This window comes from Actinophytocola sp. (assembly GCF_035762905.1).
GTDB lineage: Bacteria > Actinomycetota > Actinomycetes > Mycobacteriales > Pseudonocardiaceae > DASYTH01.
In genome coordinates, this window is the sequence record NZ_DASUCC010000031.1 from 1 (window position 1) to 56,381 (window position 56,381).

Below are 56,381 nucleotides of genomic sequence, written 5' to 3' on the forward strand. Positions count from 1 at the left end.
CCCCACCCGCAGTGGCACGGCGAACCCGCGTTCTCAGCCGGCGGTGCGGGAGGTCTCCCAGAGATCGATGCCGGAGTCGACGGCGTGCCGGTCGATCTCGGCGAGTTCCTCGTCGGTGAACGGGGGGCCGTCGACGGCGGCGAGGTTGGCTTCGAGTTGGGTGACGGAACTGGCGCCGATCAGTGCCGAGGTGACCCGGTCGTCGCGCAGCACCCAGGAGATCGCCATCTGGGCGAGGGACTGACCGCGCCGGCCGGCGATCTCGGCGAGGGCACGGACCCGGGCCAGGTTTGCTTCGGAGAGCATGCTGGCCGGCAGCGAGGAGTCCCGGCTGGCCCGGGAGCCTTCCGGGATTCCGTCGAGGTACCGGTCGGTGAGCAGGCCCTGGCCGAGTGGGGAGAAGGCGATGCAGCCGGTGCCCAACTCGCCGAGGGTGTCCAGCAGGTCCGGCTCGATCCAGCGGTTGAGCATCGAGTAGGACGGCTGGTGGATCAGCAGCGGGATGCCGGCCGAGCGGAGCAACTCGGCGGCCTGCCGGGTGACGGCCGGCGAGTAGGACGAGATGCCGGCGTAGAGCGCCTTGCCCGACCGGACCGCGGTGACCAGCGCGCCGATCGTCTCCTCCAACGGCGTGTCCGGGTCGAACCGGTGCGAGTAGAAGATGTCCACGTAGTCCAGACCCATCCGGGTCAGGGACTGGTCCAGCGAGGCCAGCAGGTACTTGCGCGAGCCCCATTCCCCGTACGGGCCGGGCCACATGTCGTACCCGGCCTTCGTCGAGATCACTAGCTCGTCCCGGTACGGGTGCAGATCGTCGGCCATGGCCCGACCGAAGCTGCGCTCCGCCGAGCCGTACGGCGGGCCGTAGTTGTTGGCCAGGTCGAAGTGCGTGACCCCGAGGTCGAACGCCCGGCGCAGGATCGACCGGCCGAGTTCGTAGGGCCGGTCCTCGCCGAAGTTGTGCCACAGCCCCAGCGAGACCGCCGGCAGTTTCAGCCCGCTGCGCCCGCAGCGGCGGTAGGTCATCCGGTCATAGCGGGTGGGGTCAGCGGCATAAGGCATGGCGGCATTCTGACCTACCGCCCCCAATCGGCCTATTGTCACCCGAACCGAGCAGCGATACCTTGCCCGCATGGAGGGTCTGGGGCACAGGGAGTAACCACCACCAGAGGTATGCCCGTCTATACACGCGATGTATAGGCGGAGCGTGTAGTGCAAGGCGCACGGCCGCCCGCCCTCCTGAGGGACACCACAACGGAGGGACACCAAGTGCATATCGGCCGAAGAGTCGGAGTCGCGGGCACGGTCCTCGCGCTCACACTCACCGTCACCAACTCCGCAACAGCCGCACCACCGGCCGCACCGGGCAGCCCGGCCGGCGCCGCCCGATCCACCACGGTCACCCTGATCACCGGCGACCGGGTGATCATCCCGGCGACGGCAGGCGCGCCCGTGACCATCCGCGCCGCCAAGGGCCGGGAGGGCATGACCTTCGCCTCCTACAACGCCGCGGGCCACCGCTACGTCATCCCGGCCGACGCGCTCCGCCCGCTGCGCACCGGGCAACTCGACCGCCGGCTGTTCGACGTGACCCTGCTCGCCGAGTCCGGCTACGACGACGCCAGCCGCGCCACCCTCCCGCTGATCGTCACCTACCAGCCCGGCGCCGCACGGGCCGGCGCCGCCGGCGCCCGCGACCTGCCCAGCATCAACGGCACCGCACTGGCCGCCGACAAGGCCAACGCCACCGCACTGTGGAACACGGTGACCACCGGGGCGCCCGCCGCCCGCACCGCCGCGGCCGGCGTGCGCAAGGTGTGGCTGGACGGCCTCCGAAAGTCCACTTTGGACCGTAGTGTGCCGCAGATCAACGCACCCGCGGCCTGGGCGGCCGGCTTCACCGGCACCGGGGTGAAGATCGCCGTGCTGGACAGCGGCGTCGACCAGACCCACCCCGACCTGGCCGGCCGGCAAGCCGCCGAGCGGAACTTCTCCGACGCGGCCGACAACGTCGACCGGGCCGGACACGGCACGCACGTGGCGTCCATCGCGGCCGGCACCGGCGCCAAGGCCGACGGCCGGTACAAGGGCGTCGCGTTCGGCGCCACCATCCTGGACGGCAAGGTGCTCAACGACGGCGGCTTCGGCCTCGACTCGTGGATCATCGCCGGCATGGAGTGGGCCGCCGCCGAGGGCGCCAAGGTGGCCAACCTCAGCCTGGGCGGCACCGACAGCCCGGAGATCGACCCGGTCGAGGAGGCCGTGAACACCCTCTCTGAGCAGCACGGCATTCTGTTCGTCATCGCCGCCGGCAACTCCGGCCGGCCGCAGACCGTCGCCTCCCCCGGCAGCGCCGACGCCGCGCTGACCGTGGGCGCGGTGGACCGGGACAACGAGATCGCGTTCTTCTCCAGCCGCGGGCCGCGCACCGGTGACGGCGCGATCAAACCCGACATCACCGCGCCCGGTGTGGAGATCGTGGCCGCCAAGGCAGCCGAAGGGTTCCTCGGCAACCCGGCCGGGGACGGCTACGTCTCCATGTCCGGAACGTCCATGGCCACCCCGCACGTGGCCGGGTCCGCCGCGCTGCTCGCCCAGCAGCACCCGGACTGGACCGGCGCCCAGATCAAGGCCGCGCTCACCGCGTCGGCCGCACCGACCGCCGGGGCGAGCGCGTTCGACCAGGGCTCCGGCCGGGTGGACATGGCCAAGGCGATCACCCAGACCGTCGTCACCCAGCCCACCAGCGTCAGCCTCGGCACCGTCCAGTGGCCGCACGATGACGACCAGCCGGTGACCAAACCGCTCAGCTACCGCAACACCGGCGCCGCGGCGGTCACGCTGGACCTGGCCGTCGAGGCCACCGGGCCGGACGGACAGCCCGCGCCCGCGGGCATGTTCGCCATCAGCGCCAACCAGATCACCGTGCCGGCCGGCGGCGAGGCCCAGGTCTCGGTCACCGGCAACACCCGGGTCGGCAGCAAGGACGGCGGCTACACCGGCGCGATCCGGGCCACCTCGGGCAACACCGTGGTGCGCACGCCGATCGCGGTCGACCGGGAGGTGGAAAGCTACAACGTCACGTTCAACGTCAAGGGATTCGACGGAGCACTCACCCCCGGCTACGACATCCTGCTGGTCGGGCTGGACAGCCCCACCGTCGCCTTCCCGTACGACGCGGACGGCAGCGCCACGATCCGGTTGCCCAAGGGCCGCTACGTGGCCGACACCATCGTCATCGCCGAGAACGAGGGCACGCTGGAGCGGCTCGCCCACCTGCCGTACCCGGCGCTGTCGGTGACCGGCGAGACCACGGTCGATCTGGACGCCCGCACGGGCCGGCCGGTCAGCATCACGCCGCCCGACCCGGCGGCCACGCTCGCGGTGGCCGGCATCGGCTATGACGTGATCAGCGAACAGGGTGGCTTCGGCGTCACGTTCATCCTGGGTGATCTCGATGTGTACTCGATCGCCCACATCGGCCCGGCCCTGCCGAGGGAACAGCTGACCGCGAGCATCAACACCCAGTGGAGCAACGCGGGCGGGGAGTTCTTCGGCCTGGCCGAGTTCCGGTTCGGCACCGTGCCGACCGGGTTCACCAAGGTGTACCGGCCACGGGACGTGGCAACGGTCAAGGCCGAGTTCGGCGCGGGCTCGCCCGGCCGGTCCGGTCTGCGGTTCGCCTTCCCGGCTCCGGCCAACGCCCCCTCGATGGGCGGCGTCGCGGTGCTGATGGACGTGACCCTGCCGGGCTCGCGAACCGAGTACTACAACGCCGACGGTGTGCGCTGGCAGACCGGCTTGTGGCAGGTGGATCTGGAGAACTTCGTGATCGAGTACGAGGCATTGTCGGAGTTCAAGCAGTTCCGGGCCGGGCGCACGGTCACCGAGCGGTTCCTCAACGCGCCGTTCGGCCCGGCGTTCCCGCGCTCGGAGTTCCCGTGGGCGGCCCGCGGCGGGGACTTCATCGGCGTGACCGTGCCGCTGTTCAGCGACGCCAGCGGCAACAGCGGCTCGTCGGTCGTGGAGTCGGGCAGCACCAAGCTGTTCCGCAACGGTGAGCTGGTCGGCGAGGTCCCCGAGGCCGGCCGGGGCGGGTTCGACGTGCCCCCGGAGGTGGCCAACTACCGGGTGACCACCGAGGCGGTCCGGTCCGCCGCGCTGTTCGACGTGAGCCGGCGGGTCTCGGCCAGCTGGACGTTCCGGTCCGGGCACGTCGACGGTGACACGCCGGCGCCGCTCCCGCTGTCCGCGGTGCGGTTCACGCCGCGGCTGGACGCCACGAACAGCGCGCCGGCAGGCACGGCGTTCCTGGTTCCGGTCGCCGTGCAACAGCAGAACGGTTCCCTGGTCCGGGCGCAGCGGCTGACCGTCGACGTGTCCTACGACGAGGGCCGGACCTGGCGGCGGGCCGAGGTGGTCCTCGGTCTCGCGGTGCTGCTGCACCACCCGGCCGGCGCCAAGTCGGTGTCGCTGCGGGCCATGGCGACCGACCGGCACGGCAACACGGTCGACCAGACCATCATCAACGCCTACAAGCTGGTCAAGAAGTAGACCGCACGGCCGGACCGGCGGCAGCGCTGCCGCCGGTCCGGCCAACGGGCGTCAGGGCAGGCCGGCCACCAGCTCGGCCGGCGGCACCCGGGTTCCGGTGTAGAACGGGATCTCCTCGCGCACGTGCCGCCGGGCGTCGCTCTCCCGCAACCTGCGCATCAGGTCCACGATCCGGTGCAGCTCGTCGGCCTCGAAGGCGAGGATCCACTCGTAGTCGCCGAGCGCGAACGAGGCCACCGTGTTGGCCCGCACGTCCGGGAAGTCCCGGGCCTGCTGGCCGTGCTGGGCGAGCATCCGGCGGCGCTCCTCCGGCGGCAGCAGGTACCACTCGTAGGACCGCACGAACGGATAGACGCACACGTACCGGCGGGCCTCCTCCTCGGCGAGGAAGGCCGGAATGTGGCTCTTGTTGAACTCGGCCGGACGGTGCAGCGCCAACTGGCTCCACACCGGAACCGACGCCCGGCCGAGCGCGGTGCGGCGCAGCCCGGTGTAGGCGGACTGCAGCTGCTCGACCTCCTCGGCGTGCCACCAGACCATGTAGTCGGCGTCGGCCCGCAGCCCGGCGAGGTCGTACACCCCGCGGACCACGACACCCTTGTCCGGCAGACCATCCAGGTAGTCCCGCGCCTCGGCCGCGGCCGGACCGCGGTCATCGGGCAGCCGGCCGGGCTCGAACCGGAACACCGACCACATCGTGTATCGGATCGTGGCGTTCAGCTCGGCGAAGTTCGTTCGGGCCATAGGACCATGGTAGGCATTGCGCATGCGCGCGATGACCAGGGCGGAATGGCTCGAGTTCGTCCACGCCGGAACCCGGACCGGCAAGCTCGCGGTGACCAGGGCCAGCGGCGCCCCGCACGTGACCCCGATCTGGTTCCTGATCGACCAGGCCACCGACGGCGACCACCTGGTGTTCACCACCGGCGATTCCGGCGTCAAGGCCAACGCACTGCGCCGCGACCCCCGGTTCGCGGTGTGCGTCGACGACCAGCAGCCCCCGTACTCCTTCGTGATGATCGAGGCCGAGGCCACGCTGTCGGAGGACCTCGACGCGGTGCGGCACTGGGCCACCCGGCTCGGCGCCCGGTACATGGGCGAGGCGGCGGCCGAGGCGTTCGGACAACGCAACGCCGTCCCCGGCGAGTACCTCGTCCGCGGCCGGATCACCCGAGTCATCGCCCACGCCCAAGTCTCGGATTAGGTCCCCGCGTCCTGGAACGTCATGCGACGCCTTGGCCCAACCCCGCGGCGATCGTGGTCGCGGCGGCGTCGGCGGCGGCGATGCAGGCGGGGATGCCCACCCCGCGCAGCACTGCCCCGGCCACGGCCAGACCGGGCAGCTTCGCCACCGCGCGCTCGATCGACTCGACCAGATCGAGATGGCCGACGCCGAACTGGGGCAGGCCACCGCCCCAGCGGGTCACCACCGCATCGACCGGTGCCGCCGTGATCCCGGTCAGCTCGGCCAGGTCGGCCCACACCAGCCGGACCAGCTCGGCATCGTCGACGCGCAGCGCGCCGGGGTCGCCGTGCCGCCCGACCGAGCCCCGGACCAGCACCGGGCCGGCCGTGCCGAGGTGGCCCCACTTGCGCGCGGAGAAGGTGAACGCCTTGGCGGTGTACGGATTTCCGTCCGCGTGCCGCTCGCCGGAACCGATCAGCACCCCGGAGCTGTCCGGCAGCTCGGTGCCCGGCGGCAGCGCCAACCCGACCACGGCCATGGACGCGACCTCGACCCGGGCCAGGGCCCGCGCGGCCGGATCGGCCACGCCGTCCAGCAACCGGCGGGCCGCGGGGGCCGGCACCGCCAGCAGCACCGCGTCCGCATCCAGCACCGGGTCGGGCGGGGCATGCGCGGCCGGCACCGCGCCCAGGTCTAGCCGCCAGCCCCGGTCCAGCCTGGTCAGCGCGCGCACCGGAACCCCAAGCCGAATGTCCACATCGGACCGCTCGGTCAGCGCGTCGACCAGGCCGCCGAGCCCGCCGCGCAGCGTCGCGAACACCGGGGTGGCGTCGACGAACTCCGCGTCCGGCAGGGCCGCGGCGGCGGCCGCGGTCAGCGAGGTGGCACCCCGGTCCAGCGCGCCCGCGATGGCCGGCAGCGTCGCCCGCAGGCCAAGCCCGTCCACGGTGCCGGCGTAGACGCCGCCGAGCAACGGATCCACCAACCGGTCCACCAGTTCGGCGCCGAACCGCTCGCGCAGCAGCGCACCGAGACCGGCGTCCGCGCCGGCCAGCCGCACCGGCGGCAGCCCGGGCTCCGCGGCGACGGCGCGCAGCCCGTCGGCGGAGAGCACGTCGCGCACCGCGTCCGGTCCGGCCGGCACCCCCATCACGGTGCGTGGCGGGATGTACCGGGTCACCCCGCCGGCCAGCACCATGGACCGGGCCCCGGCCGGGTGCACCAGATCGTGGGCCAACCCGACCTCGGTGGCCAGCGCGACCGCCTCGGGCCGCCGGTTGAGGAACGCCTCCGCCCCGACGTCGTAGCGCAGGCCGGCCAACTCCACCGTGCGCAGCTTTCCGCCGAGCCGGTCGGTCTGCTCGATCAGCACGATCCGCGCGTCCGCGCCGAGCAACCGCCGCAACCGGTACGCCGCCGCCAGCCCCGAGATCCCCCCACCGACGACGGCGATGGTGGGGGATGGAGCGACGTTCATGGTTGGACGCTGTGCACGAGCTCGACCACCCGGGTGATCACGTCGGGGTCGGTGTTGGGCAGCACACCGTGGCCCAGGTTGAAGATGTGGCCGCCGGCCGCGCGGCCCTCCGTGATGATCCGGCGCACCTCCCGCTCGAGCACCGGGAGGTCGGCGAGCAGCAGGGCCGGATCGAGGTTGCCCTGCACCACCGGGGCCGGGCCGTCCGGTCGCTCGGCCGCGAGCCGGCGCACCGCCTCGTCCAGCGGCACCCGCCAGTCCACGCCGACCACGTCCGGTCCGGCCGCGCGCATCGCGCCGAGCAACTCGCCGGTGCCGACCCCGAAGTGGATGCTCGGCACGCCGATCCCGGCCAGCACCGCGGCCGAGTGCGGCAGCACCAGCTCCCGGTAGTCGCGTTCGGACAGTGCACCGGCCCAGGAGTCGAACAGCTGCACCGCGTCCACGCCCGCGGCCACCTGCGCGTCCAGGAACGTGCGGGTGATGCCGGCCAGCGACCCGAGCAGCGCGTGCCAGGTGTCCGGGTCGGAGTGCATCAGCGACTTGGTGCGCTCGTGATGCCGGCTCGGCCCGCCCTCGATCAGGTACGAGGCCAGCGTGAACGGGGCGCCGGCGAAACCGATCAGCGGGGTGTCGCCCAACTCGGCGAGCAGCAGGCCGATCGCGTCGGCCACCGGGCGGACCGCGTCGGCAGCCAGCGCGGGCAGCGCCCGAACGTCGTCGACGTCCCGCACCGGGTTCGCCACCACCGGGCCGGTTCCGGGCACGATGTCCAGGTCGATCCCGGCGGCGTGCAGCGGCACGACGATGTCGCTGAACAGGATCGCCGCGTCCACGCCGTGCCGGCGCACCGGCTGCATGGTGATCTCGCAGACCATGGCCGGGTCGAAGCAGGCGCTCATCATCGAGGAGTCGGCGCGGAGCCTGCGGTACTCCGGCAGGGACCGGCCCGCCTGCCGCATGAACCAGACCGGTACGCGATCCGAGGATTTGCCCGCGGCCGCCCGCAACAGGGGCGCCTCGCCGAGCGTGCGCCGGGCCGCGCTGCCGGCGGGTTTGGTCACGTTGGTCATGTCGACACACATCGTGCCACGCGAAACTCCGGCGCGCCGTTACCGCTCACCGACTCGGGTGGACTTACAGTTACGACTTGTGACCGGTACGTCCGCCGCTCCCGAGCTGTTCACGCGCGCGGTCGCAGCGCTGCGGTCGCTGCGGCCCCGCCCCGAGTTGCGCATCGACGAGGTCCGCGCACCGCAACGGCTCGCGCCGTGGGCGTGCGCGTTCACCGCCGAGGTGGACGGGCCGGGCGAGGTCGTCGCCACCGGGCGGCTGGTGCTGCTGCACGACCCGGAGGGCGCGGACGCGTGGGGCGGCGTGCTCCGCGTGGTCGCCTACGTTCGCGCCGAACTGGATGCCGAACTGGCCGTGGATCCGCTGCTGCCCGAGGTCACCTGGTCCTGGCTCACCGACGCGCTTTCCGCCTGCGGCGCGGAGTACACCGCGCTCGGCGGCACCGTCACCGACACCTCCTCGGCCCGGTTCGGCGACATCTCCGGCCCCGCCCGCACCGACGACCTCGAGTTGCGCGCCTCCTGGACGCCGCTGTCCGCCGACCTCGCCCCGCACGGCGAAGCCTTCTGCGACCTGATGGCCAGCGTGGTCGGCCTCCCTCCGGTCGGCGTTGCCGCCTTCGGCCAACGCCTGCGCGGCTGAGCCGTCCGGGCCGGGACGTCGCCGAGCACCGACGCGCCCGGGGTGATCAGTTAACTTTTGCCAGTTAGGACTGTTGGTCAGTGGCTACCTGCTCGGCCGCCCGCAACACGCGGAGTATGTTGCGGCCGGCCAGTTTGGCGCAGTCGTCCTCGGTCCAGCCGCGGGTCAGCAGCGCGTCGAACAGGGCCGGGTAGCGGCTGACGTCCTCAAGGCCCTCGGGCAGCGACGACGTGCCGTCGAAGTCGCCGCCGATGCCGATGTGATCGATGCCGGCGATCTCCCGGGCGTGCTCGACATGGGCGACCACATCGGAAACCGTGGCGGGCAGGGCGGACGAGACGAACTGGGACACGAACGTCACCATGCATACCCCGCCGTTTTCCGGCAGCCGGGACAGCACATCGTCGGGCACGTTGCGTGGGTGATCACGCACGGCGCGGCAGGACGAATGGCTGAAGATCACGGGAGCGGTCGAGGTGTCGAGCGCGTCGCGCATCGTGTCGGGAGAGACGTGCGAAAGATCGACCAGCATGCCGAGCCGGTTCATCTCGGCGACCACCTGACGACCGAAATCGGTCAGTCCGCCGTGTTCCGGCTCGTCGGTGGCCGAGTCCGCCCACGGCACATTCCGGGAATGGGTCAGCGTCAGGTAGCGAACCCCCAACCGGTACAGGGCCCGCAACGCGCCGAGGGACCCGCCGATGCAGTGCCCGCCCTCCGCGCCGAGCAACGACGCCACCCGGCCGGCGGCGATCGCCGACTCCACCGCGTCCGCGCTCACGGCGATCCGCAACTGGTCCGGATACCTGGCGACCAGCGCGTAGACGATCTCGATCTGTTCCAGGACGGCGGTCACCGCGGCGTGGCCGGTGAACTCGCACGGCACGTAGACCGACCAGAACTGCGCGCCGACACCGCCCGCGCGCAGCCGAAGAAGATCGGTGTGCAGCTTCGATTGTGGCTTCGTGAGGTCGATTCCGGCGCAGATCGCCCGCGCGTCCGGGCCGAACCGCTGGCGCAGTGCCCACGGCAGGTCGTTGTGCCCATCGACAACGGGGGCGGTCCCCAACAGCGCCCGAGCCCGCTCGTACTCCGCGGTTTCCACGAGGGCGACTCCGTTTCATCGGGTGTGCTGGCACTACCGTTACGTAACCGGCACGGGTTGGTCCAATCGTGTGACATCACCCCGGCCGGGTGACAACTCGATCGGATATATCACGTCTTGATCATGTCGCTAACCCTCTTGGGCGGCTAGGCTCCTCTCGTCGACACCACTTTCGGTCCAATGGCGGCGCGGCTGTTTGGCCGAAAGTCCCGGTGCCGGTCGGGGGGCACGACCGACTCCAGGGAGGTAGTGACGTGGCTGCCGTCGGCTTAGGTCAGGCCGTTCGAACCACGCCAGCCGGCGTACTGCCGGCGAACATGGTCCCGCACCCGCGGGAAGAGCTGTTCTCGGTGCTAGTGGTCGATGACCATCCGTTGTTGAGGGAGGCGATAGCTGCCCGGCTCACACAGATGGGAGCCGGCACGGTCCATGAAGCCGCCACGGTGGCCGAGGCAAGGGCGCGCGCATTGGCCACCGGCCCGTGCGATCTCGCGATCCTTGATCTCGGGTTGCCGGACGGCAGCGGCATCGAGTTGGTCACCGAGCTCCGCAGCCATGGCTGGCCGCGGATCGTGGTGCTGGCCTCGTCCGACGATCCGTACGCGGTTCGGTCGGCCTTCCAGGCGGGCGCCCAGGCCTATCTGCTGAAGTCGGCCTCACCGATGGTGGTGACCGACGGGGTTCGGCGGGTGCTCGAAGGCGGCGTGTACGCCGACCCGAGCGTCGCTCCGATCCTCGCGACCGGCACCCGGGTTCCGGGTACCGACAACACGCCGCGCGAGCTGTCGGCGCGCGAGGTCGAGGTGCTCCAGCTCGTGGCCGATGGACAGTCCAACAAGGAGATCGGCGAGGGTCTGAACCTGTCCGCTCTGACGGTGAAGAGCCATCTCTCGCGAATCGGCCGCAAGTTGGGCACCGGAGACCGGGCTCAGATGGTCGCGCTGGCGATGCGGGCCGGCGTGATCCGCTGAGCGCGAAAGCGACTCGATCGTAGGAACACAAGTCAAGATCTGCTGGTCCGCACCACCTGCCGGAGATCGTCCCGTAGGGTGATCCGTCGTGGGCACAACAGGGAACGGGGACACCGAGCAGGTGCGATCCGATCCCGTGCTGCTGACGGAGCCGTCCGGTGGCACACCGCAGGTGGTGACGGACCCGCGAACGCTCGCCGACGTGTCGGCCGCGATCGCCGCGGGCCAGGGGCCGATCGCGGTCGACACCGAGCGAGCCTCCGGATACCGGTATTCCCAGCGGGCCTACCTCGTGCAGGTCCGCCGGGAGGGTGTCGGCACGGTACTGGTGGATCCGGTCGCGCTCGACGACCGCATCGAGCCGCTGATCGCGGCGTTGCGGGGCGCCGAGTGGGTGCTGCATGCGGCCTCTCAGGATCTGCCCTGCCTCGACGAGTTGGGGCTGCGGCCGGACCGGCTGTTCGACACCGAGCTGGCCGGGCGGCTGGCCGGCTTCGAGCGGGTCGCCCTCGGCACGCTGGTCGAGCTGCTGCTGGGCTTCCGGCTGGAGAAGGGACACGGCGCGGCCGACTGGTCGCACCGCCCACTGCCCCTGGACTGGCTCAACTACGCCGCCCTCGACGTCGAGCTGCTGGTGCCGCTGCGGGACGCGCTCGAAGCCGAGCTGACCGCGCAGGGCAAGCTCGACTGGGCGCTCGAGGAGTTCGAGGCGCTGCGCACCGCGCCGCCCCCGCAGCCGCGGGCCGAGCCGTGGCGGCGCACGTCGGGCATCCACCGGGTGCGTACCCCGCGCGGACTCGCGGCCGTGCGATCGCTGTGGGAGGCGCGCGACGGGCTGGCCCGGCAGCGCGACATCGCCCCCGGGCGGATCCTGCCGGACAGCGCGATCGTGCACGCCGCCGTCGACGCCCCGGCCGACGAGGCCGGTCTGCTGCAGCTGCCGGTGTTTCGCGGCCGGGCGCAGCGCCGGCTGGCCGACACCTGGATGCGGGCGCTGCGCGACGCGGCCGAGCTGAGCCGGCGCGAGCTGCCCGACCCGTCCCCGCCCAACGACGGCCCGCCGCCGCCGAACCGGTGGGCCGACAAGGATCCGGCCGCCGCGGCCCGGCTGGCCGCCGCCCGCGCGGCGCTGGCCGCCATCGCCGAGGCCAACCGGCTGCCGCTGGAGAACCTGCTGCAACCCGACCTGGTCCGGCGCACCTGCTGGGAGCCGCCGGCCGAGCTGTCCGAGGAGGCGGTCACCGCGGCGCTGCGGGCCGGCGGCGCCCGCGGCTGGCAGATCGCCCTCACCGCAAGCTCGCTCACCGAAGCGCTGCGCGCCACGCCGGCCGAGCGGTAGCCGCGAGCCGGTTTGGGCGGCGGGCGGCGGTGGCACCCTTGAGTCCATGATCCGCGTCGGCACCTCGGGCTGGCTGTACCCGCCGTGGCGCGGCCGGTTCTACCCGACGGGCCTGCCGCACCGCCGCGAGCTGGAGTACCTCGCCGGGCTGGTCAACTCCGTGGAGCTCAACGGATCGTTCTACTCGCTGCAGCGTCCGGCGAGCTACCAGGCGTGGCACGCGCAGACGCCCGACGACTTCGTGTTCGCGGTCAAGGGCGGCCGGTTCATCACGCACATGAAGCGGTTGCGCGAGGTCGAGACGCCGCTGGCCAACTTCTTCGCCTCCGGCCCGCTCGCCCTCGGTGCCAAGCTCGGCCCGGTGCTCTGGCAGCTGCCGGCCAGCCTGCCCTACGACCCCGACCTGCTGGCCGCGTTCTTCGCGCTGCTGCCGCGCGACACGGCGACCGCGGCCCGGCTGGCCGCCCGGCACGACGAGCGGCTCGCCGGCCGGTCCTGGACCACCACCGACGCCGACCGCCCGCTGCGGCACGCGCTGGAGGTACGCCACCCCGGCTTCGTCGACCCGTCCTTCCTCGACCTGCTCCGCGCGCACCGGATCGGCCTGGTGATCGCCGACACCGCCGGCAAGTTCCCCTACCTCGAGGACGTCACCGCCGACTTCGCCTACGTGCGGCTGCACGGCGACGAGGAGCTCTACGCCAGCGACTACTCGGCGGCGGCGCTGGACCGGTGGGCCGGCCGGGTGCGCGAGCTCGCCGCGGCGGCCGGCGACGTCTACGTCTACTTCGACAACGACATCCACGCCTACGCCCCGCACAACGCCATCGCGCTGGCCGGGCGGCTCGGGCTCAAGCCGGCGGCACCTGCGGAAGCCGCACGGTGACGGCCAGCCCGCCACCCTGGACCGCCTCGGCGGACACCTGGCCGTGATGGGCCAGCACCACCGCGCGCACGATGGACAGGCCGAGCCCGGTGCCGGAATGCGCGGTGCGGTCCACGCCACCGCGGCGGAACGGCTCGAACAGCTCGCCAACCCTGGCCGGGTCCACCCGCGCGCCGGACGAGCGCACGTGCAGGCAGGACACCCCGGCGCCGCGGTCCAGCCGCACCTCGATCCAGCCGCCGTCCACGTTGTGCCGCACCGCGTTCTCCAGCAGGTTGCCGGCCACCCGCTCGAGCAGCGCCGGATCCCCCACCGTGGGCGCGGTCTCGCCGATGAACGACGCGGTGATCCGGCGGGCCTCGGCGTCGGCGGCGACCGCCCGCCAGGCCGAGCCGACCACGGCCGCCAGGTCCACCGGCTCGTCCGTGCCGAACCCCGGACCCAGGCCCTGACCGTCCGCGCGGGCCAGCAACAGCAGCGCCTCGACCAGTTGCCCGGCCCGCAGGGTCGCGGCCCGGACCACCTCGGCCATCCGGCGCAGCTCGGCCTCGTCGGCGGTCGGGTCGGCCAGCGTGACGTCCAGCTCGGTGCGGATCACCGACAGCGGGGTGCGCAGCTCATGGCTGGCGTTGGCGACGAAGTGCCGCTGTGCGGAGAAGGCCGCCTGCAGCCGGTCCAGCATGGCGTCGAACGTGTCGGCCAGCTCGGCCACCTCGTCGCGCGGGCCCCGGTGGCCGATGCGCTCGCCGAGCGACTCCACGGACAGCCGGTGCGCGGTGGCCGTGACGTCCCGCAGCGGCTGCAGCACCCGGCCGGTGATCGTCCAGGCCAGCAGCGCGGTGGCCACCCCGACACAGACGAACGCGATCGACCCGGCCGTGAGGATCCGGTCCCGCACGTCGTCGCGCAGCGCCTCGGCCAGCCGGTCCGCCTCGACCGGCACCCCGTCGACGGTGATCGTGGCGCCCTCGGGCAGCGACGGCACCGAGCCGGCCACCTCGCCGGCCAGGATCCAGCCCAGCCACAGCAGCACGGCGCTGGCCACCACCACCAGACCGGTGGTCAGCAGCGTGATCCGGGCGCGTAGTCCTGGCCCTCGCCGTCGCCCCGGCTCAGCCACCGTCGGACCGGTTCGCCACCGGCACCCGGTAGCCCGAGCCCACCACGGTGTCGATGATCCCCGGCTCCCCCAGCTTCTTGCGCAACGTCATCACGGTCACCCGGACCGTCGTGGTGAACGGGTCGGCGTTCTCGTCCCACACCCGCTCGAGCAGCTCCTCGCTGGAGACCACCGAGCCGGACGCGGCCAGCAGCACCTCAAGCACGCCGAACTCCTTGCGGGTCAGCTCGACCGGCCGGCCGGCCCGGGTCACCGTGCGCCGCGCCGGGTCCAGCTCGACGTCCCCGGCGACCAGGATCGGCGGCGTCACCGGGGTGGCCCGCCGGGCCAGCGCCCGCACCCGGGCCACCAGCTCGGCGAACGCGAACGGCTTGGCCAGGTAGTCGTCGGCACCGAGGGACAGCCCCTCGACCCGCTCCTCCACCGCACCGCTCGCGGTCAGCATGATCACCCGGGTGAGCTGGCCGGACCGGACGATCTCCCGGCACAGCTCGTCGCCGGACATGCCCGGCAGGTCGCGGTCCAGCACCACCACGTCGTACCGGGTGATGGACGCCTTCTCGTGGCCGTCGTCGCCGGTGAGCGCGATGTCCACGGCCATGCCCTCGCGGCGCAGCCCCCTGGCCACCGCCTCGGCAAGGGGCTGCTCGTCCTCGACGATCAGGATCCGCACGCCGTCACCGGTCTCCGCGGTCGCGCACCGCCGCCTTCGGCTCGCCGGGCGCCGGCTCGAGCAGGTCCGCGGCCCACTCGGTGACCCGGCGGGACACGTCCTGGGCGGTCAGACCCAGCCGCACGAACACCTCCGACCGGCTGCCCTGCGCGTGGAACTGGTTGGGCACGCCGAGGTCGCGCAGCGGAACGTCCACACCGGCGTCGCGCAGCGCCGCGGCCAGCGCCCAGCCGAACCCGCCGTGCCGGCCGCTGTCCTCGACCGTGACCACCAGCCGGTGCCGCGCGGCCAGCCCGGCCAGCTCGCCGGGCACCGGGAAGATCCACCGGGGATCCACCACGGTGACCCCGATGCCCTGGTCGGCCAGCCGGTCGGCGGCGGCAAGACCGAGCTCGGCGAACGGTCCGACGGTCACCAGCAACACGTCCCGGCCGGCGCCCGGACCCGGGGTGCGCAGCACGTCCACCGGGCCGATCCGGTCGACCGCCGTCACCTCGGCGCCGACCGCGGCCTTGGGGAAGCGCAGCACGGTCGGCCCGTCCGTGGTGGCCACCGCCTCGCGCAGCTCGCCGGCCAGGGTGTGCGCGTCGCGCGGGGCGGCCACCCGGATCCCGGGCACCACGCCGAGGATGGACAGATCCCACATGCCGTGGTGGCTGGCGCCGTCCGGGCCGGTGATCCCGGCCCGGTCGAGCACGAAGGTGACCGGCAGTCGGTGCAGCGCCACGTCCATCAGCACCTGGTCGAAGGCCCGGTTGAGGAACGTCGAGTAGATGGCCACCACCGGGTGCAGCCCGGCCATCGCCATACCGGCCGCCGAGGTGACCGCGTGCTGCTCGGCGATGCCCACGTCGAAGCAGCGGTCCGGGAAGGCCTCGGCGAACGGGCCGAGGCCGGTGGAGCGCTGCATGGCCGCGGTGATCGCGACCACGTCCGGCCGGCCCGCCCCGATCGCGGCCAGCTCGCTGGCGAACACGTTGGTCCAGGTCGCGCCCTTGGCCGTGGTCGGCTTGCCGGTCAGCGGGTTGATCGGCTCGCACTGGTGCATCTGGTCGACTTCGTCGTTCTCGGCCAGCGGGAACCCGGCGCCCTTGCGGGTCACGGCGTGCACCACCACCGGACCGCCGAACTCCTTGGCCCGGCGCAGCGCCGCCTCCAGCGCGGGGATGTCGTGGCCGTCCACCGGGCCCAGGTACTTCAGGCCGAGGTCCTCGAACATCATCTGCGGGGACAGCGCGTCCTTGAGCGCCTTCTTGACCGCGTGCAGCGCGGTGTAGGCGGGGCGGCCGACCAGCGGGGTGCTCTGCAGCATCCGCCTGCCGCTCTCCAACGCCTTCTCGTAGCCCGGCCGGGTACGCAGCGCGGCCAGGTGGTCGGCGAGGCCGCCGATGGTGGGCGAGTAGGACCGACCGTTGTCGTTGACCACGATCACCATCGGCCGGTTCCGGCCGGCGGCGATGTTGTTCAGCGCCTCCCAGCACATGCCGCCGGTAAGCGCGCCGTCGCCGACCACCGCGACCACGTGCCGGCGCTCGCCGCGCAGCTCGTACGCCTTGGCCATCCCGTCCGCATAGGACAGGGCGGTGGACGCGTGGCTGTTCTCGACCAGGTCGTGCTCACTCTCCGCACGGCTGGGGTAGCCGGAGATGCCGTCCTGCTGGCGCAGCCCGTCGAACGCGTCGCGCCGGCCGGTGACGATCTTGTGCACGTAGCTCTGGTGGCCGACGTCGAAGATCATCGCGTCCTGCGGCGAGCGGAACACCCGGTGCAGGGCAAGCGTCAGCTCGACCATGCCGAGGTTCGGCCCGAGGTGCCCGCCGGTCGCGGTCACCTTGTCCACCAGGAACTCGCGGATCTCGCCGGCCAGCCGGCCGAGGTCCTCGTGGGACATCCCGTTCAGATCGTCCGGTCCATGCACGGACTCGAGCAGGGTCACAACTCCACCCCGTTTCACTGCACAACGTTGGACCAGTCTACGAGCGCTGCGCTGTACACCCGGACGACCGGTAAGGTCTACGGGCCGGAACAGGGGCTGATGGGTGGGGGAAGTCACAGTGAGTGAGCCGGGGCCCGCCATGGACCAGGCGGAGCAGAACCGCCTCACCCGCCGGGTCGGCCGGGCGTTGCTGTCCGTGGCGGCCGCGGGCTGGCGGCAGATCCGGGCCGAGTACCGCGCGGCCGGCCGGCACATCGAGATCGACGTGTTCGTGACCGGCCCGGACGGCACCGTGCACGGCCTGCGGCCGCCCCCCGAGGTGATCGACGGCCTCGGCCGGCTGCGCCAGGGCATGTACCGCCCCGGCCGGGGCACCTGGCTGTCCGCCGTCTACCTGCTCGACCCGCCGAGCGCCTTCAGCTGCGAGTTCGAACCCGACCTCGAGCCGCGCTGGCGCCGCCCGCCACCCCCGATCGGCTTCCAGGACGAGCTCCGCTTCTTCCCCCGCACCGACGACCACATCCCCGACTGGTTCCGCCAGCGCGCCGGCCTCCCCCCGCCCGCTGAACCAGGTCCCCCGGATCCAACCGCCGGAGGACCATCCGGGGTCAGCGGCCGGGCGTGAGCAGCGCCACGCATTCGATGTGGTGGGTCATGGGGAAGGCGTCGAAGGCGCGGAGGGCGGTGAGCCGGTAACCGGCGACGCCGAAAGTGGCCACATCGCGCGCCAGCGCCGCGGGGTCGCAGGCGACGTAGATCACCTGGGCGGGGGACCGGGCCGCGATGGCCTCGACCACCGCGCGGCCGGCGCCCTTGCGGGGCGGGTCGAGCACGACGACCGCCGGGGTCGGGAGATCGGCGTGCAGGGCGGGTTCGACGCGGTCGGCTATGACCCGGACCTGGGGGAGGTCGGCCAGGTTGGTCTCGGCATGGGCGGCGGCGGCGGGGACGGACTCGACGGCAAGGACGGTGCCGGACGGGCCGACCTGGGCGGCGAGCACGGCGGCGAACAGGCCGACGCCGGCGTAGAGGTCCCAGGCGCACGCGCCGGGGGTGGCGGCGGACCAGCCGGCGACCACCTCGGCGAGCACGTCGGCGGCGTCCGGGTGAACCTGCCAGAAACCGTGCGCGGGCAGCCGCCATTCGCGGCGGGCCGCCCGTTCGAGCGCGACGGCGTCGCCGGCCACCCGGTGCGTCCGGCGGCCGCGCTGCTCGCTGACGTGCGTGCGGGCCGCGGCGTCCAGGGTGACCTCCAACTCGGTGCCGGGGGTCCACCGGTGACCGGTCAGCAGGTCCACGGTTCCCGGCGCGGAGATCGGGCAGTCCGCCACCGGCACCACCCGGTGGCTGCGGTGTGCGCGGAACCCGGCCCGGCCGGCCGGCCCGACCGCCAGCCGGGCCCGGGTGCGCCAGCGCAGCAGCCCGCCGGGCAGCTCCTCCACCTCGACCGGTAGGTCCACCCCGGCCAGCCGGTGCAGCTGCTCGGCGACCACGAAACCCTTGAGCGCGCGCTGTTCGGCGCCGGTGGCGTGCTGCCAGTCGCACCCGCCGCAGCCGCCGGGCACCGCGACCGGGCACGGCGGCTCGACCCGCGCGGGCGCGGCGGTGCGCACCTCGACCGCGTCCGCGCGGCAGAACGACCCGCCGCGGTCCTCGGTCACCTCGACCACGACCCGCTCGCCGGGCAGCGCGTGCCGCACGAACACCACCCGCCCGTCCGCCCGAGCCACGCAGTGCCCGCCGTGCGCGACCGGTCCGACGGTCACCTCGAACCGGCGCCCGGTCCAGTCGGCCGGTTCGGTCACCGCTTGTCGTTCCCGCCCGGACCGTCCTTCGTGAACAGTCCACGACGGACCGCGCCGGGCACGATCTCCGCGCGGTCGCGCACCTTGTCCGAGGAGACCAGCTGCCACGGCACGCTGGTCACCATCACCCCCGGCTGGAACAGCAGCCTTCCCTTGAGCCGCAACGCACTCTGGTTGTGCAGGAACTGCTCCCACCAGCGGCCCACCACGTACTCCGGGATGAACACGGTCACCACGTCGCGCGGGTTGTCGGTGCGCATCCGCTTCACGTAGTCCAGCACCGGCTTGGTGATCTCCCGGTACGGCGACTCGATCACCTTGAGCGGCACCGAGAAGCGCTCCTTCTCCCACTCGGCGACCAGGCGCCTGGTGTCGGTGTCGTCCACGTTGACGGTCACCGCCTCGAGCACGTCGGGCCGGGTCGCCTTGGCGTAGGCCAGCGCCCGGCGGGTCGGCTGATGCACTTTGGACACCAGCACGATGGCGTGGTTGCGGGACGGCAGCACGACCTGCCCGCTCTGCTCGGCGGCGGACAGCTCCGCGGCGACCCGGTCGTAGTGCCGCCGGATCGCGGTCATCAGCGCGTACAGCACGGCCATCGCGGCGATCGCGATCCAGGCGCCGTGGGTGAACTTGGTGATCAGCACGACGATCAGCACGCTCGCGGTCATGATCAGGCCGAACGTGTTGATCGCCTGCGAACGCCGCATCCGCCGCCGCTCGACCGGGTCGGACTCGGTGCGCAGCAACCGGTTCCAGTGCCGCACCATGCCGGTCTGGCTCATCGTGAAGGACACGAACACGCCGACGATGTAGAGCTGGATCAACCGGGTCACCTCGGCGTCGAACGCGATCACCAGGATGATCGCGAACGCGGCCAGGCCGACGATCCCGTTGGAGAAGGCCAGCCGGTCGCCCCGGGTGTGCAGCTGCCGGGGCAGGTACCGGTCCTGGGCCAGGATCGAGCCGAGCACCGGAAACCCGTTGAACGCGGTGTTGGCGGCCAGCACCAGGATCAGCGCGGTCACCACGGTGACGAAGAAGAACCCGATCCGGAAGTCGGCGAACACCGCGTCGGCCACCTGCGCGACCAGGGTCTTCTGGTGATAGTCGGGCGGGGCGCCGCCGAGTTGGCTGGCCGGATCCTCGGCGATCTTCACCCCGGTCAGCTTGGCCAGCAGGATCAGGCCCATCAGCATGATCACCGAGATCACGCCCATCAGCAGCAGCGTGGTGGCCGCGTTGCGGGACTTGGGCTTGCGGAACGCCGGCACCCCGTTGCTGATCGCCTCGACGCCGGTGAGCGCGGCGCAGCCGGAGGAGAACGCCCGCAGCACCAGGAACACCATGGCCAGGGTGGCCAGCTGGTCGCCCTCGGCGTGCAGCTCGAACCCGGCGCTCTCGGCCGGCATCTCCTCGCCGAGCACGACGCCGCGCAGCAGGCCGAACAGCACCATGCCGACGATGCCGAACATGAAGGCGTAGGTCGGGACCGAGAAGAGGGTGCCGGACTCGCGGATGCCGCGCAGGTTCATCGCGGTGAGCAGCACGATCGCGGCCACCGCGAAGACGGTCTTGTTGGCCGCGACGAACGGCACCGCGGAGCCGACGTTGGACGCGGCGGAGGCGATCGACACGGCGACCGTGAGCACGTAGTCCACCTGCAGCGCGCTGGCCACCACCAGGCCGGCGGGCCGGCCCAGGTTGACCGTGGCGACCTCGTAGTCGCCACCACCGGACGGGTAGGCCCGCACGTTCTGCCGGTAGCTGGCCACCACGGTGAGCATGACCACGACCACGACGACCCCGACCCACGGCGCGATCGCGTAGGCGGACAGCCCGCCGAGCGAGAGCACCAGGAAGATCTCCTCCGGCGCGTAGGCGACCGAGGACATCGCGTCGGAGGCGAAGACCGGCAGGGCGATCCGTTTCGGCAGTAGCGTGTGCGACAGGCGGTCACTGCGGAACGGCCGTCCGACGAGCAGCCGTTTGGCCACGGAAGCGAGCTTGGGCACGGGTGCACAGCGTAGGCGGTCCAATCACCTCATCGGAGCAGCGGACCGGTAGGTTCGACCCGCCCGGCGTTAGCGTTGTCCGGGGGTGTGCGCACAGGGAGGCGGGTTCGTGCACGTCGTGATCATGGGCTGCGGCCGGGTCGGCAGCTCGGTCGCCGCGGCACTCGAGCGGCTCGGGCACTCGGTGTCCGTGATCGACAAGGACGCCCAGGCGTTTCGCCGGCTGACCGGCGACTTCCACGGTCAGCAGGTGGTCGGCAACGGATTCGACCGCCAGGTGCTGATCGAGGCCGGCATCGAGCGGGCCGGGGCGTTCGCCGCGGTGTCCAGCGGGGACAACTCCAACATCATCTCGGCCCGGGTGGCCCGGGAGACCTTCGGCGTCGAGCACGTGGTGGCCCGGATCTACGACCCGAAGCGGGCCGAGGTGTACGAGCGGCTGGGCATCCCGACCGTGGCCACGGTGCCGTGGACGACCGACCGGCTGATGCGCACGCTGCTGCCGGACGGCGTCGCCGCCGCCTGGCGGGACCCGACCGGCAAGGTGGCCGTGCTGCAGTTGCCGCTGCACGAGGACTGGGTCGGGCGCACCGTGCGCAACCTGCAGGAGGCTACCGGCGCCCACGTGGCGTTCATCATGCGGTTCGGCGGCGGCGTGCTGCCCGACCCGCGGACCGTGCTCCAGGCCGACGACCAGGTCTACGTGGCCGCCCTGTCCGGCACGGTCAGCGACGTCAGCGCGGCGGCCAGCCAGCCACCCGAGGAGGGCAACTGATGCGGGTCGCGATCGCCGGGGCCGGGGCCGTCGGCCGGTCAATCGCCGCCGAGCTGATCGCCGGCAACCACGAGGTCATGCTGATCGAGCGGGACGCGCGGCAGTTCGAGCCGCACACCGTCGAGCAGGCCGAATGGGTGCTCGCCGACGCCTGCGAGCTGGCTTCGCTGGAGGAGGCCGGGCTGCAGACCTGCGACGTGGTGATCGCGGCCAGCGGCGACGACAAGGTCAACCTCGTGGTGTCCCTGCTGGCCAAGACCGTGTTCGCGGTGCGCCGGGTGGTGGCCAGGGTGAACGACCCGGCCAACGAGTGGCTGTTCAACGAGGCCTGGGGCGTGGACGTCGCGGTGTCCACGCCGCGGATGCTCGCCGCCATGGTCGAGGAGGCGGTCAGCGTCGGCGACCTGGTCCAGCTGCTCACCCTGCGCCAGGGTCAGGCCAACCTGGTCGAGATGACGCTGCCGGAGGACACGCCGCTGGCCGGACGGGCGGTCTCCGCGCTGAACCTGCCCAGGGACGCCGCACTGGTGACGATCCTGCGCGGCGGCCGGGTGATCGTGCCGCAGCCGGACGACCCGCTCGAGCCCGGCGACGAACTCCTGTTCGTCGCCTCGGCCGACGTGGAAGACCAGATCCGAGCAGCGCTTGGTTACTGACCCGGTTCCCTAGCCGGCGCCGGACTCGCTGGCGGGCTGCCCGTACTTGGCCCGCAGCTTCGCCTCGACGGCTTGGTCGTCGGCCTCGGCCTGCTCCGCGAGCTGACGGACCAGGTGCCCGGCCCGGCGCACCGCCCAGAGCGTGACGGCCAGCGCCGCGGCGGTGAGCGGCCAGCCCATCGCGATCCGGGCGAACGCCAACCAGCCGGTCAGGTCCTCGTCGTAGAGCCAGCGCTGCACCACGAACCGGGCACCGAACACCACGGCCCAGGACAGCGTGGCCAGGTCGTAGGCGAACATCGCCCGGCGGTCGGACCGCCACTTCTGGCCGTGGCCGTTGAGCGCCCCCCAGATCACCCCGACCAGCGGCCAGCGGATCAGGATGGAGAGCCCGAAGAGGCTGCCGTAGACCAGGCTGGCCCAGATGCCGAACAGGAAGAAGCCCTTGGCCGAGCCGGTCCGGTAGGCGATGAAGGCCGCGATGGCCACGCCGAAGAACCCGGAGATCGCCGGTTGCAGGGACTGCTTGCGCACGATCCGGACCACGGTGATCACCGCGGCGCTGCCCAGCGCGGCCCAGATGGCCGGGTTGAGGGAGGACACGGAGTTGACCAGAACGAAAACGAGCACCGGCACGGTGGAGTAGATCAGGCCGCTGATGCCGCCCATCTCCTGCAGCAGGGTTCGCCGCTCCGGCGCGTCCGCCTTGGCGTCCTGAGGCGGTTCTGTCATGTGGTGGTCTGCAGTTCGTAGTAGGGGTTGTAGAGCACCTTCCGGCCGTCCCGCACCGCGATCCGCCCGTGTGCCTTGATCGTCCGGCCCGGCTCGATGCCCGGGATCCGGCGCCGACCGAGCCAGACTAGTGTCACGCCCTCGGTTCCGTCGAACAGCTCGGCCTCCAGCGTGGCGACGGCGTCACGTGGGCTCAGCTCCACCGTGCGCAGCCGGCCGAGCACGGTCACCTCCTGGCCGGACTTGCAGTCGCAGGCCCGCTGCGCCCCCTGCGCCTCGGCCTTCTCCGACAGGTCGTCGGCGTCGAGCTCATCGACATCGGTGGTCAGCTTCTTGACCAGCCGGCGCCAATATCCGTCCCCCTTGGTCGTGCCCATGTCCCGCTCCTGTTGGTGAGGCCGGCCCCGACTCCGGCCGTGCACAATCAGCGTAACCGCGCAAGGCCCGACCGAGTGAAGGATCGGAATGCGAGTGTGACCGAGTCCGCGTTGCCAGTTATGCCAACCGAAACCTGCCGTTCTGCTGTGCTCCTACCGGGTACAGGATCCGATGACGTGTTTGTCCGGTCGGTTTTCCAGGTGCCGCTGGCCGCAGTGGGGATACACACCGTCACCCCATCCCCCAGCCCAGGCACACGTCTCGGTGAGGCTTTTCTCACCGCTCTTGACGACGCGGCTACCGACGGTCCGATCCTGGCCGGAGGAATCTCCTTCGGCGCACACCTCGCCGCCGAATGGGCATTGCGCAATCCCGGGCGGTGCGCCGGCCTGCTGCTGGCCCTGCCGGGGTGGAACGGCGACCCCGGTGACTCCCCCGCCGCGGTGTCCGCCCGGCTCGGCGCCGACCTGGTGCACGACGGCGGCCTGGATGGCGCCCTGCGCGACCTCACCGGCTCCGCCGACCCCTGGCTGGCCGCCGAGCTCGACAGAGCCTGGCGCGGCTACGGCGCCGGCCTGGCCGACTCGCTCCGGGTGGCCGCCGCCCGCCCCGCGCCCACCCTGGCCGACCTGGCCACGCTCGACGTCCCGGCCGGCGTCGCCGGCTGCCCGGACGACCTCGTGCATCCCCTCGCCGTCGCCCGGGCGTGGGCCGGCGCCCTCGGCCGCGGCGCCCTGCGCACCACCCGGATCGACATCGTCGGCGCCGACCCGGAGGCCCTCGGCCGCGCCGCCGTACTCGCCTGGCTCGCCGCAGGCGGCGTTCCGCCTCGCTAGTCCGCCTCTCCGGATTTAACTGCTGTTGTCGCGTTCCGGCGGAGGGTGCCGGTCGGCGGGGTGATTGTGGCTGGGTGACGTCACGGTCCCCGAGGTTGCGTTGGGTGGGCCAAGCAATTCGGCGGAGCTGGGGCTGCCCGCGGGCTAGCTCGGGCCGTTCTCGTCCTGGGCCTGCGCGATGTGCTCGGCGATCGCCTCGGGCAGCTCGATCGGCAGCGGGGTGCGCACCGGCATCGGCGCCGCGCCGCGCACCACCACGGTGCCGCGCAGCAGGTCGCGCAGCGCGGCGGTGCTGTACTTGGCCAACTCCGGCGGCCCGGCGACCACGCCGCGCACCATCCACCTCGGGCCGTCCACGCCGATGAACCGCAGCGTCACCTGGTCCAGCGCGGCCACCAGTTCCTGGCCCCACTCGCCGGCCTCGCTGTGCACGTTGGCCCCGTCACCGCGCAGCTGGGCCGCCAGCTCGCCGCAGACCTCCTCCCACAGCCCGCCGGAGCGCGGCGCGGCGTAGGCGTTCACGGTGAGCTGGCCGTGCGGGGTGCCCACGTGCACCGCCCGCACCGGCCCGGCCGGGTCCATCTCCACCTGAAGCTGCGTGCCGTCCGGCACCGGCAGCCGCAACGACCCCAGATCGAGCCGGGACAGGCCGTCGTCGGGTGCCTCGTCCTCGTCGTACGGCCCGGTCTCCGGGCCTTCGTACTCGTCGGAGAAGTCGAGATCCTCCGGCTCCTCGGCACCCCGATCGCGCCGGCCGAAAAGCCCCACTCAGCGTTCCTCCGTCCGTGCCCGGGCCGAACTCGTCAGCATCGAGTGTCCCCCCGTCGAGCCGTACCCGCCGATGCTGCGCTCGGATTCGGCCAGCTCGTCCACCTCCCGGAACACCGCGTGCTCGACCCGCTGGACCACCAGCTGGGCCACCCGGTCGCCGCGGCGCAGCTCGATCGGCTCGCGCGGATCATGGTTGATCAGGCAGATCCGGATCTCCCCTCGATAGCCCGAGTCGATCGTGCCCGGGGTGTTCACCACGGAGAGACCGACCCGCGCGGCGAGCCCGGACCGCGGATGCACGAACCCGGCGTACCCCTCCGGGATGGCCACCGCGATACCGGTGCCGACGATCGCGCGCTCCCCCGGTTCGAGCACGACGTCGGTGGTGGTGACCAGGTCGGCGCCGGCGTCGCCGGGCCGGGCGTAGCTGGGCAGCGGCACCCCGGGATCGAGGCGGGTCAACGGGACCTCAACGCTGGACATGACGGGCGAGACTACCCTGGAACCGTGCATGACCCGGGAAGTGGCACCGACTCGGCGGCGGCCGGTGCCCGCCGCGGCGAGTCCTATTCGGAACGGCTGTACGTCACTTGGTACTGGTGGCCGCTGCCGGTGCTGGCGGCCACGATCCTCGCGGCCGAGGTGCACATGGGCTACAGCGGCATCCGGTCCTGGCTGCCCTACGTGATCCTGATCCCGCTCACCGTCGCGCTGATCGTCAAGCTGGGCCGCACCCGGATCGCGGTGGCCGACGGCGAACTGCGGGTGGCGGACGCCCGGCTGCCGCTCGAGTTCGTGGGCGCGGTGGAATGGTTTCCGGCCGAGCAGAAGCGCCGGGTGCTCGGCCCGCGCCTCGACCCGGCGGCGTTCGTCGTACACCGGGGATGGGTCGGACCGGTGCTGCGCGTGCAGCTGACCGATCCGGCCGATCCGACCCCCTACTGGCTGTTCAGCACCCGCCATCCCCAGCGCCTTGCGGAGATCCTGCGCGCGGCCGATTGACCTCAGGCGCAGTCGCGGCAGATGAACTGCCCGTCCTGCTCCTCGGCCAGCCGGCTGCGGTGGTGCACCAGGAAGCACACCGAACAGGTGAACTCGTCGGCCTGCTTGGGCACCACCCGAACGGTGAGGTCTTCCCCGGAGAGTCCCGACAGGTCCGCCCCCGGTAGCTCGAAGTTCTCCGCGGTGTCCGATTCGTCGACGTCGACGACCCCGGACTGGGTCTCGTTGCGGCGCGCCTTGAGCTCCTCGAGGGAGTCCTCCGCCAAGTCGTCGGCTTCGCTCCGGCGTGGAGCGTCGTAGTCGGTTGCCATGTTCCTCTTCACCCCTGCGGTCTAGCGTCACGACGTGCTTACACATGGGTCCGTGCCGCTGGTCAACGTTCCAGGACCCTGGTTTGTGCCCGCCATCCTGGGTAACCATGTTTCCGCACGTCGCACGTGGGTTTTCGGGTGTGTGGGAGCGGCATGGCTTTGGCCGGCTGGTGACGGGAGCGCGCAGAGGGTAGCCCATCGGCGGCGCGGACGTACGGCGCCTCACCCTACGGAGTGCGTTTTGATCTGGATCACGTTCACCGGACGCGAGAGCGGCGCGACGCGCCGGGCGAGATCGACTCTTGCCGGCCGGCCGGTTACGTGGTGCGATGCGACGGGTATCACACTGCGCGTCCGGTCTGTCGCCGCTGGCGAACGGGGGAAAAGCGGATGTAACGCCCAGGCTCTCCGGTAACGAGGTTCTCAATGAACAGGCGATGCGAGTAGTTGAGGGAGGAGCCTTGGGGGCCGGGAACGTGACCTGGGGCGGGCAGTCCCCGAACTACCGTCGGCACCGGCCCGTGCCGGCGCTGGTGCTGATCCTCGTTTTGGGCATCGCCGCAACCATCGTCTGGATCCGGGTGCTCGGTTCGGGCGCCCCGGCGGCCAACTCCACCTCGTGCGCCCCGCCGTCCGGTCCGCCGGTCACCGTGGAGGGCCAGCCGCCGACCACCCTCGGGCAGGCGCTCGACCTCGACGCGCTGGACCGGACCCCGCCGGCCCCGCCCGCGCTCTCCCAGATTCGGGTGGTCAACGCGAGCACCCGCAAGGGGCAGGCGGCGGAGGTCACCGAGGCGCTGCGGCAGATCGGGTTCGGCCAGATCGCGCCGCCGGACAACGATCCGCTCTACTCCGGGTTCGACCTGAACTGCCGGGCGCAGATCCGGTTCGGCCAGCAGGGCACCTCGGCGGCCCGCACGCTGAGCCTGGTCGAGCCGTGCGCCCAACTGGTCCGGGACGACCGCCAGGACGCCACCGTGGACCTGGCGCTCGGCAAGCTGTTCGACGACATCCGCCCCCGCTCGGACACCCGCCGGGTGCTCGAGGAGCTGAACAACTGGGCGGTGACCCACCCGGAGATCCAGGGCGGGCTGCAGTCCGACCCGAGCGCGCAGCCGGACATCGAACCGTCGCGGCTGGCCTCCGCCCGCGAAGTCACCTGCTAGCTGTTCCGCCTCTCCGGGTTTTACTGCTGTTGTTGCGTTCCAGCCAGTGGTGCGGTTGGCGGGTTGGTTGTGGCTGGGTTGCGTCACGGTGCCCCTGAGGTTGCGTTGGGTGGGCCGGGGCTTCAGGCGATGATCCGACGGGTTCCCGGGGCGGCTCAGATGGCGGCGAGGCCGGCTTGGTGTAGGGCGGTTCGCAGGGGGTCGGCGATGCCGGGGGTGGCGGCCATCAGCAGGTCGGCGCCGAGGCCGTCGGCGGGCGCTCCGGGCAGCCGGACGAGCGCACCGGCCTCCTCGGCGATCAGCGCGCCGGCCGCCCAGTCCCACCGGGACAGTCCGTGCTCGAAGTAGCCGTCCAGCCAGCCGGCGGCGACCGCGCACAGGTCGAGGGCGGCCGATCCGCCGCGCCGGATGTCGCGGATCCGGCCCATCAGCTCGGCCACCCCGGCGGCCTGCCGGCGCCGCCGCTCGGGCAGGTAGGCGAAGCCGGTGGCCACCAGGGCGACATCCAGCCGGGTGGTACCGGACACCCGCAGCGGCACGCCGTCCAGCGCGGCGCCGGCGCCCCGGGCGGCGGTCCAGCGGCGGCCGCTGGCCGGCTCCACCACCACTCCGGCCACCGAGACCCCGTCCACCTGGGCGGCCAGCGACACGGCGTACCAGGGGTAGCCGTAGAGGTAGTTGACCGTGCCGTCGATCGGGTCCACCACCCAGCACACCCCGCCGCGGCCGGCGCTCCCGCCGCCCTCCTCCTCGCCGAGCACCGGCTCGCCCGGCCGCAGCTCGGCCAGCCGGGACCGGACCAGCCGCTCGGTCGCCCGGTCCCCCGCGGTCACCGGGTCGGTCTCGCTGGACTTGGTGTCCACGTCCCGGATCGCGGTCTCCCGGAAGGTCCGGGCCAGCTCCGCCGCCTCGCCCGCGACCTGGGCGGCGACCGCGAGGAGCTCCCGCTGTGCGACATCCACGGGACTTATCGCAGCACACCGGGCTAACCTCCCGTGACAAGTGGGCTGAATCGAGTACGGAGGGACCACGGGATGGGCGGTACCCGCGGGTTCGGGATTGACATCGGTGGGTCGGGCATCAAGGGATGCGTGGTCGACCTGACGGCGGGACGGCTGGAGGCGGAGCGCATACGGATCGACACGCCCGACCCGGCGAGTCCCGATCTGATCGCCGGCGTCGTGAAGAAGATCGTCGACGGGTTCGGCTGGACCGGCCGGGTCGGCGTGACGCTTCCGGCCGTGATCAAGCAGGGCGTTGCGATGACCGCTGCCAACATCGACAAGTCGTGGATCGGCACCGACGCGCGCACGCTGTTCGCCGAACGGCTCGGCCGCACCCCGGACGAGGTGGCGGTGCTCAACGACGCCGACGCCGCCGGCATGGCGGAGATCCGGTACGGCTGGCCGGGCGACCAGAGCGGCGTCGTGGTCCTGCTGACCTTCGGCACCGGGATCGGCAGCGCGCTGTTTCTGGACGGCAAGCTGGTGCCCAACACCGAGTTCGGCCACCTCGAGGTGGACGGCCTGGACGCCGAGACCAGGGCGGCCGCGTCGGTCAAGGACGAGCAGGACCTGTCCTGGGAGGAGTGGGCCCGGCGGGTGTCCCGCTACATCCGCACCCTCGAGGACCTGATCTGGCCGGATCTGATCATCGCCGGCGGCGGGGTGAGCAAGAAGGCCGACCGGTGGCTGCCGCTGCTGGATGTCCGCACCCGGGTCGTCCCCGCCGAGCTGCGCAACGACGCCGGGATCGTGGGCGCCGCGGTGGCCGCCGAACTGGGCGCCAAGCCCTGATCAAGCGCCACCGGACCGCACCATGCCGGTCGCGTCGTTACAATGGAACGGTGCCCGCGACTCCCCGTCGCCGGGCGTTCCCCGAACTCCCGGCAGCACAGGCGATCCAGTAGGGCCTGACGCCGCCGTTACGGACAGCTGCGAAAGGGCGTAAGTGGCAGCCGCACGAACCGCAACCCGAGCCTCCACCGCGGCGGCGCGCTCGGCCAGGAGCGCACCGGTCGACGAGGTTCCGGCTGAGCTGGACAACGAGCAACCAGCCACCGCTAAGACGGCGACCCGGTCGAAGAAGGCCGCGGCGGGCACCAAGCCCGCCCGTGCGCCGCGCAAGACCACCAAGGCGTCGCCAAAGGCCGCCGGCACCGAGGCGGCCGGTCCCGACAAGCCCGGTCCGGACGCCGAAGGCGAGCCGGACGTCGCGACCGAAGGCGAGGAACCGGATCTCGAGTCGCCCGATCTCGAGGACCTCGAGGACGTCGAGAGCGAGATCGCGGCCGCCGCGGTCGACGAGATCGAGGAGGAAGAGGAGCCCGCGAAGGGCCCCAAGGACAGCGACTTCGTCTGGGACGAGGAGGAGTCCGAGGCGCTGCGGCAGGCCCGCAAGGACGCCGAGCTGACCGCGTCCGCCGACTCGGTTCGCGCCTACCTCAAGCAGATCGGCAAGGTGGCGCTGCTCAACGCCGAGGAGGAGGTGGAGCTCGCCAAGCGGATCGAGGCCGGGCTCTACGCCGCCGAGCGGGTGCGGGCCGCCGAGGAGGACGCCGAGAAGCTCACCCCGTCGCTGCGCAAGGACCTGCGCTGGATCGTGCGGGACGGCGAGCGGGCCAAGAACCACCTGCTGGAGGCCAACCTGCGGCTGGTGGTGTCGCTGGCCAAGCGCTACACCGGACGCGGCATGGCTTTCCTCGACCTGATCCAGGAAGGCAACCTGGGTCTGATCCGCGCGGTGGAGAAGTTCGACTACACCAAGGGATACAAGTTCTCCACGTATGCCACCTGGTGGATCCGCCAGGCGATCACCCGGGCGATGGCCGACCAGGCGCGCACCATCCGGATCCCGGTGCACATGGTCGAGGTGATCAACAAGCTGGGCCGGATCCAGCGCGAGCTGCTCCAGGATCTCGGCCGGGAGCCGACTCCGGAGGAACTGGCCAAGGAGATGGACATCTCCCCGGAGAAGGTGCTGGAGATCCAGCAGTACGCCCGGGAGCCGATCTCGCTGGACCAGACGATCGGCGACGAGGGCGACAGCCAGCTCGGTGACTTCATCGAGGACTCCGAGGCGGTCGTTGCGGTGGACGCGGTGTCGTTCACGCTGCTGCAGGACCAGCTGCAGTCGGTGCTGGCCACGCTGTCCGAGCGGGAAGCCGGCGTGGTCCGGCTGCGGTTCGGCCTCACCGACGGCCAGCCGCGCACGCTCGACGAGATCGGTCAGGTCTACGGGGTGACCCGGGAGCGCATCCGGCAGATCGAGTCCAAGACGATGTCCAAGCTGCGCCACCCGTCCCGGTCCCAGGTGCTGCGGGACTACCTGGAATAACGGTTCGTACTCGCGAAACCGGGCGCCGGCCGATCAGGCCGACGCCCGGTTTTGTCGTGTGCCAGGCGGTTTCGATTATGCGTCCGAAGTGGACAGAATCTCGTTGACCCGCGCGGTGTAGGCGGTGAGCACCCGGCGGGCGGTGGTCACGTCCTCGGCCGGCACCCCGGCGAGCGCCTCCTCGCTGCCGCGCTCGGCGGCGGCCAGCAGCCGGTCGAACAGGGTCCGGCCGGCGTCGGTCAGCGTGACGCCTGCGGCCGGCTCGTGCAGCACGCCGCGATCCTCCAGTCCGGACAGAACGGCGAGGGCCGACTTCCGGTCGAGATCCAGACCGGCGGAGACCTGGGCGATGATCGCCTCGCGCGGCGCGGTCCGGCCGAGGTCGTGCAGCAGCTTCATGGAGATCCACTCCGGGAAGGTGACGTTCTCGGTGGCAAGGATCCGGTGCAGCAGCCGGCCGCCTGCGCGGTTGGCCACGCCGAGGTCCTGCCCGAACAGGACGGTGGTCTGGGTCGGTTCGGACATGATCTTCTCCCGTTCGTCGCGCCGCGGTTCGCCCAGCAGGGCGCGCAGCATGGTGGTCAACTCGACGGTGCTGCCGCTGGCCGGACCGCCGAGCGGCGCGGTCAGCTCCTCGACCAGTGCGGCGACCGTGCCGGCGGCCCTGGCCACCACCTCGGCCCCCCGGGCGGTGAGGGCGAGCTGGACGGCCCGCGGGTCGGCCGGGTGGCTGGCCCGCTCGATGAACCCGGACCGCTCCAGCGCGCGGGCGAGCTTGGAGACGTAAACCTGCTCGAGGCCGGTGAAGTCGGCCAACTCGCGCTGGCTGGGCCGCTCGCCGCGAGCGGACAACCCGGACAGCGAGGCGAGCAGCGTGTACTGGGCGTGGGTCAGGCCCAGCGGCGCCACCGCCCGCTCGACCGCGGCCCGCCACTTCATCGTCACCCGCCACAGCAGCGAGCCAACGGTCGGTTTCACGCCGATACTCTACATGGACATTATTTCCATGGAAACTATTTACCGCGGGTCGGGCCGCACCGGCTCCCGGGCGCGCAGCGCCACCCCGACCACCACCGCGAGGATGCCGACCGCCTCGGCCACCGTGGGCACCTGACCGAGCAGCACCAGGCCGGTCACCGTCGCGGTGACCGGCATCAGCGCGAGCAGCACCGCGAACGTGGCCCGGCCGACCCCGCGGCGCAGCACCACCTGGTCCAGGGCGTACGGGATCGCGGTGGCCAGCACGCCGACGCCGATCCCCAGCACCAGCAGCCGGGGCGAGCCCCACACCGGGCCGCTGCGCAGCCCGATCGGGGCCAACGCCACCGTGGCCACCGCGAACCCGACCGCGAGGGCGTCCAACCCGATACCGGCCGTGGCCACCCGCTTGCTCAGCACGATGTAAACCACCCACAGCGCCGCTGCGCTGAGAGCGAACACGACGCCGAGGGGGCTGCCCGCCCAGCGCACGTCGGCGATCAGCAGCACGCCCGCCACGACGAGCACCAGCGCGCCGGCATCCCGCCAGGTGCGCGAGCCCAGCGCGGCCAGCAGCACCGGCCCGGCGAACTCGAGGGCCACCGCGGTGCCCAGCGGCAGCCGCGCGATCGACTCGTAGAACGCCAGGTTCATCAGCGCCGTCACCAGCCCGAACAAGGCGGAAAGCCGCAGGTTGCGGCCGGTCCATGCGGCCCGGCCGGGCCGGCGCCAGGCCAGCAGCATGATCGCCGCGCCGAGCTGGCGCAGCCAGGTCACGGTCGCCGGATCGAGCTCCGCGAACAGCCGGACGGCCACCGCGGCACCCAGGTACATGGACAACCCGCTGACCACGAACAGCAGCGGCGCCGGTACTCTCCGTGTGCTGAGGAACATCGTCAGGTTTGTATTGCGGCAATCGGGTAAATCACAGTCCACCGCCTATCCAGTGGGCGCGGGAACACTGACTATGGGCCAGACGTCTGGAAGAGTGGGAGGCACGAACACCGGCCAGTTGGCCGCGGTGGTCGTAGCCGACAAGGGCATCGAGACCCCGGTGCCCGGGACGGAGGGAGAAAGCCATGACACCCACGCTCACCCGCCCCGAGCTGACCGCCGCCGACCGCTGCGACCGCTGCGGAGCCGCCGCTCAGGTTCGCGCCGTGTTGCCGTCCGGGGGAGAGCTGCTGTTCTGCGGGCACCACGCGCGCAAGCACACCCAGCGCCTCGTCGAGATGTCCGCGGAGCTTCAGCACCACGCCTGATCCCTCCCGCATCCGCGTTCGCCGAACGCCGCGTCCACGAACCGGGCGCGGCGTTCGCGCATCCAAGATGCCGCCTCCGCGGGAACGAGCACGTCGGCATCCAAGATGCCGCCTCCGCGGGAACGAGCACGTCGGCATCCAAGATGCCGCCTCCGCGGGAACGAGCACGTCGGCATTCCAAGATGCCGCCTCCGCGGGAACGAGCACGTCGGCGGTCTCAGACCGCGTCCAGCACCGGCTCGAAGGCCAGCTCCGCGGCGCCGATCAGCTTGGCGTCCGCGCCCAACGTCGAGGCGTCGATCCGGGTGCCGCCGACCGCCCGGCTGACCAGGCTCTGCCGGCGCACCTCCTGGCCCACCTCGGCCACCAGCCAGCCGGGCAGCGCGGTGAACAGGTCGCCGAGCACCACCAGTTCGGGGCCGAGCAGGTTGACGATGTTGATCAGGCCGACGGTCAGCCAGCCGACGAAGTCCAGTAGCGGCTCGGGCATCGGGTCCGGCTTGGCCGTCAGCGCCCGCAGCTCGGCCACCACCGCGCCGCGCGGCGAGCCCTCGGGCAGCTCGAGCGCCCGGCACAGGGCCGGCTCGCCGACTTCGGTCTCCCAGCAGCCCCGGCTGCCGCAGTAGCACGGCCGCCCACCCGGCCGGACCACCATGTGGCCCAGCTCGCCGACGTAGCCGGCGGTGCCGCGCAGGGTCGTCCCGCCGGAGATCACGCCGCCACCCACGCCGACGTCGGCCGAGACGTACACCGCGTCGGAGGACCCCCTCGCCACGCCGCGCAGGTGCTCGGCAAGCGCGCCCAACTCGGCGTCGTTGGCCACCATGACCGGCAACCGGAGCACCTTGCGCAGCCGCTCGCCCATCGGCACGTCGGTCCAGTGCAGGTTGGGCGCCTCGTGCACCAGCCCGTCCGAGCGACGCACCACGCCGGGCACCGAGACCCCGGCGCCGACGATCTCCACACCCAGCTCGCCGGCCAGCAGCCGGGTCGACTCGACGACGTGGGTGATCACCTCGTCCGGCTCGCGGGCCCGGCCGCGCAGGTTCCAGCTGTTCCGGCCGAGCATCTCGCCACCCAGCCCGACCAGAGCGATGGCCACCTGCTCGACCCGCACGTCCACCGCGAGCACCACCGCGGCGTGCGCCTGGGGCAGCACCAGCAGGGACGGCCGGCCGGCGCCGGTGCGCATCCGTGGCACCCGCTCCTCGACCACCCCGGACTCGGCCAGCCCGTCCACCAGCGCCTTGATCGTGCTGCGGTTGAGCCCGAGCTCGTTTGCCAGCGACGCGCGGGTACACGGCCCACCGACGTGCAGCCGGCGCAGCAGAACGGTTCGGTTGTGCCGGCGAACCTCGTCGGGCCGTGCGCCCGCGGTCGGTGTGCTGGTCAACCGTCCATTCCCCCTCGCCCCCCGGGTCTCAGCCTGCCGAGAGCGCCACCCGGCGCCGGGACACCGCGTCCACGGTGGCCGCCACCAGCAGGACCAGTCCGGTGATGATGTTCACCATCGCCGCCTCGTATTTGAGCAGGTTGAGGCCGTTGGACACGGTCGCGAGCACCAGGCCGCCGATCACCGCGTGCGCGATCTTGCCCCGGCCGCCGAACAGCGAGGTGCCGCCGATGACCGCCGCGCCGACCGCGAACAGCAGCGTGTTCAGCCCGCCGGCCTGCGGGTCGACCGAGCCGACCTTGGACGAGTACACGATGGCGCCGATCGCCGCGACCGCCGAGGAGACCACGAACACGCTGGCCCGAATCTTGCCCACGTTGATACCGGCGCGCCGGGCCGCCTCGGCGTTACCGCCGACGGCGTAGATGTGCCGGCCGTAGCTGGTCCGGTTGAGCGCGTACGTCCCGAGCACCAGCAGCGCCAGGATGATCGGCACCACGTAGGGGACGCCCTGGATCACGATGTTCGGGTTGGACGCCCGGTTGAGCGTGAACAGGTAGGTCGAGACGAGCGCGATGGCCGCGATGCCGAGCACCTTGAACAGCACGACCGGGGTCGGCTGGGTGACCAGGCCCTTGCGCAGCCGCAGGATGTGCTCGCCGAGCACCACCAGCGCGTAGCCGCCCGCGGCGATCGCGCACAGGATCCAGCTGCCGGCCACCGAGAGGTTGCCGTTGGCCACCTGGAACAGCACGCCGGTGCCCAGCGACAGCGTGCCGCGCGGGCCGATGAACAGCAGGATCACGCCCTGCCAGGTGATGAACAGCGCCAGGGTCACCACGAACGACGGCATACCGATCTTGGACACCAGGAAACCGGTGATGCAGCCGATCGCGGCGCCGACGGTCACCGCGAGCAGCATCTCCAGCCAGGGGTTGGCGCCCACCCCGGACAGCACGATGGCCACGGCGCCGAGCGCCAGCACCGCGCCCGCCCAGATCCGCATGAACGCGGCCAGCGCGGCGGCCAGCACCAGCCCACCGACGAAGGTGTAGAAGACGTTGGCGCTGCGCATGCCGCCCATCAGGTTGCCGTTCTCCACGACGTGCAGCGCCATCACCGAGGCGCACACGCCGGAGGCGGTTCCCGCGGACAGGTCGATCTCGCCGAGCAGCAGGACGAAGACCAGCCCCATCGCGATGATCATCTGTCCGGCACCCTGCTGGAGCAGGTTGGACATGTTGTTCAGGGTCATGAACTGGTCCGAGCGCCAGGCGAAGTAGCCGAGCAGCACGGCCAGGCCGAGCAGGGCGGGCACCGAACCGAGGTCGCCGCCGCGCAGCCGGGCGAAGTAGTCGTAGACCGCCTCGCGGGTCGACTGGGCCGTGGTGTCGATGCCGAAGTCGGAGATCGCCGCGCTCGGTGGCGGCGTGCCCCGACCCGCGGCGGGGGTGGTGGTGTCGGTCATGCGTCAAGTCCTCAGATGGTGGCGGTCTCTGGACGGGCCATCCCCAGGTCGCCCGATCGCCCTGCGGTGATCAGCTCGACGACCTGCCCGTGCGTGACGTCCTTGGTCTGCACCTCGGCGACCATGCGGCCGAGGTAGAGGGTGGCGATCCGGTCGGCGACCTCGAACACGTCGGCCAGGTTGTGGCTGATCAGCACGACGCCGAGGCCCTGCTCGGCCAGCCGGCGAACCAGGTCGAGCACCTGACGGGTCTGCGCGACGCCGAGTGCGGCGGTCGGCTCGTCCAGCAGGACGACCTTGCTCTCCCAGAGCACCGACTTGGCGATCGCCACGGTCTGCCGCTGCCCGCCGGACAGCGACGAGACCGGCGTGCGCACCGACTTCACCGTGCGCACCGAAAGGGAGGCCAGCGTCTCCCGTGCGGCCCGTTCCATGCTGCTCTCGTCGAGCAGCCAGCTCGAGCCGCGTTCCCGGCCGAGGAACATGTTCTGGACGATGTCCAGGTTGTCGGCCAGGGCGAGGTCCTGGTAGACGACCTCGATGCCGAGCTTGGCGGCGTCCCGCGGGCCGTGGATGTGCACCGGCTCGCCGTTGAAGATCACCTTGCCGGAATCCATCGGGTAGATCCCGGCGACACACTTGATCAAGGTGGACTTGCCGGCACCGTTGTCACCGACCAGGGCGGTCACCTCGCCGGCTCGCACCGTGAAGTCCACGTCGTGCAGCACGTGCACGGGGCCGAACGACTTGTTCACCCCGACCATCTCGAGAACGGGCTCGCTCAACTCTAATTCCACCGTCCACTCATCCCGGGAGACGCCGCACCCGCGGCAGGATGATTCTGCTGCGGGTGCGGCCGTCCCGGTACTACTGGGTCAGGAAATGCCGAGCTCGGCGCACTTGGCGGCGAGCTCAGGGGTGCAGATCTCGCTCGCCTTGACGTAGCCCTCGCTCACCACGACCTTGACGTCCTTCGCGGTGATCAGCTGCGGCTCGGCCAGCACCGACTTGACGTCCCGGCCGGACTTGCTGTCCTTCGTGGTGCCGGTGGCGATCGCGTCGGCCGCGGCCTTGTCGCCCTTGGCCAGCGCGGCGGCCAGCTTGGCGGTGGCCTCGGCTTCCTTCTTGATCGCCTTGAAGACGGTCATGTACTGGTCACCGGCGACGATCGCCTTCAGGCCGTCCGGGGTGGCGTCCTGGCCGGTCACCGGAACCTTGCCGTTCAGGGCGTTCTTGCGCAGCACGGTGATCACCGCGCCGGCCAGACCGTCGTTGGCCGCCACGACGCCGTCGACCCTGCCGCCGTTGGCGGTCAGGATCTGCTCGAAGACCTGGCCACCCTTCTGGTTGTCCCAGTTGTCGATCGCCTGGCTCTGCACCAGCTTCAGGGTGCCCGCGTCGTAGAGCGGCTTGAGGATCTTCTGCTGACCCTCGTGGAACAGGGTGGCGTTGTTGTCGGTCGGCGCGCCCTCGATCTCGATGATCTGGGAGCCGGCCGGCTTGCCCTTCATGGCTTCGGCCATGCCCTGGCCCTGCAGCTCGCCGACCTTCACGTTGTCGAAGGACACGTAGTAGTCGGAGCTGCCACCGAGGTTGAGCCGGTCGTAGTCGATGACCGGGATGCCCTGCGCCTTGGCCTTGGCCGCGACGGACGAGCCGACCTCGCTGTTGATCGAGCCGATGACCAGGACCTTGACCCCACTGCTGATCATGGTGTCGGCCAGCTGGCTGAACTTCTGCACGTCACCCTGGGCGTTCTGGATGTCGGCCTCGAGGCCCTCGGCTTCCATCGCCGCCTTGATCATGGGCCGGTCAAAGCCCTCCCAGCGCGCCGAGGTCGCGGTCTCCGGCAGGATCACGCCCACCTTGGCCCCACCAGAGGAAGGCTGCTCGCTGGCGGTGCCGCCGCTGCTCGGTGCCTCGTTCGCCCCACAAGCCGTCAGGGCGAGGGAGACACCCACGCCCGTAGCGAGGAGGGCAAGAGTCGTCCTGCGCATCCGTCGTCCCTTCGATGTTCAATACCGGGAGTTGGTGGTGGCGCACCGCCACCTTGCTCCGTTTGCCGGAGCCTCCAGGTCGGAAATGTTGCGGGGCACAACATATGTGCTCCCGGGTCCCGACGGAAGTCGCTGACCTGTCTGGATAGGACACAATTCGGCAACAGGACGGCCATCCGCACGTCACCGAAGGGGTGATTTCGGACGCCCTAGAGTGTGCACCTCACGGGCACTTCACGCCATCACCAGGTACGGAGCGTGGCGATTCGCTGTTCGAGTTGCTCTGCCGAGGCCATCGCGACCGGGGGACCGCCGCAGGTTCGGCGCAGCTCGTTGTGGATCATGCCATGCGGCGTTCCTGTCCGGTGGTGGTACATCGTGACCAGTGTGTTCAGCTCCTTGCGCAGCCCGGTCAGCCGCTCGGCCACGGTCACCGACCGGGCCGGGGCCGGCTCGGCGGCCACCCGCCGGGAGCGCTCGGAGAGCTGCCGCTCCTGGCGCTGGCGCAGCAGGACCCGCACCTGGTCCGGCTCGAGCAGCCCGGGCAGACCCAGGTACTCCTGCTCCTCCGCGGACCCGGCGAACGCCGCCGTGCCGAACGACGAGCCGTCGTAGATCACCTGGTCCAGCTCGGCCGATGCGCCGAGCGAGACGAACGCCTTCTCCTCCTCGCCCGGCTCGTCGGCCACCCGGTTGGCCGCGGCCAGCAGCTCGTCGGCCCAGCCCTCGCCGTCCCGGTGCGGCTTGCCGAGCACGTGGTCCCGCTCGGCCTCCATCTCGCTGGCCAGCTCCAGCAGTGCCGGCACGCTGGGCAGGAACACGCTGGCCAGCTCCCCGGGCCTCCTCGCCCGGACGAACCGGCCGATCGCCTGCGCGAAGTACAGCGGGGTGGACGCGCTGGTGGCGTACACGCCGACGGCCAGCCGGGGAATGTCGACGCCCTCGCTGACCATCCGCACCGCCACCATCCAGCGGGCGTCCTCGGCGGCGCCGGCCGCGGCGAACTCGGCGATCCGGGCCGAGGCCTTCGGGTCGTCGGAGAGCACAAGGGCCGGCGCCCGCCCGGTGGCCCGGTGCAGGCTCGCCGCGTACGCCTTGGCCGCCTCGTGGTCCGAGGCGATCACCAGTCCGGCCGCGTCCGGCATCCCGTCCGCACGGATCTGGCCGAGCCGCAGGTCGGCCGCTGCCAGCACGGCCGGGATCCACTCGCCGGCCGGGTCCAGCGCGGTCCGCCAGGCCCGCGCGGTCTGCTCGGCGGTCATCGGTTCGCCCAGCCGGGCGGTGAACTCCTCCCCCGCGCTGGTCCGCCAGCTGGTCTCGCCCGAGTAGGCCAGGAAGATCACCGGCCGGACCACGCCGTCGGCGAGCGCGTCGGCGTAGCCGTAGGTGTGGTCGGCCCGGCTGCGCCGCAGGCCCGCCGGGTCCGGCTCGTACTCGACGAACGGGATCGGCGAGTCGTCGCTGCGAAACGGGGTGCCGGTGAGTCCGATCCGGCGCACCGCCGGGGTGAACGCCTCGCGGATCGCGTCGCCCCAGGACTTGGCGTCCCCGCCGTGGTGGATCTCGTCGAGGATCACCGCGGTCCGCCGGTTCTCGGTGCGCACCCGGTGCAGCGTCGGGTGCGCGGCCACCTGGGCGTAGGTCACCGCGACGCCGCGGAAGTCCGGCGAGGTGGCGCCCGCGGTGTTGCGGAAGTTCGGATCGATCGGGATGCCGGCGGCGCCGGCCGCGGCTGCCCACTGGTGCTTGAGGTGCTCGGTCGGGGTCACCACGGTGATCGACTCGACGGTCCGGTCGGCCAGCAGCTCGGTGGCCAGCCGCAACCCGAACACCGTCTTGCCGGCGCCCGGGGTGGCCACCGCGAGGAAGTCCTTCGGCCGGGCGGCAAGGTACTTCGTGAGCGCCCGCCGCTGCCAGGCCCGTAGCACCGACACTCCCCCGAAGCCCCCTTCGTCCCGACAGACAGCGCGGAGCAGCCTACCGGGCGAGCCGACCCGGGGTGTGTGGCGACGCGACATGTTCACCGGACAGGTGGGCCAAGTCACCACCGATGGCTCATGCTTGACAGTGCGATGAGTCCACAGCCCCAGCATCCGGTGCGCACCGCCGACCAGCCGACCGCCGTCCTGCCGCGGCGGGGCCGCCGCCTGCGCGTGGTCCGGCGGACCCTGGGCAAGGCGTGGGACGGCAACATCTTCTCCGAGTCGGCCGAGGCCGCGTTCTGGCAGGTGCTCTCGCTGCCGCCGCTGCTGCTCGGGTTGCTCGGCAGCCTGGGCTATGTCGGCGAGTGGGTCGGCCAGGAGGTCGTCGGCGCGGTCCGGGACAAGATCATCGAATGGTCCCGCACCGCGTTCAGCGAGAACGTGGTCACCCAGATCATCGAGCCGACGATCACCGACATCCTGCAGAACGGCCGCGGCGAGATCCTCACCGTCGGCTTCCTGCTGTCGCTGTGGGCCGGCTCGTCGGCCATCTCCTCGTTCGTCGACGCCATCACCGTCGCGCACGACCAGTACGGCGTTCGGCACGAGGTCTGGCAGCGGATCTTCGCCCTGCTGCTGTACCTGGCCAGCCTGGTGCTGCTGGTGGTCGGCCTGCCGGTGCTCGCGCTCGGCCCGGACTGGCTGCCCCAACTGTTCCCGGAGGCCTGGCGGGGCGAGATCGGCGAGTGGATCGTCGCGCTCTACTACCCGGGCCTCGGCGTGTTGCTCGTGCTGGCCACGGCCACGCTGTACAAGCTCGCCCTGCCGCGCAAGCTGCCCTGGCACCGCGGGTTGCCCGGCGCGGTCCTCGCCATGATCGTGTTCCTGCTGACCAGTATCGGGCTGCGGCTCTACATTTCCTGGATCACCACGACCGGGTACACCTACGGCGCGCTCGCCACCCCGATCGCGTTCCTGTTGTTCGCGTTCTTCATCGGTTTCGCCATCGTGCTCGGCGCGTACTTCAACTCGGCCATTCAGGAGACGTACCCGGCGAAGATGACCCGCCGGCAGCGGCGCAGGTGGCGACGGCTGGAAATGGAGCACATGGCCGAGCAGATCCGCGCGGACGAGCAGGTGGCACCGCCGATCAAGGCACCGGCTCCCGCGCCCGCTCCGGCACCGGCCCCGGCACCGGCGCCGTCACCCGATGGTCAAGAAGCCACCAAGAACCCGGGACCCCTCCACGGCTCGAACGCTCGCCAGTAGACAGTCCAAAGGCTGCCCCAACGGACATTCTGGCAGGTCAAAGCTGATCATAATCTGCGCAGTGAATGCGGCGCGCAGACGTAAGGAGCGGTGACATGCCGGTAGGCGACATCGAGACCGAGGTCCACTCAAATGTGGATGCCAGCGACGACAACAGTCAGTCCCAAAGCCACAACACCACCACGAACACCAACACCAACACGCATCTCGAGGCCAACACCACCACGGCGGGCAGCCACAACCGGGGCGACGTCAACATCATCACCGGGCCGCTGCCGCCCGGTTCCCGGATCACCGAGCACGGCATCGAGTACGGGCAGACACCGGCGCCGGCGCAGGGCGGCGGTGGCCAGCAGGGCGGTGGCCAGCAGGGCGGTGGCCAGCAGGGCGGCAGCGGGCACCGCGGCGGCGGCGGTGGCGGCGGGTACAACCCCGACTACCTGCGGCTGGGCAGCAGCGGGCGCCGGGTGGAGGTCTGGCAGGAGCAGCTCAACGCGGTGATGCACGTCGGGCTCACCGTCGACGGCTACTTCAACACCAAGACCAAGGAGGCGACGGTCGCCTTCCAGCACGACTGCGGTCTCGGCGCCGACGGCGTCGTGGGCCCGCGGACCAAGGCGGCGATGGAGGAGCGCTACCGCCCCGAGGAGGACCAGCACGACCAGCGCAACCAGCCGTACCACCCGTCGACGCACGGCCAGTTCGACCCGTCCCAGCACGGTGCCTACGACCCCAACGTGCACGGGCAGTTCAACCCGGAATGGCACGGCCAGTACAACCCGTACGTGCACGGGCAGTACGACCCGAACACGCACGGGCAGTACAACCCCAACGTGCACGGCAACTACCACCCCGAATGGCACGGGCAGTACAACCCGAACACGCACGGCAACTACCACCCGGAGTGGCACGGCCAGTACCACCCCGAGACGCACGGGCAGTACCACCCCGAATGGCACGGGCAGTACCACCGGGAGACGCACGGCGAGTACCACCCGCAGACGCACGGCGAGTTCACCCGGGAGACGCACGGAGAGTTCCACCCCGAGTCGCACGGCCGGTTCAACCGCGAGCTGCACGGGGACTTCGACGAGTCCCGGCACGGTGCCTACAACGAGGACCTGCACCGGGAGGACTGACGCGACCGGCGGCGGGGGCCGCTACGCCCCCGCCGGGTTCACCTGCCGCTCGGACTGTTACTCGGCGCCGGGCGGCAGTCCCTCGTAGATGCGCTTGCACTCCGGGCACACCGGCGAGCCCGGCTTGGGCGAGCGGGTCACCGGGAAGACCTCGCCGCACAACGCGACGACCATCGTGCCCATGACCGCGCTCTCGGCGATCTTGTCCTTGCGCACGTAATGGAACATCTTCGGGGTGTCGTCGCCCGTGGTGTCGGTGCCCTCCGGGCGGGTGTCGACGTCCGGACGAGTCTGGGTTTGCGGACTCATCGTCCAATGATGCCGGATCGCCTGTGTCCACCCTTCGTCTCCTGGCAGGATCGGCGCATGTTTCAGAAGGTGATGGCCAGTTTCGGGCAGGGCGGCGCGAAGGTGGACGCCCGGTTGCTCGACCGGAGCGTGCGTCCGGGCGCAACGCTGCACGGTGAGGTGCTGCTCGCCGGCGGCCAGGTCGACCAGGAGGTCGACTCGCTCGGCGTGACCCTGCTGGCCAGGGTGGAGACCGGATCCGGGAACGGCAGCGCCGCCCAGGTCGAGGACCTGCCGTTCCAGACCGTGCAGTTGGCCGGCCGGGAGCTGATCCGGGCCGGCGCCTCGGTCCGGGTGCCGTTCGAGGTGCAGATGCCCTGGGAGACCCCGATCACCACGGTGCTCGGCAAGCACCTGACCGGGATGGCGATCGGTCTGCAGACCAACCTCAACCTGGCCGGCAGCATCGTCGACCCGCAGGACGTGGACGCGGTGCCGATCGAGCCGCTGCCGGCCCAGCACCGGCTGCTGGACGCCCTGTCCCGGCTGGGCTTCCAGTTCAGCCAGGCCGGTCTGGAGAAGAACCGGGTGGCCGGGCTGGACCAGCAGCTGCCGTTCTTCCAGGAGATCCACTTCGCGCCGTCCCGGGCGTTCGCCGGCGTGTTCACCGACCTGGCCGTGACCTTCCTGGCCCGCCCGCAGGACGTACAGGTGGTGCTGGACGTGACCAAGCGGGTCCGGGTGTCCAAGGGTGGCGGACTGAGCGCCCGCGGGCAGTCCTTCCTCGGGTCCTTCACGGTCGAGTACGCCGCCCTGGGCCGGACGCACTGGGAGCAGCACCTCGAGTCCTGCCTGCGCGAGGTGGCCAAACCGCGTGGCATCTTCGACTGAAGCGTCCACTGCGGACCCGGGCGGGGACTACGGGTACACAATGGACCTCGTGGATCCGATCCGGAACGACCCGGTGTCCGGCAAGGACTTCGGCCGGTGATCGTCGCCGGCGAGGTCGCGGCGGCGCTGGCGGCCGGGCGGGCCGTGGTGGCCCTGGAGAGCACGCTGCTCGCGCACGGCCTGCCGAGCGGCCGCAACCGGGCCGCCGCCACCCGGATCGAGGCCACGGTGCGCGCCGCGGGGGCGGTGCCGGCCACGATCGCGGTGCTCGGCGGGCAGGTGCGGATCGGGCTGACCGAGGCCGAGCTGGACCGGGTCTGCGACCCCGGCGCCGATCTGGTCAAGCTGTCCCGGCGGGACCTCGGTCCGGCACTGGCACTGCACCGGGACGGGGCCACCACGGTGGCCAGCACCGCGGCACTGGCCGCGGCGGCCGGCGTCGCGGTGTTCGCCACCGGCGGGCTGGGCGGGGTGCACCTGAGCCCGGGCGGCGCGGCGTCCTGGGACGTCTCGGCGGACCTGGACGTGCTGGCCGCCACGCCGGTGCTGGTGGTCTGCTCCGGCGTCAAGTCCATCCTGGACATCGAGGCCACCGTGGAGGTGCTGGAGACCCGGTCGGTCCCGGTGCTCGGCTACCGCACCGGCACCTTCCCGGCCTTCTACCGCCGGGAGTCGGCGTTCCCGGTGCCGTGGCGGGTGGACACCCCGGCCGAGGCGGCCGTGGTCGCCGCCGCGCACTTCGCCGAGGTGCCCGGCCGGTCCGGTGTGCTGCTGGTCAACCCGGTCCCGGCGGCGCACGAGATGGACGCGCAACTGCACGACCGGCTGCTCGCCGAGGGCATGGCCCTGCTGAACCGGCGCGGGGTCCGCGGCCGGGACGTGACCCCGGTGCTGCTCGAGCACTTCCACACCGCGAGCGGCGGCGCCAGCCTGGCCGCCAACGAGGCGCTCATCCTGGACAACGCCCGGGTGGCCGCCGAGGTGGCGGTGGCGCTGGCTCAGCGCGCGGCGGAGTAGAGCCGGGCCACCACGTCGTCGATCTCCGGCTCGCGCACGGACAGGTCGCGCAGCGGCACCGCCCGGGCGACCTGGGCGACCACTTCCCCGGCGGTGGCACCGGTCAGGGTCAGGGTGACCCGGCGGCCGTCCGCCTCGACCGCGGTGACGGTGGCGCCGGTCAGCCGCAGGCCGTCCGGCCACGGTGCGTCCAGGTCGACCACGACGCTGCGCCGCGACCCGTGGCTCGCGTGCAGCTCCTCGAGGGTGCCGTCGTGCACCACCCGGCCGTGGTCGATCACCACCAGCCTGCGGCAGAGCTTCTCGATGTCGGCCAGGTCGTGCGTGGTGAGCACGATGGTGGTGTCGCCGGTGGCGCCGAGCTGGGCGAGGAAGGCGCGCACGGCCTGCTTGCTGAGCACGTCCAGGCCGATGGTGGGCTCGTCCAGGAACAGCACCTCCGGCCCGTGCAGCAGCGCTGCGGTCAGCTCGCCGCGCATCCGCTGGCCCAGCGACAGCTGCCGCACCGGGGTGTCCAGGAACTCGTCGAGCGCGAGCAGCCCCCGGAACCGGGTCAGCCGGGCGGCGTGGTCGGCGGCCGGCACCCGGTACACGTGCCGCAGCAGCGCGAACGAGTCGGCCAGCGGCAGGTCCCACCACAGCTGTGAGCGCTGCCCGAACACCACGCCGATCCGCCGGGCCAGCCGGGTGCGCTGCGGCACCGGCTCCAGCCCGCACACCCGGACCAGGCCGCCGGACGGGGTGAGCACGCCGGTGAGCATCTTCAGCGTGGTCGACTTCCCGGCGCCGTTGGGCCCGATGTAGCCGAGCAGCTCGCCCCGGTCCACCCGCAGGTCCACCCCGGCGACCGCGGACACCACCCGGCGTTCCCGGCGCAACCGCCCCCTCTTCCGGTGGACGGTGAAGTCCTTCCGTAGTCCCACGGTTTCAATGATCATGATCCAGTACTCCGGTAGTGACGGATTCCGGTGCGCCACAACAGTCCCGCGGCCGCCGCGGCCAGCAGTGCGACCACCGGCGAGCACCAGTGCAGCCAGCCGGGCGTGCCGAGCGGGTCGTCCCGGCCGAGCAGCGCGAGCCCCGGCAGGTAGGAGACGAACGCGAAACCCAGTCCGAACACGAACAGCTTGCGGAACCATTCGCCGTACACCGTGGCCGGGTACGAGGTGAGGTCGCGGCCGCCATAGGTGAACGCGTTGGCGAACTCACCGGACTCGATCCACCAGAACGCCACCGTGGCGCCCGCGACGAACAGGCTGCCGAAGAACACCGCACCGGCCAGCGGCGCGAAGACGGCCAGCAGCACCCGGGCCGGCGTCCAGTCGATCCCGGCCACCGCGAGGGCCAACAGATAGACCACCAGCCCCTGCACCACCCGGCCAACCCGGCGCGGCGCGAAGTCCATGGCCAGCAACTGGGCCATGGCCGACAGCGGCCGGATCAGCACGGTGTCGAACAGGCCGGTGCGCACGTAGTGCCGCAGCCGCTCGATGTTGCCGACGGCAAAGTCGGCTACGGGAAACGCGAACACGGCGAGCCCGGCGAACAGCAGCACCTCGCGCCCGCCGAAGCCGCTCAGCTCACCCCGCACGCCGAACAGCAGGAACACGGTGGCCAGGTCGAGTGCGGTGAGCAGCATGGCGCCCAGCACGTCCAGCAGGAACGACGCGCGGTACTGCGTCTGGGCCCGGATCTGGGCCGTGGCCAGCCGCAGGTACGGGTCAGCCACCCTGCACCACCAGCTTTCGCCAGGCGCGGCGCTGCACCCGGGCGCACACCACCAGCCCGATCGCGAGCCACACGCACTGGTCCAACAGCACCAGCCACGCGTGCCCGGCCCCGCCGCGCTCGACCAGGATGTCCAGCGGGGCCTGCGCCATCGCCGGGAACGGGGTGCCCAGCCACAGCGCGAGCTGCGCCCACCCGGGCAGGATCGGCAGCGGGAAGTACATTCCGCTGCCGGCGCCCCACACAAACACCCACAGCATGGTCAGCCCGCGGATGTCGAGCAGCCAGAAGGCGCTCAGGCCGATCAGGTACCGCGCGCAGAACGCGATCAGCGTGGCGAGCAGGACCGAGACGCCGAACATCGGGTAGGTGATCGGGTCCGCCGGCAGGTAGAGCTCGAAGAACACCAGCCCGGCGGCCACCGGGGCGGTCAGCCGGGTCAGCACGGCGAAGCCCAGCCGGCCGAGGTCGGTGCACAGGTACACGGCGAACGGGCCGAGCGGGCGCAGCAGGTCGGCCACCACGTCCCCGGACCGGACCCGGTCGGCCAGGTCGAGCATGCCCCAGGCGCCCACCACGGCGAGCAGGCCCTGGCTGACCCAGACGAACGTGGCCAGCTGCCGGACGTCGTACCCGGCCAACTCCCCGGCCTCCCCCGCGATGGACAGCAGGACGTAGCAGCGCAGGAAGCCGAACACGATGTTGGTGAACGCGCCGGCCACCGTTGCCTGCCGGTAGGTGGAGTACCGGCGGAAGCCGGCGCCGGCCAGTGCCGCGCAGGTCCGTACCGTGTCCAACCGTGCATCCCCCCGGCGTGGTGGTGGTCGGCGACGCGGCGCTGGATGTGGTCGCCCGGCACACCGGTCCCATCGTGCCCGACGACGACACGCCGGCGCAGGTGCGGCTGTCGATGGGCGGCGCCGCGGCCAACACCGCCGCCTGGCTGGCGCACCTCGGGGTGCCGGCGACGCTGGTGTCCCGGGTCGGCGCCGACCCGGCCGCGCTGCTGCTGCGCCGGGAGCTGACCGCGGCCGGGGTGCGCTGCGCGTTCACCGTCGACGCCGAGTCCCGGACCGGGTGCGTGGTGGTGCTGGTGGACGCCGCCGGCCGGCGCACCATGCTGCCCGACCGCGGCGCCAACGCCCGGCTGCACCCGGCCGATCTGGACCCGGCCGTGCTGGCCGGCGCAAGGCACCTGCACCTGTCCGGCTACGTGCTGGCCGACGCCGGCTCGGCGCCGGCCGGGACCGCCGCGCTGACCGCGGCCCGCCGGGCCGGGCTGACCACCTCGGTGGACCCGCAGGCGGCCAACCTGATCGCCGACCCGGCCGGGTTCGTCGAGCTGATCCGGGGCGTCGACCTGTTCCTGCCCAACGCCGCCGAACTGGCCGTGCTGACCGGCTCGACCGACCCGGCCAGCGCGCGGCGGCTGCTCGACGCGGTCGGCGCGGTGGCGGTCACCGCGGGCCCGGCCGGGGCGAGCTGGGTCGGGCCGGACGTGCTCGAGTCGGTGCCCGCCGAGCCGGCCGCGTGCGTGGACTCCACCGGTGCCGGGGACGCGTTCGACGCCGGGCTCCTCGCGGCGTGGCTGGCCGGAGCGAGTCCGGCGGCGGCGCTGCGGGCCGGGGTCCGGGCCGGGACGCTGGCCGTCGGTGCGGTCGGTGCCCGGCCGGCGGGTCAGCCCTCGATCACCTGATGACCGCCGCTCTCGATCGCCCGGTGGCTGCGCTGGTAGTGGCTCACCCGCTCGGACCGGCGCGGCGGGCGGTCGTTGGCGATCAGCACCGCGATCCACGGCAGCGGGATCGACAGCACCAGGAACCCCAGCGCCAGCCACCAGATCTGGTTGAAGATCAACGCCAGGACCAGGCAGGGCACCCGCATCGCCATCATGGTCATGTACTTGCGCTTGCGCGCGGCGTGCTGGTCATCATGCGACGGTGCCGCCGCAGTGATCAGAACCGGGGTGTCGTCCCGCGGCGAGTCCTTCACGACACCACCTCCGGCACCCATCCTCCCACCGATCCGGCCGCATTGCGCCATCCGGGTACAGCTCGATGGCAGATCGGCGACGAGCAGGTATGAAGGTCACATGACCGTACCCGGGTTCGACACGCGTCTGGACGCGTTCCAGCAGTGGCAGGCGAGCCCGTGGGGCCGGCTGCGGTACACCCTCACCGAGGCGAACCTGTTACGCCATCTGGATTCCGCGCCGCAGCGGGTGCTCGACGTCGCCGGCGGCAACGGGCTGGACGCGGTGCGCCTTGCCGCGCGCGGACACGAGGTCACCGTGCTCGACCCGGCCGGAGCGATGCTCACCAGCGCCAAGGAGCACGCCGACGCCTGCGACGTGGCCGACCGGCTGCACGTGGTGCAGGCGGCCGCGGCGGACGCGCCGGAACTGTTCGGCACCGACGCGTTCGATGTGGTGCTGTGCCACAACTTGTTGCAGTACGTGGAAGATCGCAAGGAAGTGCTGCGCGCGGTGCTGACCCCGCTGCGCCGCAACGGCGTGCTGTCGGTGCTCGCGCCCAACGCCGACTCCGACCCGCTGCGCATCGCGATCCGCGGCCTCGACCCGCGCCGGGCGCTGCGCGAGCTGGACTCGGAGACCTCCTACGTCGACCTGCTCGACCTGGACCTGCCGGCGTGCACGGCGGCCGAGACCATGGGCCACCTGGCCGAGCTGGGTGTGGGGCTGGTCACCCGGTACGGCGTGCGCTGCGTGTGCGACTACATCGCCGACGACGAGATCAAGGAGAACCCGCGGTTCTTCGCGGACCTGGAGCGGCTCGAGCTGGCCCTGTCCGACCGGATGCCCTACCTGCTGACCGCCCGGTTCTTCCACCTCGTCGCGCACCGCTGAGGCGCCCTGCGGCAGCATGACCGCCGTGCGAGCGGTGGTGGCCCGGGTGTCCGAGGCGAGCGTGACGGTCGACGGCGAGGTCGTCGGGGCGATCGACGAGCCGGGTCTGCTGGTGCTGCTCGGGGTGGGCGGCGCGGACGACGCGGCGGCGGCCGGGCGGATGGCGCGCAAGTTGCACGAGCTGCGGATCCTGCGCGACGAGGAATCCTGCGCCACAACGGGTGCGCCGCTACTGGTGGTGAGCCAGTTCACACTCTACGGAGACACGCGCAAGGGCCGGCGCCCGTCCTGGACCGCGGCCGCCCGGCCGGAGCTGGCCGAGCCGCTGCTGGCCGAGTTGATCACCGCGCTGCGCTCGTTCGGCGCGCGGGTGGAGACCGGGCGGTTCGGCGCGATGATGGCCGTGCACAGCGTCAACGACGGTCCGTTCACGGTGCTTGTCGAGGTGTGATCGGCGGCGGCCACACCGTCGGGGTTGGACGCCCGGTTCTCAGGAAAACCTCAGGTAAACCGAGCAACCGGCACCTGGAATGTGACGTCATCCGGAGTGCGGTTCGGGAACGAATCAGGCCCCGTACACGTTCTGGAAGATGTGCGCCGCAAGACGCGCACCAGCCCGCTTCACAAGGGGGAGGGGATATGACGGTCCCACAGCAACGCGAACCGGAATACACCGGCGGCGCCGACCTGGATGCCCAGGGCCCGGCCGCCGATTTGGTTCGGGTCTACCTCAATGGTATCGGACGCACGGCACTGCTCACCGCCGAAGATGAGGTCGAGCTGGCCAAGCGCATCGAGGCGGGCGTGTTCGCGCAGCACATGCTGGAGACCGCCGACCGGCTGTCGTCGGCCCGGCGGGCCGAGCTGAAGGCGCTCGTCGCCGACGGCGTGCGGGCCAAGAACCACCTGCTGGAGGCCAACCTGCGGCTGGTCGTGTCGCTGGCCAAGCGCTACACCGGACGCGGAATGCCGCTGCTCGACCTGATCCAGGAGGGCAACCTCGGGCTGATCCGCGCGGTGGAGAAGTTCGACTACACCAAGGGCTTCAAGTTCTCCACCTACGCCACCTGGTGGATCCGCCAGGCGATCACCCGCGGCATGGCCGACCAGAGCCGAACCATCCGGCTGCCGGTCCACCTCGTGGAACAGGTCAACAAGCTGGCCCGGATCAAGCGGGACATGCACCAGCAGATGGGTCGGGAAGCCACCACCGAGGAGCTGGCCAACGAGGCCGGGCTGACCCCGGAAAAGGTCGCTGACCTGCTCGACCACGCCCGCGACCCGGTCAGCCTCGACATGCCGGTCGGCTCGGAGGAGGACGCCCCGCTCGGCGACTTCATCGAGGACGGCGAGGCGGCCGACGCGGAGTCCGCGGTGATCTCCGGACTGCTGCAGGACGATCTTCGGCGGGTGCTGGCCACGCTCGAGGAGCGCGAGCAGTCGGTGATCCGGCTGCGCTACGGGCTCGACGACGGCCAACCCCGCACGCTCGACCAGATCGGCAAGACCTTCGGGCTGTCCCGGGAGCGGGTCCGGCAGATCGAGCGTGAGGTCATGGCCAAGCTGCGGCAGGGCGAGCGGGCCGAACGGCTGCGGGCATACGCAAGCTGATCAGCGAATCAAAGCAACCTTTCGCTCCGTCACCGCGTCTTTACGGTGCAGGCATTGACATGTGACCGATGTCACGGCAGCGTCAACGCCACCTGGACCACGCGACGCGGGCGACGAACCGTGCTCGCACCCCACGGGAGGTCGGGACGGCCGGGGGCCGTCTCGGCCTCTCGGCCTTTTCTGTAGCGTCCATCGGGTGACCGCATTCCAGTACGTGGACGTACTTCCGCTCGGCCCGGACACGCAGACCGACTACCGGCTGGTCACGCCGGACGGCGTGCGCACCGTGACGGCGGCCGGGCGCACGTTCCTCGAGGTCGACCCGGAGGCGATCACCCACCTGGCCCGGGAGGCCGTCGCGGACATCCAGCACCTGCTGCGGCCGACGCATCTGGCTCAGCTGCGCGCGATCGTGGACGACCCGGAGGCCAGCGCCAACGACCGGTTCGTGGCCACCGACCTGCTGCGCAACGCCTGCATCTCGGCCGGCGGCGTGCTGCCGATGTGCCAGGACACCGGAACCGCGATCGTGATCGGCAAGCGCACCGAGGGCGTGCTCACCGGCGGCCGCGACGAGGAGGCGTTGACCCGCGGCGTGTTCCAGGCCTACCAGGAGTTGAACCTGCGCTACTCCCAACTCGCCCCGGTGACCTTCTGGGACGAGCGCAACACCGGCACCAACCTGCCCGCCCAGATCGAGCTGTACGCCGCGCCCGGCACCGATCCCCGCTACGACTTCCTGTTCCTGGCCAAGGGTGGCGGCAGCGCCAACAAGACGTTCCTGTACCAGGAGACCAAGGCGCTGCTCAACCCCACCCGGCTGGCCCGGTTCCTGGACGAGAAGCTGCGCTCGCTCGGCACCGCCGCCTGCCCGCCGTACCACCTGGCGATCGTGATCGGGGGCCTGTCCGCCGAGCACACCCTCAAGGTCGCCAAGCTCGCCTCGGCCCGCTACCTGGACCAGCTCCCGCTGGCCGGATCGCCGGCCGGGCACGCCTTCCGCGACGTCGACCTCGAACAGCAGGTGCTCGCCATGACCCGCGAGTTCGGCATCGGCGCGCAGTTCGGCGGCAAGTACTTCTGCCACGACGTCCGGGTCATCCGGCTGCCCCGGCACGGCGCCTCCTGCCCGGTCGGCATCGCGGTGTCCTGCTCCGCCGACCGCCAGGCCAAAGCCAAGATCACCCCGGACGGGGTGTTCCTGGAGCAGTTGGAGCGCGACCCCGCCCGGTTCCTTCCCGACGTGACCGGCGACGACCTGTCCGGCGAGGTCGTCCACCTCGATCTGACCCGCCCGATGGCCGAGATCCGCGCCACCCTCGCCGCGCTTCCGGTCCGGACCCGGCTGTCCCTGTCCGGTCCCCTCGTCGTCGCCAGGGACATCGCCCACGCGAAGATCAAGGAGCGGCTCGACGCCGGCGAGCCCATGCCGCGGTACCTGCGTGACCACCCCGTCTACTACGCCGGTCCGGCCAAGACCCCGGACGGCTACGCCTCGGGTTCCTTCGGCCCCACCACCGCCGGCCGGATGGACTCCTACGTCGACCAGTTCCAGGCCGCCGGCGGCTCCCTGGTCATGCTCGCCAAGGGCAACCGGTCCCGCCAGGTCACCGAGGCGTGCGCCCGGCACGGCGGGTTCTACCTCGGCTCCATCGGCGGCCCCGCCGCCCGGCTGGCCCAGGACTGCATCCGCAAGGTCGAGGTGCTCGAGTACCCCGAGCTGGGCATGGAAGCCATCTGGCGGATCGAGGTCACCGACTTCCCCGCCTTCGTCGTGGTCGACGACAAGGGCACCGACTTCTTCGCCGACACCTCGGTCCCCACGCTGCAGATCAGCTTCCGCCGCTGAGCGGGGACGGTCAGTAGGTCTCCTGCTCGGTGACGATCACCTTGCGGTTGCCGAGGGGAGCCTTGAGCTGGACGGTGACCGGGACCGGGGTGAGGACCTGGGTGCAGGCCTGGTCGACCGGGCCGCCCTGGGGTGCCGGCATCGGGACCAGCACGATCCGGACCACCTCGGCGGACTCCTCGGTGATCTTGCCCGTCACGCGCGAGCACGAGTCCCTCGCCATCCCCCAGACCGTGACCGAGTTGCCGTCCGGCGCGACCACGACCTCCTTCTTGTCGTAGTACGGCGGCAGGCCGCCGAGGTCCGCCTGGTTCTCGGGCAGCACGACCCCTCCTTCCGGTGGTGGAGCCGGCTTGCCCGGCTCCGGCACGGGCAGGTCGCTGGGCTGGCCGGGTGGCAGACCCGACGGGAGTTGGGAGGCCGACGCCGACTCCGACGATGACCCGGGCTGGCCGGCCGAGGCCCCCGACTCCTGGTCGGAACCGCAGCCGGCGACCATCAGCAGCAGGGTGGCCGCTCCGACGATGACGCGCATTGCCCTCATGTTTCCTGGACGGTACTCGCTCGGTCACCGGTTGCACGCCTAGAGTTGATCTATGTATGTGGTGGAGCTGGCATTCGATGGCAACCCGGCCCGGCTGCAGGCCCGGCCGGCGCACCGCGAGGTGCTCAAGGAGCTGCGGGAACGCGGCGTGGTGGTGATGGCCGGACCGTGGGCCGACGACTCCGGGGCGCTGCTGATCGTGGACATCGACAGCGCCGAGGAACTGGAGCGGCTGCTGGACGACGACCCGTACTACCGGGCGCCGGGGGTGACGATCACCAGCAAGCGGCAGTGGGCGCCGGTCATTCGGTGAGCGGCAGCAGGACCCGGAACGTGCTGCCGACGCCGGGCCGGCTGTGCAGGTCGATGCGGCCGCCGTGCGCCGCGACGATGGCCGCGGTGATGGCCAGGCCGAGGCCGGTGCCGCCGCTGCGGCGCGAGCGGGCCGCGTCCACCCGGTAGAACCGGTCGAACACCAGCGGCGCCGCCTCGGCCGGGATGCCCTCACCGCGGTCGCGCACTTCCAGCACCGCCGCCTCGACCGGGCCGTCGCGCAGCGCGCCGGCCGAGGCCACGGGCCGCCCCGCGGCGCCGCGCCCGGCCGAAACGGTCACCGTGACCGGGGTGCCGGGCGGCGTGTGGGTCACCGCGTTGGTCACCAGGTTCATGGTCACCTGGCGCAGCCGGTGCTCGTCGCCGGTCACCCGCACCGGGCCGTCCGGGGTCTCCAGCCGCACCGGCCGGTCCGGGTCCCGGGCGCTGACGTCGTGCACGGCGTCGGCGGCCAGCACCACCAGATCCACCTCCTCGGCCTCGAGCGCGCGTTGCTCGTCCAGCCGAGCCAGCAGCAGCAGGTCGTCGACCAGCCGGCCCATCCGGACCGCCTCCTCCTCGATCCGGCCCATCAGTCTGTCCACATCGGACTCCGCGGTGGCGCCGCCGCGCCGGTACAGCTCGGCGAACCCGCGGATCGACGTGAGCGGGGTGCGCAGCTCGTGCGAGGCGTCCGCGACGAACCGGCGCATCCGCGCCTCGGAGCGCTCGCGCTGGCGCACCGCCATGCTCAGCCGCCCGATCATCGTGTTCAGCGCCCGGCCAAGCCGGCCGGTCTCGGTGCGCGCGTCGGTCTCCGGCACCCGCTGATCGAGATCGCCGCCGGCGATCGCCGCCGCGGTCTGCTCCATCCTGGTCAACGGCCGCAACCCCAGGCGCACCACCGAGAACCCGACCGAACCGAGCATGACCAGCAGCAGCGACCCAGCCACCACCTCGATCACGACCAGCTGCCGGGTGGTCGACTCGACGGTCGCCAGCGACATGGCCACCGCGGTGAACCCGTCCCCGTCCGGCACCACCCGCACCCGCCAGGACGGCCCGCCGGCCCGGTCGGCGACGGTGACCGGCTGGCGGCTCCTGGCCTGCGCCGAGGCCTGGTCGATGGCGGGCAGCCGCGGCCCGCCGGACTCGCCGGCATCCTGCCCGAACATGTCGACCGGCTGGCCGGCTCCGGTGTACACGGCGATCCGGTAGTCGGTCGGCAGGCTCACCCGGCCCGGTCCCGGCGGCGGCTGCGCCCGGCGCGCCATCCCCGGCCGGGTGGACAGCTCGCCGAGTTGCTGGTCCACCCGGTCCAGCTGGGACTTGCGGATCAGCAGCACGCTGGCCACCCCGAACCCGCCGAGCGCGACCGTGGCGAGCACCAGCAGCGCGGCCACCAGCCGGGCCCGCAGCGTCCACCTGCGCCCCTCAGGAGTCGTCACGGGGCAACCGGAGCGAGTAGCCGACGCCGCGCACGGTCTGGATCAGCGGCGGTCCCACCGTGTCGATCTTGCGGCGCAGATAGCTGATGTAGGACTCCACGATCCGGCCGTCGCCGCTGAAGTCGTAGTGCCACACCCGGTCCAGGATCTGCGCCTTGCTGACCACCTTCTCCGCGTTGACCATCAGGTAGCGCAGCAGGTTGAACTCGGTGGGCGACAGGGTGACCAGCCGGCCGGCCCGGGACACCTGGTGGGCGTCCTCGTCCAGCTCCAGGTCGGCGTAGCCGAGCACCCCGGGCGCCGGCGCCGCCGCCGGGCGACCGTCCTGGGTGCGCCGCAGGATCGCCCGCAGCCGCAGCACCAGCTCCTCGAGGCTGAACGGCTTGGTCACGTAGTCGTCGCCGCCCGCGGTGAGCCCGGCGATCCGGTCGGCCAGCGCGTCCCGGGCGGTGAGGAACAGCACCGGCAGGCGCTCGTGCACGCCGCGCAGCATCCGGGCGACCTCGAAGCCGTCGAAGTCGGGCAGCATCACATCCAGCACCACGATGTCCGGCCGGTGCTCACGCGCCGCCGCCACCGCGGCGGCCCCGCTGTCCGCCGAGACGACGCCGAACCCGCTCAGCCGCAGGGCCGCGGAGAGCAGCTCCAGGATGTTGGGCTCGTCGTCGACCACCAGGACCAGGGCCCGGTCCACCGTGTCCACAGTGGCCAGGATGACCCGGCAAACTGTGAGTTGCCTGGGAGGAACCTGGGAGCTAGCCCTGGGTCGCGCCGAGCAACTGGTAGACCGGGAACTTGGCGGTCAGCAGCCGGTCCTCCGGCCGGTCCCGCAGCCGCCGCCACAGCCACGGCCCGGCCGAGCGGACGAACCAGCGCAGCTGCTCGCGCAGCCGGTCCTCGGTGGCCACGTCGATCACCGGACGGGCCACCACCACGCCGGAGCGCTCCCCGGTGAGCAGCTCGAGGAACTCGTCGGCGACCAGCTGGTGGCCGTACGGGCCCGGGTGCAGCCGGTCGTCGCTCCAGCCGGCGATGTCGCGCACCGCCCGGTCGGCGAGGTCGGCGCACACCGCGCCGTACCGCTGGGCCGCGCCGCGGACGTGGTCGTTGAACCGGCCCAGCCGGTCGGCGAACCGCCGGCGCAGCACGGCCGGCAGCGGCACCACCGAACCCGGGTTGGGCAGGGTGGCGGTGAGCACCACGGCTCCGGACCCGGCGACCCGGACCAGCAGGTGGTCGAACTGCGCGCACACCCGGGGCAGGTTGACCGCCGGGCGGATCAGGTCGTTCATTCCGACGATCACGCTGACCAGGTCCGGCGCAAGGGCCAGCGCCGGGCCCAGCTGGTCGGCCAGCACGTCGGCGGTCAGCCGGCCGCGCACGGCCAGGTTGGCGTAGCGCAGCGTGCCCTGCCGGCGGGCGATCTCCTCGGCGAACCGGTCGGCCCAGCCGCGCGGCGCGCCGGTGGCGTCGAAGTCACCGATGCCCTCGGTGAGGCTGTCCCCCAGCGCGACGAACTGTGTCCACCTGCCGTTCACCTACGCCACGGTACTTGCCGATCAGGTTTGCCCCGGCAGGGTGCGCAGCCGGCGCGGGCCGGTGTCCCCGCGGGACGGCGGGCCGACCGTGATCCGCGCGCCGGTGACGAACGCC

Annotated in this window: 58 protein-coding genes (1 of these 58 running past the window's edge); 25 read left to right on the forward strand and 33 right to left on the reverse strand. The window is 71.9% G+C overall.

The window, feature by feature from the left end; translation table 11 throughout:
- Window positions 1–33: 33 nt before the first annotated feature.
- Entirely contained in the window at window positions 34–1,062 is a 1,029-nt protein-coding gene (mgrA, locus tag VFV67_RS04375; RefSeq protein ID WP_326467393.1) for an L-glyceraldehyde 3-phosphate reductase, read from the reverse strand.
- A gap of 207 nt (window positions 1,063–1,269) precedes the next feature.
- Between mgrA and VFV67_RS04380 the strand changes: the two genes are divergently transcribed.
- Entirely contained in the window at window positions 1,270–4,554 is a 3,285-nt protein-coding gene (locus VFV67_RS04380) for a S8 family peptidase (protein ID WP_326467395.1), read from the forward strand.
- 51 nt (window positions 4,555–4,605) lie between these two features.
- Here the strand turns inward: VFV67_RS04380 and hemQ are convergent, their stop codons facing one another.
- Window positions 4,606–5,298 carry a hydrogen peroxide-dependent heme synthase gene (gene hemQ, locus VFV67_RS04385; RefSeq protein WP_326467397.1) on the reverse strand — a complete coding sequence of 231 codons (693 nt, stop codon included), beginning with the start codon at window positions 5,296–5,298 and terminating at the stop codon, window positions 4,606–4,608.
- A 22-nt stretch (window positions 5,299–5,320) separates the two neighbouring features.
- On the opposite strand from hemQ, the gene VFV67_RS04390 reads away from it, so the two are divergent.
- Window positions 5,321–5,758 (forward strand): PPOX class F420-dependent oxidoreductase, encoded by a 438-nt coding sequence (locus VFV67_RS04390; protein WP_326467398.1) that lies wholly within the window; start codon window positions 5,321–5,323, stop codon window positions 5,756–5,758.
- Between the two features lie 19 nt (window positions 5,759–5,777).
- Here the strand turns inward: VFV67_RS04390 and hemG are convergent, their stop codons facing one another.
- The gene (gene hemG, locus VFV67_RS04395; protein ID WP_326467399.1) at window positions 5,778–7,217 is read right to left on the reverse strand and encodes a protoporphyrinogen oxidase; all 1,440 of its coding nucleotides are present in this window, start codon (window positions 7,215–7,217) and stop codon (window positions 5,778–5,780) included.
- Window positions 7,214–8,281, reverse strand: a complete 1,068-nt coding sequence (gene hemE, locus VFV67_RS04400; protein ID WP_414636171.1) for a uroporphyrinogen decarboxylase — start codon at window positions 8,279–8,281, stop codon at window positions 7,214–7,216. Before hemE ends, hemG begins: the two co-directional genes overlap by 4 nt.
- 88 nt (window positions 8,282–8,369) lie before the next feature.
- On the opposite strand from hemE, the gene VFV67_RS04405 reads away from it, so the two are divergent.
- A complete protein-coding gene (locus VFV67_RS04405) occupies window positions 8,370–8,933 on the forward strand; it encodes a DUF3000 domain-containing protein (protein ID WP_326467402.1) in 564 nt (187 codons plus the stop codon).
- Between the two features lie 64 nt (window positions 8,934–8,997).
- Here the strand turns inward: VFV67_RS04405 and VFV67_RS04410 are convergent, their stop codons facing one another.
- The gene (locus tag VFV67_RS04410) at window positions 8,998–10,038 is read right to left on the reverse strand and encodes a dipeptidase (RefSeq protein ID WP_326467404.1); all 1,041 of its coding nucleotides are present in this window, start codon (window positions 10,036–10,038) and stop codon (window positions 8,998–9,000) included.
- Between the two features lie 254 nt (window positions 10,039–10,292).
- On the opposite strand from VFV67_RS04410, the gene VFV67_RS04415 reads away from it, so the two are divergent.
- From VFV67_RS04415 to VFV67_RS04425, 3 genes are all read left to right on the forward strand, one after another.
- Entirely contained in the window at window positions 10,293–11,009 is a 717-nt protein-coding gene (locus tag VFV67_RS04415) for a response regulator transcription factor (RefSeq protein ID WP_325161656.1), read from the forward strand.
- An 88-nt stretch (window positions 11,010–11,097) separates the two neighbouring features.
- Window positions 11,098–12,348, forward strand: coding sequence for an HRDC domain-containing protein (locus tag VFV67_RS04420; protein WP_326467405.1), 1,251 nt, complete (start codon window positions 11,098–11,100; stop codon window positions 12,346–12,348).
- A 46-nt stretch (window positions 12,349–12,394) separates the two neighbouring features.
- Window positions 12,395–13,234, forward strand: coding sequence for a DUF72 domain-containing protein (locus VFV67_RS04425; protein WP_326467406.1), 840 nt, complete (start codon window positions 12,395–12,397; stop codon window positions 13,232–13,234).
- Here VFV67_RS04425 and VFV67_RS04430 read toward each other — a convergent pair.
- Genes VFV67_RS04430 through dxs form a run of 3 tightly spaced genes read right to left on the reverse strand, consistent with a single transcriptional unit; the run spans window position 13,200 to window position 16,963 of the window.
- A complete protein-coding gene (locus VFV67_RS04430) occupies window positions 13,200–14,354 on the reverse strand; it encodes a HAMP domain-containing sensor histidine kinase (protein WP_326467407.1) in 1,155 nt (384 codons plus the stop codon). The genes VFV67_RS04425 and VFV67_RS04430 overlap by 35 nt on opposite strands.
- Window positions 14,347–15,027 (reverse strand): response regulator transcription factor, encoded by a 681-nt coding sequence (locus VFV67_RS04435; RefSeq protein ID WP_326467409.1) that lies wholly within the window; start codon window positions 15,025–15,027, stop codon window positions 14,347–14,349. The genes VFV67_RS04430 and VFV67_RS04435 overlap by 8 nt, the downstream gene beginning before the upstream one ends.
- Window positions 15,028–15,031: 4 nt before the next feature.
- The gene (gene dxs, locus VFV67_RS04440) at window positions 15,032–16,963 is read right to left on the reverse strand and encodes a 1-deoxy-D-xylulose-5-phosphate synthase (protein WP_326467410.1); all 1,932 of its coding nucleotides are present in this window, start codon (window positions 16,961–16,963) and stop codon (window positions 15,032–15,034) included.
- Between the two features lie 118 nt (window positions 16,964–17,081).
- On the opposite strand from dxs, the gene VFV67_RS04445 reads away from it, so the two are divergent.
- Window positions 17,082–17,588, forward strand: coding sequence for a hypothetical protein (locus tag VFV67_RS04445; RefSeq protein ID WP_326467411.1), 507 nt, complete (start codon window positions 17,082–17,084; stop codon window positions 17,586–17,588).
- Here VFV67_RS04445 and VFV67_RS04450 read toward each other — a convergent pair.
- Together VFV67_RS04450 and VFV67_RS04455 are read right to left on the reverse strand one after the other, a co-directional pair.
- Window positions 17,572–18,768: a class I SAM-dependent RNA methyltransferase gene (locus VFV67_RS04450; protein ID WP_326467412.1), complete on the reverse strand. Its 1,197-nt coding sequence runs from the start codon at window positions 18,766–18,768 to the stop codon at window positions 17,572–17,574. The genes VFV67_RS04445 and VFV67_RS04450 overlap by 17 nt on opposite strands.
- Window positions 18,765–20,783, reverse strand: a complete 2,019-nt coding sequence (locus VFV67_RS04455) for an APC family permease (protein ID WP_326467413.1) — start codon at window positions 20,781–20,783, stop codon at window positions 18,765–18,767. Before VFV67_RS04455 ends, VFV67_RS04450 begins: the two co-directional genes overlap by 4 nt.
- 109 nt (window positions 20,784–20,892) lie before the next feature.
- On the opposite strand from VFV67_RS04455, the gene VFV67_RS04460 reads away from it, so the two are divergent.
- The gene (locus VFV67_RS04460) at window positions 20,893–21,558 is read left to right on the forward strand and encodes a TrkA family potassium uptake protein (protein ID WP_326467415.1); all 666 of its coding nucleotides are present in this window, start codon (window positions 20,893–20,895) and stop codon (window positions 21,556–21,558) included.
- Complete coding sequence (locus VFV67_RS04465; protein WP_326467417.1) at window positions 21,558–22,214, forward strand: TrkA family potassium uptake protein; 657 nt, start codon at window positions 21,558–21,560, stop codon at window positions 22,212–22,214. Before VFV67_RS04460 ends, VFV67_RS04465 begins: the two co-directional genes overlap by 1 nt.
- Before the next feature lie 9 nt (window positions 22,215–22,223).
- On the opposite strand, the gene VFV67_RS04470 is transcribed toward VFV67_RS04465, so the two are convergent.
- Both VFV67_RS04470 and VFV67_RS04475 read right to left on the reverse strand, forming a co-directional pair.
- On the reverse strand, window positions 22,224–22,946 hold the full coding sequence (locus tag VFV67_RS04470; protein WP_326467419.1) for a DUF3159 domain-containing protein: 723 nt from the start codon (window positions 22,944–22,946) through the stop codon (window positions 22,224–22,226).
- Window positions 22,943–23,323, reverse strand: coding sequence for an OB-fold nucleic acid binding domain-containing protein (locus VFV67_RS04475; protein WP_326467421.1), 381 nt, complete (start codon window positions 23,321–23,323; stop codon window positions 22,943–22,945). Before VFV67_RS04475 ends, VFV67_RS04470 begins: the two co-directional genes overlap by 4 nt.
- A 177-nt stretch (window positions 23,324–23,500) precedes the next feature.
- Between VFV67_RS04475 and VFV67_RS04480 the strand changes: the two genes are divergently transcribed.
- Complete coding sequence (locus tag VFV67_RS04480) at window positions 23,501–24,160, forward strand: alpha/beta hydrolase (RefSeq protein WP_326467422.1); 660 nt, start codon at window positions 23,501–23,503, stop codon at window positions 24,158–24,160.
- Window positions 24,161–24,304: 144 nt separating this feature from the next.
- Here VFV67_RS04480 and VFV67_RS04485 read toward each other — a convergent pair whose 3' ends face one another.
- Both VFV67_RS04485 and dut read right to left on the reverse strand, forming a co-directional pair.
- A complete protein-coding gene (locus VFV67_RS04485) occupies window positions 24,305–24,928 on the reverse strand; it encodes a DUF3710 domain-containing protein (protein WP_326467423.1) in 624 nt (207 codons plus the stop codon).
- Window positions 24,929–25,414 carry a dUTP diphosphatase gene (gene dut, locus VFV67_RS04490; protein WP_326467424.1) on the reverse strand — a complete coding sequence of 162 codons (486 nt, stop codon included), beginning with the start codon at window positions 25,412–25,414 and terminating at the stop codon, window positions 24,929–24,931. It lies immediately after the preceding gene.
- 24 nt (window positions 25,415–25,438) lie between these two features.
- On the opposite strand from dut, the gene VFV67_RS04495 reads away from it, so the two are divergent.
- Window positions 25,439–25,933, forward strand: a complete 495-nt coding sequence (locus tag VFV67_RS04495; RefSeq protein WP_326467426.1) for a DUF3093 domain-containing protein — start codon at window positions 25,439–25,441, stop codon at window positions 25,931–25,933.
- Between the two features lie 2 nt (window positions 25,934–25,935).
- On the opposite strand, the gene VFV67_RS04500 is transcribed toward VFV67_RS04495, so the two are convergent.
- A complete protein-coding gene (locus VFV67_RS04500) occupies window positions 25,936–26,244 on the reverse strand; it encodes a DUF4193 domain-containing protein (protein ID WP_326467428.1) in 309 nt (102 codons plus the stop codon).
- Window positions 26,245–26,705: 461 nt separating this feature from the next.
- Between VFV67_RS04500 and cei the strand changes: the two genes are divergently transcribed.
- The gene (gene cei / locus VFV67_RS04505; RefSeq protein WP_326467430.1) at window positions 26,706–27,410 is read left to right on the forward strand and encodes an envelope integrity protein Cei; all 705 of its coding nucleotides are present in this window, start codon (window positions 26,706–26,708) and stop codon (window positions 27,408–27,410) included.
- A 155-nt stretch (window positions 27,411–27,565) separates the two neighbouring features.
- Here cei and VFV67_RS04510 read toward each other — a convergent pair whose 3' ends face one another.
- Complete coding sequence (locus VFV67_RS04510; protein WP_326467472.1) at window positions 27,566–28,381, reverse strand: inositol monophosphatase family protein; 816 nt, start codon at window positions 28,379–28,381, stop codon at window positions 27,566–27,568.
- Window positions 28,382–28,444: 63 nt separating this feature from the next.
- Here VFV67_RS04510 and ppgK point away from each other — a divergent pair, with 63 nt between their 5' ends.
- Both ppgK and VFV67_RS04520 read left to right on the forward strand, forming a co-directional pair.
- Complete coding sequence (gene ppgK / locus VFV67_RS04515; RefSeq protein ID WP_326467431.1) at window positions 28,445–29,206, forward strand: polyphosphate--glucose phosphotransferase; 762 nt, start codon at window positions 28,445–28,447, stop codon at window positions 29,204–29,206.
- 154 nt (window positions 29,207–29,360) lie between these two features.
- On the forward strand, window positions 29,361–30,746 hold the full coding sequence (locus VFV67_RS04520) for an RNA polymerase sigma factor (protein WP_326467433.1): 1,386 nt from the start codon (window positions 29,361–29,363) through the stop codon (window positions 30,744–30,746).
- A gap of 75 nt (window positions 30,747–30,821) precedes the next feature.
- Here VFV67_RS04520 and VFV67_RS04525 read toward each other — a convergent pair whose 3' ends face one another.
- Together VFV67_RS04525 and VFV67_RS04530 are read right to left on the reverse strand one after the other, a co-directional pair.
- Window positions 30,822–31,724 (reverse strand): MarR family winged helix-turn-helix transcriptional regulator, encoded by a 903-nt coding sequence (locus tag VFV67_RS04525; RefSeq protein ID WP_326467435.1) that lies wholly within the window; start codon window positions 31,722–31,724, stop codon window positions 30,822–30,824.
- A gap of 39 nt (window positions 31,725–31,763) precedes the next feature.
- Window positions 31,764–32,558 (reverse strand): EamA family transporter, encoded by a 795-nt coding sequence (locus VFV67_RS04530; RefSeq protein ID WP_414636172.1) that lies wholly within the window; start codon window positions 32,556–32,558, stop codon window positions 31,764–31,766.
- 245 nt (window positions 32,559–32,803) lie between these two features.
- Between VFV67_RS04530 and VFV67_RS04535 the strand changes: the two genes are divergently transcribed.
- Window positions 32,804–32,986 (forward strand): DUF7455 domain-containing protein, encoded by a 183-nt coding sequence (locus VFV67_RS04535; protein WP_326467438.1) that lies wholly within the window; start codon window positions 32,804–32,806, stop codon window positions 32,984–32,986.
- A gap of 217 nt (window positions 32,987–33,203) precedes the next feature.
- Here VFV67_RS04535 and VFV67_RS04540 read toward each other — a convergent pair whose 3' ends face one another.
- From VFV67_RS04540 to VFV67_RS04560, 5 genes are all read right to left on the reverse strand, one after another.
- On the reverse strand, window positions 33,204–34,379 hold the full coding sequence (locus tag VFV67_RS04540) for an ROK family protein (RefSeq protein WP_326467440.1): 1,176 nt from the start codon (window positions 34,377–34,379) through the stop codon (window positions 33,204–33,206).
- 28 nt (window positions 34,380–34,407) lie between these two features.
- Window positions 34,408–35,847 carry a sugar ABC transporter permease gene (locus VFV67_RS04545; protein WP_326467442.1) on the reverse strand — a complete coding sequence of 480 codons (1,440 nt, stop codon included), beginning with the start codon at window positions 35,845–35,847 and terminating at the stop codon, window positions 34,408–34,410.
- 11 nt (window positions 35,848–35,858) lie between these two features.
- A complete protein-coding gene (locus VFV67_RS04550) occupies window positions 35,859–36,632 on the reverse strand; it encodes an ATP-binding cassette domain-containing protein (protein ID WP_326467443.1) in 774 nt (257 codons plus the stop codon).
- 90 nt (window positions 36,633–36,722) lie between these two features.
- Window positions 36,723–37,844, reverse strand: coding sequence for a sugar ABC transporter substrate-binding protein (locus VFV67_RS04555; protein ID WP_326467444.1), 1,122 nt, complete (start codon window positions 37,842–37,844; stop codon window positions 36,723–36,725).
- Between the two features lie 242 nt (window positions 37,845–38,086).
- Window positions 38,087–39,778: a DEAD/DEAH box helicase gene (locus VFV67_RS04560; RefSeq protein WP_414636170.1), complete on the reverse strand. Its 1,692-nt coding sequence runs from the start codon at window positions 39,776–39,778 to the stop codon at window positions 38,087–38,089.
- 138 nt (window positions 39,779–39,916) lie between these two features.
- On the opposite strand from VFV67_RS04560, the gene VFV67_RS04565 reads away from it, so the two are divergent.
- Both VFV67_RS04565 and VFV67_RS04570 read left to right on the forward strand, forming a co-directional pair.
- The gene (locus VFV67_RS04565; RefSeq protein WP_326467447.1) at window positions 39,917–41,035 is read left to right on the forward strand and encodes a YihY/virulence factor BrkB family protein; all 1,119 of its coding nucleotides are present in this window, start codon (window positions 39,917–39,919) and stop codon (window positions 41,033–41,035) included.
- Between the two features lie 95 nt (window positions 41,036–41,130).
- A complete protein-coding gene (locus tag VFV67_RS04570) occupies window positions 41,131–42,174 on the forward strand; it encodes a peptidoglycan-binding domain-containing protein (protein ID WP_326467448.1) in 1,044 nt (347 codons plus the stop codon).
- Window positions 42,175–42,231: 57 nt separating this feature from the next.
- Here VFV67_RS04570 and VFV67_RS04575 read toward each other — a convergent pair whose 3' ends face one another.
- Complete coding sequence (locus VFV67_RS04575; protein ID WP_326467449.1) at window positions 42,232–42,483, reverse strand: DUF3039 domain-containing protein; 252 nt, start codon at window positions 42,481–42,483, stop codon at window positions 42,232–42,234.
- A gap of 57 nt (window positions 42,484–42,540) precedes the next feature.
- Here VFV67_RS04575 and VFV67_RS04580 point away from each other — a divergent pair, with 57 nt between their 5' ends.
- Together VFV67_RS04580 and VFV67_RS04585 are read left to right on the forward strand one after the other, a co-directional pair.
- Window positions 42,541–43,353, forward strand: coding sequence for a sporulation protein (locus VFV67_RS04580; protein ID WP_326467450.1), 813 nt, complete (start codon window positions 42,541–42,543; stop codon window positions 43,351–43,353).
- A gap of 96 nt (window positions 43,354–43,449) precedes the next feature.
- Window positions 43,450–44,370: a pseudouridine-5'-phosphate glycosidase gene (locus tag VFV67_RS04585; RefSeq protein WP_326467451.1), complete on the forward strand. Its 921-nt coding sequence runs from the start codon at window positions 43,450–43,452 to the stop codon at window positions 44,368–44,370.
- On the opposite strand, the gene VFV67_RS04590 is transcribed toward VFV67_RS04585, so the two are convergent.
- From VFV67_RS04590 to VFV67_RS04600, 3 genes are read right to left on the reverse strand one after another with little or no spacing between them, the layout of a single operon-like run.
- Window positions 44,352–45,293, reverse strand: coding sequence for an ABC transporter ATP-binding protein (locus VFV67_RS04590; protein WP_326467452.1), 942 nt, complete (start codon window positions 45,291–45,293; stop codon window positions 44,352–44,354). The two genes, VFV67_RS04585 and VFV67_RS04590, sit on opposite strands and share 19 nt — an antisense overlap.
- Window positions 45,294–45,304: 11 nt before the next feature.
- On the reverse strand, window positions 45,305–46,099 hold the full coding sequence (locus VFV67_RS04595) for an ABC transporter permease (RefSeq protein ID WP_326467454.1): 795 nt from the start codon (window positions 46,097–46,099) through the stop codon (window positions 45,305–45,307).
- Complete coding sequence (locus tag VFV67_RS04600; RefSeq protein WP_326467456.1) at window positions 46,092–46,895, reverse strand: ABC transporter permease; 804 nt, start codon at window positions 46,893–46,895, stop codon at window positions 46,092–46,094. Before VFV67_RS04600 ends, VFV67_RS04595 begins: the two co-directional genes overlap by 8 nt.
- Window positions 46,896–46,897: 2 nt before the next feature.
- Here VFV67_RS04600 and VFV67_RS04605 point away from each other — a divergent pair, with 2 nt between their 5' ends.
- Window positions 46,898–47,794, forward strand: coding sequence for a carbohydrate kinase family protein (locus tag VFV67_RS04605; protein WP_326467458.1), 897 nt, complete (start codon window positions 46,898–46,900; stop codon window positions 47,792–47,794).
- On the opposite strand, the gene VFV67_RS04610 is transcribed toward VFV67_RS04605, so the two are convergent.
- A complete protein-coding gene (locus VFV67_RS04610) occupies window positions 47,776–48,111 on the reverse strand; it encodes a DUF3099 domain-containing protein (protein WP_326467459.1) in 336 nt (111 codons plus the stop codon). The genes VFV67_RS04605 and VFV67_RS04610 overlap by 19 nt on opposite strands.
- A gap of 79 nt (window positions 48,112–48,190) precedes the next feature.
- Here VFV67_RS04610 and VFV67_RS04615 point away from each other — a divergent pair, with 79 nt between their 5' ends.
- From VFV67_RS04615 to VFV67_RS04630, 4 genes are all read left to right on the forward strand, one after another.
- Complete coding sequence (locus VFV67_RS04615) at window positions 48,191–48,964, forward strand: methyltransferase domain-containing protein (RefSeq protein ID WP_326467461.1); 774 nt, start codon at window positions 48,191–48,193, stop codon at window positions 48,962–48,964.
- Between the two features lie 25 nt (window positions 48,965–48,989).
- Entirely contained in the window at window positions 48,990–49,415 is a 426-nt protein-coding gene (gene dtd, locus VFV67_RS04620) for a D-aminoacyl-tRNA deacylase (protein WP_326467473.1), read from the forward strand.
- 188 nt (window positions 49,416–49,603) lie between these two features.
- Entirely contained in the window at window positions 49,604–50,575 is a 972-nt protein-coding gene (locus tag VFV67_RS04625) for a sigma-70 family RNA polymerase sigma factor (protein WP_326467463.1), read from the forward strand.
- 196 nt (window positions 50,576–50,771) lie between these two features.
- On the forward strand, window positions 50,772–52,424 hold the full coding sequence (locus VFV67_RS04630) for a fumarate hydratase (protein ID WP_326467464.1): 1,653 nt from the start codon (window positions 50,772–50,774) through the stop codon (window positions 52,422–52,424).
- 10 nt (window positions 52,425–52,434) lie between these two features.
- Here the strand turns inward: VFV67_RS04630 and VFV67_RS04635 are convergent, their stop codons facing one another.
- The gene (locus VFV67_RS04635; protein ID WP_326467465.1) at window positions 52,435–52,968 is read right to left on the reverse strand and encodes a hypothetical protein; all 534 of its coding nucleotides are present in this window, start codon (window positions 52,966–52,968) and stop codon (window positions 52,435–52,437) included.
- 52 nt (window positions 52,969–53,020) lie between these two features.
- Between VFV67_RS04635 and VFV67_RS04640 the strand changes: the two genes are divergently transcribed.
- A complete protein-coding gene (locus VFV67_RS04640; RefSeq protein ID WP_326467466.1) occupies window positions 53,021–53,281 on the forward strand; it encodes a YciI family protein in 261 nt (86 codons plus the stop codon).
- On the opposite strand, the gene VFV67_RS04645 is transcribed toward VFV67_RS04640, so the two are convergent.
- The 4 genes in view from VFV67_RS04645 to VFV67_RS04660 are tightly spaced (at most 43 nt apart) and all read right to left on the reverse strand, a layout consistent with a single transcriptional unit that may run on beyond the window.
- Entirely contained in the window at window positions 53,271–54,728 is a 1,458-nt protein-coding gene (locus VFV67_RS04645; RefSeq protein ID WP_326467467.1) for a sensor histidine kinase, read from the reverse strand. The genes VFV67_RS04640 and VFV67_RS04645 overlap by 11 nt on opposite strands.
- The gene (locus VFV67_RS04650; protein WP_414636173.1) at window positions 54,715–55,440 is read right to left on the reverse strand and encodes a response regulator transcription factor; all 726 of its coding nucleotides are present in this window, start codon (window positions 55,438–55,440) and stop codon (window positions 54,715–54,717) included. The genes VFV67_RS04645 and VFV67_RS04650 overlap by 14 nt, the downstream gene beginning before the upstream one ends.
- Window positions 55,441–55,483: 43 nt before the next feature.
- Entirely contained in the window at window positions 55,484–56,266 is a 783-nt protein-coding gene (locus VFV67_RS04655) for an SGNH/GDSL hydrolase family protein (protein ID WP_326467470.1), read from the reverse strand.
- A 21-nt stretch (window positions 56,267–56,287) separates the two neighbouring features.
- On the reverse strand, window positions 56,288–56,381 hold the 3' end of the coding sequence (locus VFV67_RS04660; protein ID WP_326467471.1) for a GNAT family N-acetyltransferase. 2,549 nt of this gene lie beyond the right edge of the window; the window shows 94 of its 2,643 coding nt (coding positions 2,550–2,643); its start codon lies beyond the right edge, outside the window; the stop codon is at window positions 56,288–56,290.

What these genes read in the sequence shown, in the direction of transcription:
- mgrA (WP_326467393.1), bottom strand. Translation starts at nt 1,062, where the DNA reads ATGCCTTATGCCGCTGACCCCACCCGCTATGACCGGATGACCTACCGC.
- hemQ (WP_326467397.1), bottom strand. Translation starts at nt 5,298, where the DNA reads ATGGCCCGAACGAACTTCGCCGAGCTGAACGCCACGATCCGATACACG.
- VFV67_RS04390 (WP_326467398.1), top strand. Translation starts at nt 5,321, where the DNA reads ATGCGCGCGATGACCAGGGCGGAATGGCTCGAGTTCGTCCACGCCGGA.
- hemG (WP_326467399.1), bottom strand. Translation starts at nt 7,217, where the DNA reads ATGAACGTCGCTCCATCCCCCACCATCGCCGTCGTCGGTGGGGGGATC.
- VFV67_RS04425 (WP_326467406.1), top strand. Translation starts at nt 12,395, where the DNA reads ATGATCCGCGTCGGCACCTCGGGCTGGCTGTACCCGCCGTGGCGCGGC.
- VFV67_RS04465 (WP_326467417.1), top strand. Translation starts at nt 21,558, where the DNA reads ATGCGGGTCGCGATCGCCGGGGCCGGGGCCGTCGGCCGGTCAATCGCC.
- VFV67_RS04470 (WP_326467419.1), bottom strand. Translation starts at nt 22,946, where the DNA reads ATGACAGAACCGCCTCAGGACGCCAAGGCGGACGCGCCGGAGCGGCGA.
- VFV67_RS04475 (WP_326467421.1), bottom strand. Translation starts at nt 23,323, where the DNA reads ATGGGCACGACCAAGGGGGACGGATATTGGCGCCGGCTGGTCAAGAAG.
- dut (WP_326467424.1), bottom strand. Translation starts at nt 25,414, where the DNA reads ATGTCCAGCGTTGAGGTCCCGTTGACCCGCCTCGATCCCGGGGTGCCG.
- VFV67_RS04500 (WP_326467428.1), bottom strand. Translation starts at nt 26,244, where the DNA reads ATGGCAACCGACTACGACGCTCCACGCCGGAGCGAAGCCGACGACTTG.
- ppgK (WP_326467431.1), top strand. Translation starts at nt 28,445, where the DNA reads ATGGGCGGTACCCGCGGGTTCGGGATTGACATCGGTGGGTCGGGCATC.
- VFV67_RS04530 (WP_414636172.1), bottom strand. Translation starts at nt 32,558, where the DNA reads ATGTACCTGGGTGCCGCGGTGGCCGTCCGGCTGTTCGCGGAGCTCGAT.
- VFV67_RS04535 (WP_326467438.1), top strand. Translation starts at nt 32,804, where the DNA reads ATGACACCCACGCTCACCCGCCCCGAGCTGACCGCCGCCGACCGCTGC.
- VFV67_RS04545 (WP_326467442.1), bottom strand. Translation starts at nt 35,847, where the DNA reads ATGACCGACACCACCACCCCCGCCGCGGGTCGGGGCACGCCGCCACCG.
- VFV67_RS04555 (WP_326467444.1), bottom strand. Translation starts at nt 37,844, where the DNA reads ATGCGCAGGACGACTCTTGCCCTCCTCGCTACGGGCGTGGGTGTCTCC.
- VFV67_RS04565 (WP_326467447.1), top strand. Translation starts at nt 39,917, where the DNA reads ATGAGTCCACAGCCCCAGCATCCGGTGCGCACCGCCGACCAGCCGACC.
- VFV67_RS04570 (WP_326467448.1), top strand. Translation starts at nt 41,131, where the DNA reads ATGCCGGTAGGCGACATCGAGACCGAGGTCCACTCAAATGTGGATGCC.
- VFV67_RS04575 (WP_326467449.1), bottom strand. Translation starts at nt 42,483, where the DNA reads ATGAGTCCGCAAACCCAGACTCGTCCGGACGTCGACACCCGCCCGGAG.
- VFV67_RS04580 (WP_326467450.1), top strand. Translation starts at nt 42,541, where the DNA reads ATGTTTCAGAAGGTGATGGCCAGTTTCGGGCAGGGCGGCGCGAAGGTG.
- VFV67_RS04610 (WP_326467459.1), bottom strand. Translation starts at nt 48,111, where the DNA reads ATGGGTGCCGGAGGTGGTGTCGTGAAGGACTCGCCGCGGGACGACACC.
- VFV67_RS04615 (WP_326467461.1), top strand. Translation starts at nt 48,191, where the DNA reads ATGACCGTACCCGGGTTCGACACGCGTCTGGACGCGTTCCAGCAGTGG.
- VFV67_RS04625 (WP_326467463.1), top strand. Translation starts at nt 49,604, where the DNA reads ATGACGGTCCCACAGCAACGCGAACCGGAATACACCGGCGGCGCCGAC.
- VFV67_RS04635 (WP_326467465.1), bottom strand. Translation starts at nt 52,968, where the DNA reads ATGAGGGCAATGCGCGTCATCGTCGGAGCGGCCACCCTGCTGCTGATG.
- VFV67_RS04640 (WP_326467466.1), top strand. Translation starts at nt 53,021, where the DNA reads ATGTATGTGGTGGAGCTGGCATTCGATGGCAACCCGGCCCGGCTGCAG.